59 protein-coding genes (2 of these 59 cut by a window edge) are annotated in these 55,837 nt (G+C 73.5%); 31 read left to right on the forward strand and 28 right to left on the reverse strand.

All coding sequences use genetic code 11. The features are described from left to right. Positions 1-18, reverse strand: partial view of a glycerol kinase GlpK gene (gene glpK, locus C569_RS0105285; protein ID WP_026267719.1) — the start only. It extends 1,467 nt beyond the left edge of the window; only the first 18 of its 1,485 coding nucleotides appear in the window; it begins with the start codon at positions 16-18; its stop codon lies off the left edge, out of view. A gap of 64 nt (positions 19-82) precedes the next feature. Here glpK and C569_RS0105290 point away from each other — a divergent pair, with 64 nt between their 5' ends. Next, positions 83-1,021 (forward strand): ribose-phosphate pyrophosphokinase, encoded by a 939-nt coding sequence (locus C569_RS0105290; RefSeq protein ID WP_026267720.1) that lies wholly within the window; start codon positions 83-85, stop codon positions 1,019-1,021. A 6-nt stretch (positions 1,022-1,027) separates the two neighbouring features. Here C569_RS0105290 and C569_RS0105295 read toward each other — a convergent pair whose 3' ends face one another. After that, on the reverse strand, positions 1,028-1,495 hold the full coding sequence (locus C569_RS0105295; RefSeq protein WP_026267721.1) for an ATP-binding protein: 468 nt from the start codon (positions 1,493-1,495) through the stop codon (positions 1,028-1,030). A 115-nt stretch (positions 1,496-1,610) separates the two neighbouring features. Here C569_RS0105295 and macS point away from each other — a divergent pair, with 115 nt between their 5' ends. Further along, positions 1,611-2,732: a MacS family sensor histidine kinase gene (macS, locus tag C569_RS0105300; RefSeq protein ID WP_026267722.1), complete on the forward strand. Its 1,122-nt coding sequence runs from the start codon at positions 1,611-1,613 to the stop codon at positions 2,730-2,732. A gap of 11 nt (positions 2,733-2,743) precedes the next feature. After that, a complete protein-coding gene (locus C569_RS0105305; protein ID WP_196806680.1) occupies positions 2,744-3,376 on the forward strand; it encodes a response regulator transcription factor in 633 nt (210 codons plus the stop codon). Positions 3,377-3,380: 4 nt separating this feature from the next. Here C569_RS0105305 and C569_RS0105310 read toward each other — a convergent pair whose 3' ends face one another. The 3 genes from C569_RS0105310 to C569_RS0105320 form a co-directional block, all read right to left on the reverse strand. Then, complete coding sequence (locus C569_RS0105310) at positions 3,381-3,953, reverse strand: DUF5709 domain-containing protein (RefSeq protein WP_018784759.1); 573 nt, start codon at positions 3,951-3,953, stop codon at positions 3,381-3,383. Between the two features lie 80 nt (positions 3,954-4,033). Continuing rightward, positions 4,034-4,705 carry an ATP-binding protein gene (locus C569_RS0105315; RefSeq protein ID WP_051090448.1) on the reverse strand — a complete coding sequence of 224 codons (672 nt, stop codon included), beginning with the start codon at positions 4,703-4,705 and terminating at the stop codon, positions 4,034-4,036. Between the two features lie 56 nt (positions 4,706-4,761). Next, on the reverse strand, positions 4,762-5,760 hold the full coding sequence (locus C569_RS0105320; RefSeq protein WP_018784761.1) for an SDR family oxidoreductase: 999 nt from the start codon (positions 5,758-5,760) through the stop codon (positions 4,762-4,764). A gap of 192 nt (positions 5,761-5,952) precedes the next feature. Here C569_RS0105320 and C569_RS0105325 point away from each other — a divergent pair, with 192 nt between their 5' ends. Continuing rightward, complete coding sequence (locus C569_RS0105325) at positions 5,953-7,221, forward strand: glycosyltransferase (protein WP_026267725.1); 1,269 nt, start codon at positions 5,953-5,955, stop codon at positions 7,219-7,221. Here the strand turns inward: C569_RS0105325 and C569_RS29850 are convergent. The 4 genes from C569_RS29850 to aroA all read right to left on the reverse strand — a co-directional run bounded on the left by C569_RS29850 (position 7,104) and on the right by aroA (position 11,402). Further along, positions 7,104-8,069 carry a hypothetical protein gene (locus C569_RS29850; protein WP_018784763.1) on the reverse strand — a complete coding sequence of 322 codons (966 nt, stop codon included), beginning with the start codon at positions 8,067-8,069 and terminating at the stop codon, positions 7,104-7,106. The two genes, C569_RS0105325 and C569_RS29850, sit on opposite strands and share 118 nt — an antisense overlap. Positions 8,070-8,129: 60 nt before the next feature. Beyond that, positions 8,130-8,948, reverse strand: a complete 819-nt coding sequence (gene hisN, locus C569_RS0105335) for a histidinol-phosphatase (protein ID WP_018784764.1) — start codon at positions 8,946-8,948, stop codon at positions 8,130-8,132. A gap of 54 nt (positions 8,949-9,002) precedes the next feature. After that, positions 9,003-9,938, reverse strand: coding sequence for a ribosome small subunit-dependent GTPase A (gene rsgA, locus C569_RS0105340; RefSeq protein ID WP_026267726.1), 936 nt, complete (start codon positions 9,936-9,938; stop codon positions 9,003-9,005). 162 nt (positions 9,939-10,100) lie between these two features. Beyond that, a complete protein-coding gene (aroA, locus tag C569_RS0105345) occupies positions 10,101-11,402 on the reverse strand; it encodes a 3-phosphoshikimate 1-carboxyvinyltransferase (RefSeq protein ID WP_026267727.1) in 1,302 nt (433 codons plus the stop codon). Positions 11,403-11,504: 102 nt separating this feature from the next. Here aroA and C569_RS0105350 point away from each other — a divergent pair, with 102 nt between their 5' ends. The 5 genes from C569_RS0105350 to rsrA all read left to right on the forward strand — a co-directional run bounded on the left by C569_RS0105350 (position 11,505) and on the right by rsrA (position 14,856). Next, complete coding sequence (locus C569_RS0105350; RefSeq protein ID WP_018784767.1) at positions 11,505-12,212, forward strand: SOS response-associated peptidase; 708 nt, start codon at positions 11,505-11,507, stop codon at positions 12,210-12,212. A gap of 213 nt (positions 12,213-12,425) precedes the next feature. Then, entirely contained in the window at positions 12,426-12,818 is a 393-nt protein-coding gene (locus tag C569_RS0105355; RefSeq protein ID WP_013288375.1) for a WhiB family transcriptional regulator, read from the forward strand. A 98-nt stretch (positions 12,819-12,916) separates the two neighbouring features. Then, the gene (locus C569_RS0105360; protein ID WP_026267728.1) at positions 12,917-13,528 is read left to right on the forward strand and encodes an alpha/beta family hydrolase; all 612 of its coding nucleotides are present in this window, start codon (positions 12,917-12,919) and stop codon (positions 13,526-13,528) included. 228 nt (positions 13,529-13,756) lie between these two features. Beyond that, entirely contained in the window at positions 13,757-14,566 is an 810-nt protein-coding gene (locus C569_RS0105365; RefSeq protein WP_018784770.1) for a sigma-70 family RNA polymerase sigma factor, read from the forward strand. A 2-nt stretch (positions 14,567-14,568) separates the two neighbouring features. Next, positions 14,569-14,856 (forward strand): mycothiol system anti-sigma-R factor, encoded by a 288-nt coding sequence (gene rsrA / locus C569_RS0105370; RefSeq protein ID WP_026267729.1) that lies wholly within the window; start codon positions 14,569-14,571, stop codon positions 14,854-14,856. 82 nt (positions 14,857-14,938) lie between these two features. Here rsrA and C569_RS34945 read toward each other — a convergent pair whose 3' ends face one another. Continuing rightward, positions 14,939-15,013, reverse strand: coding sequence for a 50S ribosomal protein bL37 (locus C569_RS34945; RefSeq protein ID WP_369752275.1), 75 nt, complete (start codon positions 15,011-15,013; stop codon positions 14,939-14,941). Positions 15,014-15,245: 232 nt separating this feature from the next. On the opposite strand from C569_RS34945, the gene C569_RS0105375 reads away from it, so the two are divergent. Next, positions 15,246-15,461, forward strand: a complete 216-nt coding sequence (locus C569_RS0105375) for a biotin/lipoyl-binding carrier protein (RefSeq protein ID WP_018784772.1) — start codon at positions 15,246-15,248, stop codon at positions 15,459-15,461. Further along, positions 15,458-15,970 (forward strand): GNAT family N-acetyltransferase, encoded by a 513-nt coding sequence (locus C569_RS0105380; protein WP_018784773.1) that lies wholly within the window; start codon positions 15,458-15,460, stop codon positions 15,968-15,970. The genes C569_RS0105375 and C569_RS0105380 overlap by 4 nt, the downstream gene beginning before the upstream one ends. A 51-nt stretch (positions 15,971-16,021) precedes the next feature. Here the strand turns inward: C569_RS0105380 and C569_RS0105385 are convergent, their stop codons facing one another. Beyond that, a complete protein-coding gene (locus tag C569_RS0105385) occupies positions 16,022-16,597 on the reverse strand; it encodes a TetR/AcrR family transcriptional regulator (protein WP_018784774.1) in 576 nt (191 codons plus the stop codon). A gap of 118 nt (positions 16,598-16,715) precedes the next feature. On the opposite strand from C569_RS0105385, the gene C569_RS0105390 reads away from it, so the two are divergent. Then, positions 16,716-18,305 (forward strand): MDR family MFS transporter, encoded by a 1,590-nt coding sequence (locus C569_RS0105390; protein ID WP_026267730.1) that lies wholly within the window; start codon positions 16,716-16,718, stop codon positions 18,303-18,305. A 197-nt stretch (positions 18,306-18,502) separates the two neighbouring features. On the opposite strand, the gene C569_RS0105395 is transcribed toward C569_RS0105390, so the two are convergent. After that, positions 18,503-20,104: a tetratricopeptide repeat protein gene (locus tag C569_RS0105395; protein ID WP_018784776.1), complete on the reverse strand. Its 1,602-nt coding sequence runs from the start codon at positions 20,102-20,104 to the stop codon at positions 18,503-18,505. A 185-nt stretch (positions 20,105-20,289) separates the two neighbouring features. On the opposite strand from C569_RS0105395, the gene C569_RS0105400 reads away from it, so the two are divergent. Together C569_RS0105400 and C569_RS29855 are read left to right on the forward strand one after the other, a co-directional pair. Further along, a complete protein-coding gene (locus C569_RS0105400) occupies positions 20,290-21,318 on the forward strand; it encodes an SIS domain-containing protein (protein ID WP_018784777.1) in 1,029 nt (342 codons plus the stop codon). 25 nt (positions 21,319-21,343) lie between these two features. After that, entirely contained in the window at positions 21,344-22,906 is a 1,563-nt protein-coding gene (locus C569_RS29855; RefSeq protein ID WP_018784778.1) for a PAS domain-containing sensor histidine kinase, read from the forward strand. Here C569_RS29855 and C569_RS0105410 read toward each other — a convergent pair. After that, the gene (locus C569_RS0105410; protein WP_018784779.1) at positions 22,881-24,740 is read right to left on the reverse strand and encodes a glycosyltransferase family 39 protein; all 1,860 of its coding nucleotides are present in this window, start codon (positions 24,738-24,740) and stop codon (positions 22,881-22,883) included. The genes C569_RS29855 and C569_RS0105410 overlap by 26 nt on opposite strands. 421 nt (positions 24,741-25,161) lie before the next feature. On the opposite strand from C569_RS0105410, the gene C569_RS0105420 reads away from it, so the two are divergent. The 4 genes from C569_RS0105420 (at position 25,162) to C569_RS0105435 (ending at position 28,580) form a co-directional block, all read left to right on the forward strand. Continuing rightward, entirely contained in the window at positions 25,162-26,871 is a 1,710-nt protein-coding gene (locus C569_RS0105420) for a nitrite/sulfite reductase (protein WP_026267732.1), read from the forward strand. A 76-nt stretch (positions 26,872-26,947) separates the two neighbouring features. Beyond that, complete coding sequence (locus C569_RS33605) at positions 26,948-27,103, forward strand: hypothetical protein (protein ID WP_018784782.1); 156 nt, start codon at positions 26,948-26,950, stop codon at positions 27,101-27,103. Next, complete coding sequence (locus tag C569_RS0105430; RefSeq protein ID WP_018784783.1) at positions 27,100-27,849, forward strand: phosphoadenylyl-sulfate reductase; 750 nt, start codon at positions 27,100-27,102, stop codon at positions 27,847-27,849. Before C569_RS33605 ends, C569_RS0105430 begins: the two co-directional genes overlap by 4 nt. Continuing rightward, positions 27,831-28,580: a sirohydrochlorin chelatase gene (locus C569_RS0105435; RefSeq protein ID WP_026267733.1), complete on the forward strand. Its 750-nt coding sequence runs from the start codon at positions 27,831-27,833 to the stop codon at positions 28,578-28,580. Before C569_RS0105430 ends, C569_RS0105435 begins: the two co-directional genes overlap by 19 nt. A gap of 63 nt (positions 28,581-28,643) precedes the next feature. Here the strand turns inward: C569_RS0105435 and C569_RS0105440 are convergent, their stop codons facing one another. Together C569_RS0105440 and C569_RS0105445 are read right to left on the reverse strand one after the other, a co-directional pair. Continuing rightward, entirely contained in the window at positions 28,644-28,901 is a 258-nt protein-coding gene (locus C569_RS0105440) for a WhiB family transcriptional regulator (protein ID WP_013288358.1), read from the reverse strand. 447 nt (positions 28,902-29,348) lie between these two features. Further along, positions 29,349-30,299, reverse strand: a complete 951-nt coding sequence (locus C569_RS0105445; RefSeq protein ID WP_018784785.1) for a diacylglycerol kinase family protein — start codon at positions 30,297-30,299, stop codon at positions 29,349-29,351. 43 nt (positions 30,300-30,342) lie between these two features. On the opposite strand from C569_RS0105445, the gene C569_RS0105450 reads away from it, so the two are divergent. After that, a complete protein-coding gene (locus C569_RS0105450) occupies positions 30,343-30,750 on the forward strand; it encodes a hypothetical protein (RefSeq protein ID WP_026267734.1) in 408 nt (135 codons plus the stop codon). A gap of 76 nt (positions 30,751-30,826) precedes the next feature. Here C569_RS0105450 and C569_RS0105455 read toward each other — a convergent pair whose 3' ends face one another. Genes C569_RS0105455 through sodN form a run of 3 tightly spaced genes read right to left on the reverse strand, consistent with a single transcriptional unit; the run spans position 30,827 to position 32,192 of the window. Next, positions 30,827-31,234 carry an ATP-binding protein gene (locus C569_RS0105455; protein WP_018784787.1) on the reverse strand — a complete coding sequence of 136 codons (408 nt, stop codon included), beginning with the start codon at positions 31,232-31,234 and terminating at the stop codon, positions 30,827-30,829. Between the two features lie 32 nt (positions 31,235-31,266). Then, a complete protein-coding gene (locus C569_RS0105460) occupies positions 31,267-31,791 on the reverse strand; it encodes a GNAT family N-acetyltransferase (protein WP_018784788.1) in 525 nt (174 codons plus the stop codon). Continuing rightward, entirely contained in the window at positions 31,788-32,192 is a 405-nt protein-coding gene (gene sodN, locus C569_RS0105465; RefSeq protein ID WP_013288353.1) for a superoxide dismutase, Ni, read from the reverse strand. Before sodN ends, C569_RS0105460 begins: the two co-directional genes overlap by 4 nt. A gap of 78 nt (positions 32,193-32,270) precedes the next feature. Between sodN and C569_RS0105470 the strand changes: the two genes are divergently transcribed. The 3 genes from C569_RS0105470 (at position 32,271) to C569_RS0105480 (ending at position 34,980) form a co-directional block, all read left to right on the forward strand. Further along, positions 32,271-32,609 carry a S24/S26 family peptidase gene (locus C569_RS0105470; protein ID WP_018784789.1) on the forward strand — a complete coding sequence of 113 codons (339 nt, stop codon included), beginning with the start codon at positions 32,271-32,273 and terminating at the stop codon, positions 32,607-32,609. A 156-nt stretch (positions 32,610-32,765) separates the two neighbouring features. Then, positions 32,766-33,941: an NADP-dependent malic enzyme gene (locus C569_RS0105475; RefSeq protein ID WP_018784790.1), complete on the forward strand. Its 1,176-nt coding sequence runs from the start codon at positions 32,766-32,768 to the stop codon at positions 33,939-33,941. Between the two features lie 76 nt (positions 33,942-34,017). Further along, entirely contained in the window at positions 34,018-34,980 is a 963-nt protein-coding gene (locus tag C569_RS0105480; RefSeq protein WP_018784791.1) for a zinc-binding dehydrogenase, read from the forward strand. Positions 34,981-35,101: 121 nt separating this feature from the next. Here C569_RS0105480 and C569_RS0105485 read toward each other — a convergent pair whose 3' ends face one another. From C569_RS0105485 to C569_RS0105495, 3 genes are read right to left on the reverse strand one after another with little or no spacing between them, the layout of a single operon-like run. Further along, positions 35,102-36,067, reverse strand: a complete 966-nt coding sequence (locus C569_RS0105485; protein ID WP_018784792.1) for a chlorophyllase — start codon at positions 36,065-36,067, stop codon at positions 35,102-35,104. A gap of 30 nt (positions 36,068-36,097) precedes the next feature. Then, positions 36,098-36,607 carry a hypothetical protein gene (locus tag C569_RS29860; protein WP_018784793.1) on the reverse strand — a complete coding sequence of 170 codons (510 nt, stop codon included), beginning with the start codon at positions 36,605-36,607 and terminating at the stop codon, positions 36,098-36,100. Continuing rightward, positions 36,604-37,818: an alpha/beta hydrolase gene (locus tag C569_RS0105495; RefSeq protein ID WP_018784794.1), complete on the reverse strand. Its 1,215-nt coding sequence runs from the start codon at positions 37,816-37,818 to the stop codon at positions 36,604-36,606. The genes C569_RS29860 and C569_RS0105495 overlap by 4 nt, the downstream gene beginning before the upstream one ends. A 181-nt stretch (positions 37,819-37,999) precedes the next feature. Here C569_RS0105495 and C569_RS33610 point away from each other — a divergent pair, with 181 nt between their 5' ends. Further along, positions 38,000-38,173, forward strand: coding sequence for a hypothetical protein (locus C569_RS33610; protein ID WP_018784795.1), 174 nt, complete (start codon positions 38,000-38,002; stop codon positions 38,171-38,173). A gap of 50 nt (positions 38,174-38,223) precedes the next feature. Here C569_RS33610 and C569_RS0105505 read toward each other — a convergent pair whose 3' ends face one another. From C569_RS0105505 to C569_RS0105535, 7 genes are all read right to left on the reverse strand, one after another. Continuing rightward, the gene (locus C569_RS0105505; RefSeq protein ID WP_018784796.1) at positions 38,224-39,336 is read right to left on the reverse strand and encodes an acetate/propionate family kinase; all 1,113 of its coding nucleotides are present in this window, start codon (positions 39,334-39,336) and stop codon (positions 38,224-38,226) included. Then, complete coding sequence (gene pta / locus C569_RS0105510) at positions 39,333-41,399, reverse strand: phosphate acetyltransferase (RefSeq protein WP_018784797.1); 2,067 nt, start codon at positions 41,397-41,399, stop codon at positions 39,333-39,335. The genes C569_RS0105505 and pta overlap by 4 nt, the downstream gene beginning before the upstream one ends. Before the next feature lie 87 nt (positions 41,400-41,486). Continuing rightward, on the reverse strand, positions 41,487-41,666 hold the full coding sequence (locus C569_RS0105515; protein WP_013288341.1) for a DUF6104 family protein: 180 nt from the start codon (positions 41,664-41,666) through the stop codon (positions 41,487-41,489). Positions 41,667-41,735: 69 nt separating this feature from the next. Next, entirely contained in the window at positions 41,736-45,512 is a 3,777-nt protein-coding gene (locus C569_RS0105520; protein WP_018784798.1) for a multifunctional oxoglutarate decarboxylase/oxoglutarate dehydrogenase thiamine pyrophosphate-binding subunit/dihydrolipoyllysine-residue succinyltransferase subunit, read from the reverse strand. A gap of 255 nt (positions 45,513-45,767) precedes the next feature. Beyond that, positions 45,768-46,595 carry an ABC transporter permease gene (locus tag C569_RS0105525; protein ID WP_018784799.1) on the reverse strand — a complete coding sequence of 276 codons (828 nt, stop codon included), beginning with the start codon at positions 46,593-46,595 and terminating at the stop codon, positions 45,768-45,770. Further along, positions 46,592-47,533 carry an ABC transporter ATP-binding protein gene (locus tag C569_RS0105530; protein WP_018784800.1) on the reverse strand — a complete coding sequence of 314 codons (942 nt, stop codon included), beginning with the start codon at positions 47,531-47,533 and terminating at the stop codon, positions 46,592-46,594. Before C569_RS0105530 ends, C569_RS0105525 begins: the two co-directional genes overlap by 4 nt. Positions 47,534-47,671: 138 nt before the next feature. Next, the gene (locus C569_RS0105535) at positions 47,672-48,328 is read right to left on the reverse strand and encodes a hypothetical protein (protein WP_026267736.1); all 657 of its coding nucleotides are present in this window, start codon (positions 48,326-48,328) and stop codon (positions 47,672-47,674) included. Between the two features lie 173 nt (positions 48,329-48,501). On the opposite strand from C569_RS0105535, the gene C569_RS0105540 reads away from it, so the two are divergent. From C569_RS0105540 to C569_RS0105575, 8 genes are all read left to right on the forward strand, one after another. Next, positions 48,502-49,278, forward strand: a complete 777-nt coding sequence (locus C569_RS0105540; RefSeq protein ID WP_018784802.1) for a GNAT family N-acetyltransferase — start codon at positions 48,502-48,504, stop codon at positions 49,276-49,278. Next, positions 49,275-50,162, forward strand: a complete 888-nt coding sequence (locus tag C569_RS0105545) for a 1-acyl-sn-glycerol-3-phosphate acyltransferase (RefSeq protein WP_018784803.1) — start codon at positions 49,275-49,277, stop codon at positions 50,160-50,162. The genes C569_RS0105540 and C569_RS0105545 overlap by 4 nt, the downstream gene beginning before the upstream one ends. Positions 50,163-50,286: 124 nt before the next feature. Beyond that, complete coding sequence (locus C569_RS0105550; protein ID WP_018784804.1) at positions 50,287-51,117, forward strand: DUF4097 family beta strand repeat-containing protein; 831 nt, start codon at positions 50,287-50,289, stop codon at positions 51,115-51,117. Continuing rightward, positions 51,114-51,734: a PadR family transcriptional regulator gene (locus C569_RS0105555; RefSeq protein ID WP_018784805.1), complete on the forward strand. Its 621-nt coding sequence runs from the start codon at positions 51,114-51,116 to the stop codon at positions 51,732-51,734. The genes C569_RS0105550 and C569_RS0105555 overlap by 4 nt, the downstream gene beginning before the upstream one ends. 64 nt (positions 51,735-51,798) lie before the next feature. Next, positions 51,799-52,500, forward strand: a complete 702-nt coding sequence (locus C569_RS0105560) for a response regulator transcription factor (protein WP_018784806.1) — start codon at positions 51,799-51,801, stop codon at positions 52,498-52,500. Beyond that, a complete protein-coding gene (locus C569_RS0105565; protein ID WP_018784807.1) occupies positions 52,497-54,053 on the forward strand; it encodes a cell wall metabolism sensor histidine kinase WalK in 1,557 nt (518 codons plus the stop codon). Before C569_RS0105560 ends, C569_RS0105565 begins: the two co-directional genes overlap by 4 nt. A 62-nt stretch (positions 54,054-54,115) precedes the next feature. After that, complete coding sequence (locus tag C569_RS0105570) at positions 54,116-55,504, forward strand: trypsin-like peptidase domain-containing protein (RefSeq protein ID WP_018784808.1); 1,389 nt, start codon at positions 54,116-54,118, stop codon at positions 55,502-55,504. A 136-nt stretch (positions 55,505-55,640) separates the two neighbouring features. Continuing rightward, positions 55,641-55,837: the 5' portion of a BON domain-containing protein gene (locus tag C569_RS0105575; RefSeq protein ID WP_018784809.1), read on the forward strand. The gene runs 475 nt beyond the window's last position; 197 of the gene's 672 nt are visible here — the first part of the coding sequence; it begins with the start codon at positions 55,641-55,643; the stop codon falls past the right edge of the window.

Here is a 55,837-nt window from a genome sequence, read left to right on the forward strand (position 1 = left end):
GACGAACTCTGCGGTCACGGCAGCACCGTACCCGCCGCGAGCGGCCACCGCCTCCCTCCGGCGCCCCGTACGATCATCAGACGTGCGTGACATTGCCGTGTTCAGCGGGTCGGCCCATCCCGACCTCGCCGCCGAGATCTGCGCCCACCTCCACGTCCCGCTGCACCCGGTACGGGTGTCCCGGTTCGCCAACGACTGCCTGGAGGTGCAGTTGCAGGCGAACTGCCGGGAGCGCGACGTCTTCCTCATCCAGCCACTGGTGCCGCCGGTGCAGGAGCACCTGGTCGAGCTGCTGCTCATGATCGACGCGGCCCGGGGCGCGTCGGCCGCGCGGATCACCGTGGTGCTGCCGCACTACGCGTACGCCCGGTCGGACAAGAAGGACGCGCCGCGCATCTCCATCGGCGGCCGGCTCGTCGCCGACCTGCTCACCTCCGCCGGTGCCCACCGGGTGCTGGCCATGACGCTGCACTCGCCGCAGGTGCACGGCTTCTTCAGCGTCCCGGCGGACCACCTGCACGCGTTGCGCGAGCTGGCCGCCCACTTCAAGGGGTACGACCTGAGCAACGCGGTGGTGGTCTCGCCGGACCTCGGCAACGCCAAGGAGGCCGCCGCGTTCGCCCGGATGCTCGGTACGCCTGTCGCGGCCGGTGCGAAGCAGCGCTACAGCGACGACCGGGTGCAGATCAGCACGATCATCGGCGACGTGACGGACCGGGAGGTGATCGTGCTGGACGACGAGATCGCCAAGGGCAGCACGGTGATCGAGCTGATCTCGCACCTGCGCGGGCGCGGGGTCCGCTCGATCCGGCTGGCCTGCACGCACGGCCTGTTCTCCGGCGGCGCGCTGGAGCGGCTGAGCGCGCAGGAGGGCGTCCTGGAGATCGTCTGCACCAACACGGTGCCGATCCCGGCGGAGAAGCGGGTGCCGAAGCTGGAGGTGCTGTCGGTGGCGCCGGCCCTGGCCGAGGCGATGCGGCGGATCCACAACGGGGAGTCGGTGAGCGCCCTGTTCGCCTGACGCGGGTCAGCCGTCCAGCGGGCGGGTGGCGGGCCGGCGGGTGGCGAGCGCGGCGGTGATCCGGACGACGGTTCCGGCGTCGCCGCTCTCCACCTCCATCGCGTCGCTCAGCTCCCGGGCCAGCCAGAGACCCCAGCCGCCGGCGGTGTCCGGCGCGGGCCGTTCGCGGTGGCGCAGCCGCCGTTCGCTGATCCCGGGCCCGTGGTCGGCGACCTCGCAGACCAGCCCGCCGTCCCGCTTCCAGAGCCGCAGCCAGCCCTGCCCGCCGCCGTGCCGGACCGCGTTGGTGATCAGCTCGTTGACCGCCAGCACGAAGTCGTCCAGCCGCTGGCCGGACAGGCCCGACCCGTGCGCGCAGGAGGTGACCGAGTGCCGCAGCCCGGTCACCTGCGCCTGGTCGAAGGCCGTGGCGAGAAGCAGGGAAGGTTCGATGGGCACAACCGTACGCGGTGCGGGGAGCTCTGCGTCTGTCATGACCCTGTCCCGACGATGGTTCTCGACGACTTTCGCGGCATTTCCACCGTACGTCAGGGTTTCTCGGGCCGCACCGCCCGGGGTGCCCCGGACCGGCTGTGACAGGGTGTCGCACATGCCGTCGTCCTCCGGCCTCGAGGGCCCCTTCTGGCGATCGATAGCGGTGTTCCGCTTCGCCGCGCTCGCGTACGTCGGACTGGTCGTGCTGCGCGACGCGGACCGCTACGCGCACCCGGTCGCCGCGGGCGGCGTCCTGCTGGCGATGCTGGCGTGGAGCGGCGTGACGGCGGCCGGTTACGGCCGCCCGGCCGGGCGGCGTTGGCCGCTGCTCCTGGCCGACCTCGGCGTGGTGCTGGCGATCATCCTGGTCACGCCCTGGGTGGTGGGTCGCGCGGCGCTCGCCGCCGGGGTGCCGATGCTGACCGCCGCCTGGCTGGCCGGGCCGGTGCTCGCCTGGGCGGTGTCCGGCGGTCGGCGGCGGGGCACGGTGGCCGCGCTCGTGCTCGGCGGCGCCGACCTCGCCACCCGGGACCGGATCAGCCCGTCCGCGCTGACCGGGGCGATCCTCATGCTGCTGGCCGGCGTGGTGGTCGGGCACGTGGCCCGGCTGGCGGTGCGGGCGGAGGAGCGGTTGCAGCGGGCGGTGGAGCTGGAGGCGGCCACCCGGGAACGGGAGCGGCTGGCCCGCGACATCCACGACTCGGTGCTCCAGGTGCTCGCGCTGGTCCGGCGGCGCGGCGCGGACCTGGACGGCGAGGCGGCCGAGCTGGCCCGGCTGGCCGGTGAGCAGGAGGAGGCGCTGCGGGCGCTGATCGGCCGGACGGGAGTGCCGCCGGACCCGGCGGGCGACGAGCAGGACCTGCGTGACCTGATCGACAGGTTCGCCTCGGCCACCGTCGTGGTGTCCGCGCCCGCCACACCGGTGCCGCTGCCGGCGCGGGCCGCCGGTGAGCTGGGCGCCGCGGTCGGCGCGGCGCTCGACAACGTGGCCCGGCACGCCGGCGGGCGGGCCTGGGTGCTGATCGAGGACGAGGAGGAGACGGTGACCGTCTCGGTACGCGACGAGGGGCCGGGTATCCCGGAGGGGCGGTTGGCGGAGGCCGCCGCGCAGGGGCGGCTCGGGGTGGCGCAGTCCATCCGGGGTCGGGTGACGGACCTGGGCGGCGAGGTGCGCATCGTGTCCGCGCCCGGCGCCGGCACCGAGATCGAGCTGGTCGTGCCGAGGAGGCGCCGGTGAGCATCCGGGTGATGGTGGTCGACGACCACCCGATGTGGCGCGAGGGTGTGGCCCGCGACCTCACCGAGGCCGGTCACCAGGTGGTGGCGACCAGCGGTGAGGGACGGCAGGCGGTACGGGTGGCCGCGGCGGCCCGCCCCGACCTGGTCGTGCTCGACCTCCAGCTGCCGGACATCTCCGGCGTCGAGGTGATCCGGGGTCTGCGGGCCGCGCTGCCCGACGTGCGGGTGCTCATGCTGTCGGCCAGCGGCGAGCCGCAGGGCGTGCTGGACGCGGTCAAGGCCGGCGCCACCGGCTACCTGATCAAGTCGGCCGCACCGGCCGAGTTCCTGGACGCGGTACGCCGCACCGCGGCCGGTGAATCGGTGTTCACGCCCGGCCTGGCCGGGCTGGTGCTGGGGGAGTACCGGCGGCTGGCCGCGACGCCGCCCGCCCCGCACGACGACGCACCCCGGCTCACCGAACGGGAGACCGAGGTGCTGCGCCTGGTCGCCAAGGGGCTGTCCTACAAGCAGATCGCCGACCGGCTGGGCCTGTCCCACCGGACCGTGCAGAACCACGTGCAGAACACCCTGGGCAAGCTCCAGTTGCACAACCGGGTCGAGCTGACCCGGTACGCCATCGAGCGGGGCCTGGACGACTGAGCGGTCAGCGCGCGTCCGGCGGCCGGGTCTCGTGCACCGCCAGTTCCTCCGCGCTGGCCCCGCCGCCCGCCGCGCCGGCGTCGTAGGCGACGTTGTCGGTCTCCTGGTCGGTGTGTGCGCCCTCGTCCGGCTCGACCAGCCGGCCCACCTGGTGGTAGGCGACGGTGCCGAGCTGGCCGTGGTCGTACACGGAGACCGGGGAGTCCGGGTCCGAGACCGGGCCCGGGTCGATCACGTCGGCGTCGAGCTGGGCCTGCGCGGCGGCCTCCTCGCTGTCCGCCTCGGCGGCGATGTCCGGGTCGACCGGGCCGGCGAGCGGATCGTCGGCGGGGCGCTCGTACCGCTCACGCTGGAGCTTGTAGTCCAGCGACTCACCGTCGAGCTGCTCCTCCGCCGTGGTGCCGAACTGGTCCACGGCGACCGGCACGCGGTCACCGGGCAGCTGGGCCGGCTCGGGGCCGTCCGCCTCGCGCCCGGTCAGCACGTCGTCGTTGGCGGTGGAGTCGTCGTCGGCGGTGTCGGGCAGACCCTCCGCCTCGGGATCGGACACGGGGGTGGGGTACTCGTCGTCGCGCATGCTCGGGAACTACCCACTGCCCTCGCCGCCCTAACCGCGACCGGCCGGGTGGATCGGGAGCAACGGGGCGAAACGGCACCTCAGTTGCGGAACGCCACCTCGTCCTCGGCGTACAGCACGCACCACACCACCTTGCCGTCGGGCAGCGCCGTGCTGCCCCAGCGCCGGGCCACCGTGTCGATGAGCAGCAGCCCTCGCCCGCCCACCGAGTCCACCGGCGCCGGACCGCCGTACGCGGGCCGCCCGGCCGAGTGGTCACGGACGGCCACGTGCAGCGCGCCGTCACGCGGAGCCAGCCGGAGCGTCATCGGCGTGACGGCGTGCGCCACCACGTTGTTGACCATTTCGGTGACCGCGATGCAGGCCGGCTCGGTCAGCTCCGGCAGGCTCCACGTGACGCACCCGCCGGCTACCAGCACACGTGCCTCGCGGGCCGCCTCGACCACCGGGGACAACTCGGCGTCGAGCGACTGGGGCGGCGTGTCCGGTGGCGGCTCGTCCGGATCGAGCAGCAGCTCGGCGGCGGGCCAGTCGGCGACCGCCCGGCCGACCTCGTCCAGCGCGTCCCGGGCCAGCGGGTCGGTGATCCGCACCCCGGACAGGTCCACCAGCAGCAACCCGGGCCGCTGCCACAGCCGGGCGAGCAGCGCGTCCCGTACGGCCTCCACTCCGGCCCGGTCGAGCACCCCGGTCAGCCGGACCGTCGGGGAGGACTCGTCGGTCTCCACCAGGCAACGCGCATCCGTCGGCATGATCGCCCCATTGTGCACGTCTGCCCGCGACCACGCACCGGTCCGGTCGACGGGACTCACGGCCGGGCACCCCTGGTGCGGCGGCTGATCGCCGCCACCGCACCGGCGGCGGTGCCGGCAGCCAGCCCGACCGCCGCGCTCAGCCGCAGCACCTGACCGCGCCGGCCGGACCACCCGTCGGTCCGCTCTGCCGCCGCGTCGGGTGTGAAGAGACCCCCCGTGGAGTCGGCGCGTACGCCGGGGCCCAGTTGGGTGCGCGCCGTGTACCAGCCCAGCACCCGCTCGGCCAGCGCCGGAGCGAGCCGCCACTGGAGACCGATCAGCCGGGCCGCGCCGCCCGCGTACGCCTCGCGCCGGGGCCGGCGCAGCAACTTGACGATCGTCTCGGCGACCATCTCCGGCGGGTACACCGGCGGCGGCGGGGTCAGCTCCCGGCCGGAGTGGTTGGCCGCGTGCCGGAAGAACGGCGTGTCGATGGTGGCGGGCAGCACGGTGCAGATCGAGATGTTGCCCCGGCCGGTCACCCGCAACTCCTGCCGCACCGTGTCGGCCAGCCCGCGGATCGCGTGCTTGGTCGCGTTGTACGCCGACTGGTACGGCATCGCCACCTCGGCCAGCACCGAGGCGTTGTTGACCAGCACCCCGCCGCCGGCCGCGCCCAGCCAGGGCAGCGCGGCCCGCGTCCCGTACACGGTGCCGAGCAGGTTCACGTCCACCACCCGGCGGAACTCGGCCAGCGGGATCTCGTCGAACAGCCCCACGGTGCCCACGGCCGCGTTGTTGATCCAGGCGTCGATCCGGCCGAACTCGGCCACCGCCCGCTCCGCCAGCCGCCCGACGGCCTCCGGGTCGGTCACGTCGGTGGGTACCACGAGCGCCTGCGCGCCCAGCTCCCGGCAGTACGCCGCGACCCGACGCAGCGCCGACTCGGTCCGGGCGGCCAGCACCACGTCGGCGCCCCGGCGGGCCAGCGCGTACGCGGTGGCCACGCCGATCCCGCTGGAGGCACCGGTGATGACGACTGTGGCGTCGGAGAGGCTGCGAGTCAGCGGCATTCCCCGTCGGTACCCCCGGTCGGGACAGTCATGCCGACCGTTTTCGACGCTGATCGGCTTCGGTCGGCTTTCCCGTCCGCGGGACGCCGTGGCCGGGTGACCCCGATCTGCCAGGTTTGGGCGTACCGGACCTGGGTTAATGGGACGCTCTGACCGGAGACCCCGCTCGCGAGAAACGCATGGAGGTGCACCATGCGCGTCGGCCTTGTATGCGCGCACGCCGGCTCGTCCACCGACGGTCCCACCGTCGGGACGCAGGAGCACATTGCGCGCGTGGCGGCGGAACTCGCCGCCCGGGGCCATGACGTCCGCGTCTACGAGCGCCGTGCCGCGTCCGACCAGCCCGCACTGACCGAACTCGACGGCTACCGGCTGGAACGTGTCCCGGTCGGCCCGCCCGACATGCTCTCCACCGCCGAGCTGGTGCCCTTCGTCGCCGAGTACGGCCGCTGGCTGGCCGGGCAGTGGGCCGGGGACTGGACTCCCGACGTGGTGCACGGGCACTACTGGGTCGGCGGGCTGGCCGCCGCCCACGCGGTACGCGCGACCGACATCCCGGTGGTGCAGACGTTCCACTCGCTCGGCGTCGAGCAGTTGCGTCACCTGGGCCGGGAGTACTCCGGGCCGGGGGAGCGCATCCCGCTGGAGCGGGCGCTGACCCGGGCCGTGGACGTGGCGGTGGCCCAGTGCAACGACGAGGTCGACGAGCTGACCCGGATGGGCCTGCAACGCACGTCCGTGGCGATGGTGCCGACCGGCGTGGACACCGGCCAGTTCCACCCGGACGGCGAGGCGGCGCCGCGGGACCAGCGGCCCCGGATCCTCTCCGTCGGCGGGCTCTCGCCCGGGCACGGCCAGGACGACCTGATCCGGGCGATGCGGCTGGTCGGCGACGCGGAACTGGTGATCGCGGGCGGCCCGCCGGCCGGGCGGCTGGACGGGCACGCCGAGGCGCGCCGGCTGCGCGAGCTGGCCGAACGGGCCGGCGTGGCGGAGCAGGTGAAGCTGGTCGGCGCGGTGCCGCACGACCAGATGGCCACCTGGTACCGCTCCGCCGACCTGGTGGCCTGCACCCCGCACTACGCGTCCGCCGGGCGGGTGTCGCTGGAGGCGATGGCCTGCGGCGTGCCGGTGGTCGGCTACGCCATGGGCGGCATCGCCGACGCGGTGGTGGACGAGGTGACCGGCAAGCTGGTGCCGCCGGGTGACGTTCGCACGCTCGGGGTCACACTGCGCCGGCTGCTCTCGGACAACGCCGGGCGGTTCGCGTACGGGCACGCCGCGGTGGACCGGGTCCGGTGCAGCTACACCTGGGAACGGACCGCCGCCGCGCTGGAGCGCCTCTACGAGCGGGTGATCGGGCGGCGCCGTCCGGCCACCCCGATCGAGCCGACGCCGGTCGAGGTGACGCCGTCGGTCGAGGTGGTCGTCTCCGAACGCGGTCCGGTCGAGGCGGCCTGAACCGGCACCATCCCGGCGCCCACCAGCGCGTTCTGGCGGACGCCGGCGTGGTGGTGCTGCGGTTCGGCGTACCGGGTCAGGCCGACCACCGCCGCGAGCGTCACCAGGAAGCCCAGACCGGCCAGCCACTCCCGGCCGGGCCAGATCTTGTCGTTGAGCAGCAGCAGCCCGACGATCGCCGCGGGCACCGCGCCGGCGGCGTCCATCGCCGCCACCGCCGCCGTGGTCGACCCGCGCTGCATCGCCAGCCCGAGCAGCAACTGGCCGACCACCGAGTGGACGATCAGCAGGTAGAGCAGCGGGTCGCGGGCGAACGCCTCCACCGATCCGGCCGAGGCGAGCGGCCGGGCGGCCACCGCCGCGGCGGAGAACGCCATCCCGGCCAGTGAGCCGAGCACCACCGACCCGGGCGCGCCGTGCAGCCGGGCGGCGAAGAAGCCGGAGCCGGCTATCGCGACCACCGCCACCGCCAGGCCGACCAGCCCGGCGGTGCCGAGCTGCCGCGACGGCGCCGGCTGGGCCGACAGCACGAGCGCGGTGATGCCGGCGAACAGCAGCACCAGCAGAACCACCTCGGCGGCCGGCAAACGCCACTTGAGCACCAGCACGCCGAGGACGGCGGTCACCCCGAGCCCGGCCGCCACGCTGGCCTGGACCAGGAACAACGGCAGGTCCCGACGGGCCAGGAAGGCGAGCACGAAGCCGACGACCTGGCAGGTCAGACCGATCAGGTACGTCCGCTGCCCGGCGAGGCGCAGCAGCAGCCCGGGATCGAACGTGTGGTGCACGGTTGTCCGCGCGGCCGCGACCGACTGGAGGAGGTTGGCGAAGCCGTACGCGATGATCATCGCCGCGAGGAAGCACCAACCGGAGGAAATCACCTGGCGAGGATAGAGGCTTCCCCCGGGTCAACGCTCGGCTGGACGGCCGAGCCGGGCCAGGATGTCGTGGTGCAGCGCCCCGTTGCTGGCCACGGCGCTGGTGTCGGCGGAACCGGCACCGGCCGGCGCGGGCCGTCCGGCCAGATCCGTGATCCGGCCGCCCGCCTCGGTGACGATCGGGACCAGCGCGGCGATGTCCCACAGCGACAGCTCCGGCTCCACCATCACGTCCAGTGCCCCCTCGGCCAGCAGCATGTAGCCGTAGAAGTCGCCGTACGCCCGGCTGCGCCAGGTGTCGCGCATGAGCTGGAGGACCGCGTCCAGCCGGCCCGCCTGCTCCCACCCGGTCAGCGACGAGTAGCAGAAGCTCGCGTCGGCGAGCGCCGTCACGCCGGAGACCTGGATCGGCGTGCCGTCCGCCGGGCCGGTGCCGGCGAACGCGCCCGCGCCGAGCGCGCCCCACCAGCGGCGGCCCAGCGACGGGGCGGAGACCAGGCCGAGCACCGGCCGGTCGTGCTCCAGCAGCGCGATCAGCGTCGCCCAGACCGGTACGCCCCGGACGAAGTTCTTCGTGCCGTCGATCGGGTCGATCACCCAGCGCCGTCCGTCGGGACCGGCGGGCGGCTGCTCGCCGTACTCCTCGCCGAGCAGGCCGTCGCCGGGACGGTGGGCGGCCAGCAGCGCGCGGATCTCCCGCTCGACGGCGGTGTCCGCGTCGGAGACCGGGGTCAGGTCCGGCTTCGACTCGACACGCAGGTCGAGCGCGCGGAACCGGGCCGAGGAGACGGCGTCCGCGGCGTCGGCGAGCAGGTGGGCGAGGGCGAGGTCGTCGGCGTACCCGGTCATGACCGACACGCTAGTGGCGGCGGCCCACGGCCGGCGACGGCGGGTCGCCGCCGGTCAGGAACCGGCGAGCGGGTCGCCGGGGTTGCGCTCCGGCTCGCGCGGGTCGCCCTCGCCGCTGCGCGAGGCCAGCAACCGGCGGTACGAGGCGAGCCGCCGCGCGTCGGCCTTCCCGGCGGCCACCCAGGCGTCGAGCGCGCAGTCCGCCTCGTCGGCGGTGTGCGGGCAGTTGGCAGGGCAGTCGACTGTCGCCTCGACCAGGTCGGGGAAGCCGTGCAGCAGGCTCTCGGCGGACACGTGGGCCAGCCCGAAGCTGCGTACCCCGGGGGTGTCGACGATCCATCCGGTGTCGCCGCCGGCCCCCGGCTCGACGGGCAGGCGCAGCGCCACCGCGCTGGTGGAGGTGTGCCGGCCCCGGCCGATGGCGCTGACCGTGCCCACCGCCCGTTCCGCCTCCGGAACGAGGCGGTTGACCAGCGTCGACTTGCCCACCCCGGAGTGTCCCACCAGCACCGAGACCCGGCCGGCGAGCAGCGCCCGCAGTGCGGCCAGGTCGGAGTCCGGGCGGATCAGCACGTACGGCAGCTCCAGCTCGGTGTAGTAGCCGAGCACCGCCTCCGGGCCGGCCAGGTCCGCCTTGGTGAGGCAGAGCAGCGGCTCGATGCCGGCGTCGTACGCGGCCACCAGGCAGCGGTCGATGAACCCGGTACGCGGCGGCGGGTCGGCGAGCGCGCTGACGATCACCAACTGGTCGGCGTTGGCCACCACGACCCGTTCCAGCCGCCCCTCGGCGGTGGTCTCGTCGTCGTCGGCGGTACGCCGCAGCACCGAGGTCCGTTCGGCGATGCGCACGATGCGGGCCAGTGCGCCCGGCGCCCCGGAGGTGTCCCCGACCAGCCCCACCCGGTCGCCCACCACCACCGACTTGCGCCCCAGCTCGCGGGCGCGCATAGCGGTCACGACCGGGGTATCCGGCCCGGAGCCGGGGAGCACACAGGTGTAGCGGCCCCGGTCGACGGCGATGACGAATCCGTCGACGGCGTCGGCGTGCCGGGGCCGGGTGCGCGTACGGGGGCGCGACGACCGGCCCGGTCGTACCCGGACGTCGTCCTCGTCGTACTCGCGCCGCTTCGTCGCCAGGACGTCCCCCCGCTGTCAGTTCTTGCCGGTCACCATCCCCGACCATAGTGCCGGGAACTCCGGCATGGTCTTGGAGGTGCACGCCACGTCGTCGACCTCGATGCCGGGGACGGCGAGCCCGGCCACCGCCGCCGCGTGCGCCATCCGGTGGTCGGCGTACGTGCGGAACGTGCCGCCGCGCAGCGGGCGGGGCCGGATGTCCAGTCCGTCGCGGGTCTCGGTGATGTCCGCGCCGAGCGCGGTGAACTCCTTCGCCAGCGCGGTGACCCGGTCGGTCTCGTGGCCGCGGATGTGGCCGATCCCGGTGAGCCGGGAGGGGCTGTCGGCGAGCAGCGTGAGCGCGGTGAGCACCGGGGTCAGCTCGCCCACGTCGCAGAGGTCGGCGTCGAGCCCGCGCACGGTGCCGGTGCCCCGCACGGTCAGGCCGTCGGTGCCGAGGCTCACCTCGCCGCCCATCCGGTGCAGCAGCTCTCGGAGCCGCTCGACCGGCTGGAGGCTGCTGCGCGGCCAGCCCTGCAGCGTCACCTCACCGCCGGTGACCAGCGCGGCGGCGAAGAACGGCGCGGCTCCGGACAGGTCCGGCTCGATCTCCCAGCCGCGCCCGGACAGCGGGCCCGGCTCGACCGACCAGACGTCGGGTGTGGTGTCGTCGACGGCGGCACCGGCGGCCCGCAGCATCTGCACGGTCATCCGCACGTGCGGCGCGGAGGGCACCGGCGGCCCCTCGTGCCGGACCACGACGCCCCGGTCGAAGCGCGGCGCGGCGAGCAGCAGCCCGGAGACGAGCTGGCTGGACGCGGAGGCGTCGATCACGACCTCACCGCCGGTGACCCGGCCCGCGCCGAGGACGACGAGCGGCAGGCTCCCGGCCGGGGGCGCGTCGACACGGACGCCGAGTGTGCGCAACGCGCCGATCAGCGGCCCGAGCGGGCGGGTCCGGGCGTGCGGGTCGCCGTCGAACGTGACCCGGCCGGCGGCCAGCCCGGCCACCGGGGGCAGGAACCGCATCACGGTGCCGGCCAGGCCGACGTCGATGTGCGCCGGGCCGGCCAGCGGATGGGGCCGGACCAGCCAGCGGTCGTCGTCCGAGATCGACATGTGGGCGCCGAGTGCGCGCAGCCCGCCGGCCATCAGTTCGGTGTCCCGGGCGCGCAGCGGCCGGGCCAGTGTCGACGGCCCGCCGGCGAGCGCGGCGAGCACCAGGGCCCGGGCGGTCATCGACTTGGAGCCGGGCAGGCGCAGCGTCGCGGCGACCGGGTCGCTCGCGGTCGGCGCGGTCCACTGCTGCGGCGGACGCGTCGCGGTCGGATTGCTCACGGTCACATTCTGCCAAGCTCCCGGGCCGGTGGAGGGGTCCGGCGCCGCTGCTCCCGTTGGGCGGGACAGCCGGAACGTCCGGATGGGGCTAGCGTGGGCGCCATGTGCGGGAGGTACGCCACGACCCGGAGCGCCGCCGACCTGAGCGCGATCTTCGAGTCGGCCGACGAGACCGGCGGGGTGACGCCGGACTACAACGTCGCGCCGACCGACCCGGTGCCGCTGGTCCGGCTCGCCCCGGAGGGGCACCGGCTGCTCTCCCTCGGCCGCTGGGGCCTGCTCCCGCAGTGGTCGCGCAGCGCCTCGGGAGCCGCCCGCATGATCAACGCGCGGGCCGAGACGGTCGCCACCAGCCGGGCGTACGCGCCGTCCTTCGCCCGCCGCCGCTGCCTGGTCCCCGCCGACGGGTGGTACGAGTGGGTCCGCCTCGCCGACGGCGGACGCCAGCCCTACTTCATGACCCCGCGGGACGGATCGGTCCTGGCCTTCGCCGGCATCTGGTCGGTGTGGGAGTCGGCCGGCACGGCCCGGCTGACGTTCAGCGTGCTCACCACTGCGGCGGCCGGCGAGCTGGCCGAGGTGCACGACCGGATGCCGCTGCTGCTGTCGCCGGAGCGCTGGGCGGGATGGCTCGGTCCGGCCGAGGAGCCGGCGGAACTGCTCACGCCGCCGGACGCCGGCCTGCTCGCCGGGCTGGAGATCCGGCCCGTCTCCCGGGCGGTGGGGGACGTCCGCAACGACGGCCCGGAGCTGATCGCCGCGGTGGCTCCGGCGGGGGGCGAGACGGCTGCCGGGCCGACGCTGTTCTGATCACGCTCCGCCACATTCGCGCGTACCCCTTTGTCGGGTTTCGACCGGAAAAGTCGCCCGGACGTTCAGTCAGTTTCATTGAAGACCCTTGTCCTTACGCATGCGAATGCGATAGAACACAGCGCCGGTGATGGGCGTCTGTTCGCACGGGGCGGATGACACCCATCGATCTTGTAGAGATCTACGCCGGTTCCCACGGGGGAGGTGGGTGTATTGACACGGGCACGTATGCCGCGTCCGCACGAGGTGGCCGCCGCGCGGCGCGATCCGCGACTGCTGCGGGCGCTGAGCGAACGACGCCAGGACGACGCGTGGCGCACCAGAGGCACCTGTCAGAACGTCGATCCGGAGACGTTCTTTCCGGCACCGAACGAACCGGCCGACGCGGCGGTGGCGCTCTGCCGCACCTGCGACGTCCAGGGCTCCTGCCTGGCCTGGGCGCTGGAGGTGGGCGACTGCCACGGCGTCTGGGGCGGCACCACGCCGCGTGAGCGGCGCGCCATGCTGGTGGCCTGGCGCAGCGAGGTGCAGCCGGATCCGGACGCGCTCGACGACGCCGGTCCGCCGGTGCGCGACCGCCTGCTCACGCTGGTCCCACTGAGCTGATCCCGACATCGCCCGTGGCCCGCTCCGGCAGGCCGCCGGGCGACGTCCGTTTCCGCGCCCGGTCACCGGCGGGCCGGCGGGCCGCGCAGAATGAGCCGGTGCGGCACGACGACGAGATCGACACCCCACGGGGGCCCGCCCGGCTCCGGTTCGACATGCCCGCCGACGGCACCACGGTGCTGGTGCTCGGTCACGGCGCCGGTGGTGACGTGGACGCGCCCGACCTGACCGCCGTGCGGCACGCGGTGCTCGCCGCCGGGGCCGGGGTGGCCCTGGTGACCCAGCCGTACCGGGTCGCCGGGCGACGCGCGCCCGCCCCCGCCGGGCACCTCGACGAGGCGTGGACGGCGGTGCTGGCCGACCTGCGCCGGCGTGCCCCGAGGGTGCGCCACTGGGTGGTCGGGGGCCGGTCCAGTGGCGCCCGGGTGGCCTGCCGTACCGCCGCCGACGTCGGCGCGGCCGCAGTGGTGGCGCTGGCGTTCCCGCTGCACCCGCCGGGGCGACCGGAACGATCCCGGGCCGGGGAACTGCTCACCGGGCTGCCCACTCTCGTCGTCAACGGCGACCGGGACCCGTTCGGCGTGCCCGGGCCCGGCCCCGGCATCGAGGTGGTGGTCCGGCCGGGGGAGCGCCACGACCTGCGCGGCGACCCGGCCGGCACGGCCGCCGTGGTGCGGGACTGGCTGCGCGTACACGGGTGGTCGTCCTGACCGTGCGGCGCGCGCCGTGACCGTCCGGCGCGGCGGGTCGTTGCACCGGTTGGTGCCGGCCGCCCGGTTCGGGCGCGCCGGGGCCACCCTCCCAGGCCCTTCCTGGTCCCAGCGTCGGTCGCGGCCGAGGCCGGGACCAGGATCGGGTGGGGCCGGCGGAATGCCACGCCCCGCAACTCGCGTTACCTAACTTGGACGACGACAGAGCCAGCGCGAGGGGGGTGACCGGTGCCGATCGAGACACGGAGCCGGGAACGGGACGAACGGGACGAGCGCCGGCTCCGGCGGCTGCTCGACGCGCCGGAGTGGCCCGCGGCGGCGTCGGTCGTGAGCACCGGCACACACTCCGGAAGTGAATCTGCCGGCAAGCGGGTACGCGTATCCTCGGCGGGGAAGCATCCGACGCGAGGGGATGTGCGGTTGACCACCGAGAAGACGGACGAGCGCAGGGCCCGCTTCGAGCGGGACGCGATGCCCTTCGTCGATCAGCTCTACGCTGCCGGGCTGCGGATGACCCGCAACCCGGCGGACGCGGAGGACCTGGTCCAGGAGACGTACCTGAAGGCGTACGCCGCCTTCCACCAGTTCGAGCAGGGCACGAACCTGAAGGCCTGGCTCTACCGGATCCTGACCAACACCTACATCAACACGTACCGCAAGCGGCAGCGCCAGCCCATCCAGGCGCCGACCGAGGAGATCACCGACTGGCAGCTCGCCGAGGCCGAGTCGCACACGTCCAGCGGCCTGCGCTCGGCCGAGACGGAGGCGCTCGACCGGCTGCCGGACAGCGACGTCAAGGAGGCCCTCCAGCAGTTGCCGGAGGAGTTCCGCCTGGCCGTCTACCTGACCGACGTCGAGGGCTTCTCCTACAAGGAGGTCGCCGACATCATGGGCACGCCGATCGGCACCGTGATGTCCCGTCTGCACCGTGGCCGACGTAATCTGCGGAAGCTGCTGGAGCAGTACGCGGCGGAGCGGGGTTTCAGCGCCGCCTCGTCGAAGAAGGGCTCGACCGCCGCCGCCGGCCGGGAGGTGTGACCGTGAGCTGTGGACAACCGCACGAGACGGACTGCCGCGAGGTGCTCGCCGAGGTCTACCTCTACCTCGACCTGGAGTGCGCCGAGGAGCGCCGGGTGCTGATCCGGCACCACCTGGACGAGTGCGGGCCGTGCCTGCGCGAGTACGGCATCGAGCAGGAGGTCAAGGCGCTCGTGGCCCGGTGCTGCGGCAACGAGGCGGCCCCGGAGAAGCTGCGTGAGCGGCTGCGCCTGCGGCTGACCGAGCTGGTGGTCTTCGAAACCACCGAGTCCCGCGAACTGGCCGACTGAACAAGCGACGCGAACGGCCCGGCTCCGATCACGGACCCGGGCCGTCTCGCTGTCCGGCGACTGCGCCGCGCTGATCGGATGATCAGGAGTTGGGGCGCTTGCCGTGGTTGGCGCTGCTCTTCTTGCGAGCCTTCTTCTTGCGGGCCTTCTTCGCCATGCTCTGCCTCCTTGTGCTGGTCACGGTTCCGTCCGCGGCTGGGCGCGGCGGAGGTCGCGGTGTGGCCCCCCGGCTCGCCGGTGGCCGACCCGCACGATGCTAGTGCCGTCACCGCCCACCGGGGCGCGCCGGGGCGGATCGCGCGTGGTGGTGCGCGGTCCGGCGTGACCGGCGTCATGATTGGATACCGTTCGCAGGATTGTCGGGAGCTGTCGGGAGAGGGAGGGCTGAGATGGCCGAGGAGATCCGCGCCGAGATGGTGGCGAACGTCTGGAAGGTCGTCGTGTCCGCAGGCGACACGGTGTCCGAGGGCGACACCCTCGTCATCCTGGAGTCGATGAAGATGGAGATCCCGGTGGTCGCCGAGTCCGACGGCGTGGTGCAGAAGCTGGCGGTCGACGAGGGCGACGTGGTGCAGGACGGCGACCTGATCGCGGAGATCGGTTGACCGGCCTGCGGGTGCGCCGCGCCGAGCCGGCGGACTTCCCGGCCGTGGCCCGGCTGACCGTCGCCGCGTACGAGGCGGACGGCCAGCTCAAGGACGAGAGCGGGTACGCGCCGGTGCTCGCCGACGTGTCCGGCCGCGCCGAGACCGGCGAGGTTCTGGTGGCTGTCGACGACGTCACCGGCCAGGTGCTCGGCGCGGTGACGTTCGTGCTGCCGGGCACCCCGTACGCGGAACTGGCCGGCCCGGGCGAGGCCGAGTTCCGGATGCTCGCTGTCGATCCGGCCGCGCAGGGCCGGGGCGCGGGTGCGGCGCTCGCGTCCGCGTGCGTGGCGCGCGCGACGGAGCTGGGCTGCACGGCCGTGGTGATCTGCGTACGCGCCGGGATGGCGGCGAGCGCACACCGCCTCTACGAGCGGCTCGGTTTCGTCAGGTACCCGGAGAAGGACTGGACGCCGCTGCCCGGGATCGACCTGCGCGGCCTGCGGCTGGACCTGACCGCGGCGGGCTGAGTCCGACTGCGGCAGGCCGGCTCCGACCGTGGCGGGCTGCGGCGGCTCGGCTCAGCCCTGGCCGGTCTCGCCGATCTTGGCGAGCAGTTCGTCGGCCACCTGGAGTGCGATCCGCTTGCGTTCGTCGTCGGTGATGCCCGGCGCGCGCACCGCGAACCAGCTGCTGTGCACGGCGAACAGCGTGAGCGCGGCGCGGAGCTGGGCGGCGGGTGAGTCGTCGCCCCGGCACAGCTGGTGGGCCAGCCGCATCATCCGGTCCCGCATCTGCTGACCGGCGACGAGGCTCTTGAGCACCGTCTGGTTCTGCTCGAAGAAGCGCATCACCTGGGGCAGGTCGCCGTCGAACATGCTGTCGGCGTACCGGCCGATCAGGGCCCGCCGGGTCGCCAGCGTGGGCGGCTGGTCGGCGGCCCAGGCGATCAGCTCGTCCATCCGGCGCAGCCGGTCGTCGACCAGGCTGGTGACGATCTCGTCCTTGCTCTTGAAGTGGTAGTAGAGCGCGGCCTTGGTCACGCCCAGCCGCTCGGCGATCTCCCGCAGCGACGTCTTCTCGTAGCCCTGCTCGGTGAAGAGTTCCAAGGCGACGGCCTGGATCCGCTCCCGCGTGCCACCTGTGGTCTCCCGCACCGGCCGACTTCCTTCCACTCCGCTTGACGTGTGCCCTTCGTCAGCTTACCGTCCGGCTAGTAAGCAAACTAGCTGGGCGGCAAGTAAGTCGATCATCTGATCTGCGGGGAGCCTACCGATGAGTCAACCAGCCCAGGTGGCCACGAGACCCAATGTCCGGTTCGTTCTGTTCGGTCTGATGATCGCGATGATGCTCGCGATGCTCGACAACATGATCGTCAGCACCGCGCTGCCGCGGATCGTCTTCGAGTTCGGTGGCGCCGACCACTTCACCTGGGTGGTCACCGCGTACGTGCTGGGCACCACCGTCTCCACGCCGATCTGGGGCAAGCTCGGCGACCTCTACGGCCGCAAGACGGTCTTCCTCACCGCGGTCGTGGTGTTCCTGATCGGCTCCGCGCTCTGCGGCATGTCCGGCTCCGGCGTCTTCGGCGGCGCCGACACCGGCATGACCGAGCTGATCGCGTTCCGTGCCGTCCAGGGCCTCGGCGCCGGCGGTCTGATGGTCGGCGTCATGGCGATCATCGGTGACCTCGTCCCGCCCCGCGAGCGCGGCCGCTACCAGGGCATGATCGCCGGCATCATGGCCATCGCCATGGTCGCCGGCCCGCTCGTCGGCGGCTTCATCACCGACAACCTCTCCTGGCGCTGGGCGTTCTACGTCAACCTGCCGCTGGGCGGCGCGGCGCTGCTCGTCCTCGCCACCACCATGCACCTGCCGAAGTACCGCACCGAACACAAGATCGACTGGCTGGGCGCGGCGCTGCTGTCCGTCGGCATCACCGCGATCGTGCTGGTGACCACGTGGGGCGGCAACGAGTACGACTGGGTCTCGCCGCAGATCCTCGGCCTCGCCGTGCTGGCGGTGCTCGCGCTCGCCGTGTTCGCGCTGGTGGAGCGGCGCACGCCGGAGCCGATCCTGCCGCTGAGCCTGTTCGCCAACCGCAACTTCGCCCTGATCTCGGTGATCGGGTTCCTGCTCGGCTTCGCCATGTTCGGCGCGATGAACTTCCTGCCGCTCTACCAGCAGACCGTGCAGGGGGCGTCGGCCACGAACAGCGGCCTGCTGCTGCTCCCACTGATGTTCGGCATGCTCGTGGTGTCGCTCGTGGTCGGCCGGACCATCACCAGGACCGGCCGCTACCGCGTCTTCCCGATCGTCGGCGGCGTGGTGATGGCCGCCGGGATGGGTCTGCTCAGCCTGCTGGACGTGGACACCAGCAAGACGCAGTCCTCGCTCTACATGCTCGTGCTCGGCGTCGGCATGGGCTTCCTCATGCAGACCTCGATGCTCATCGCGCAGAACAGCGTGGCACAGAAGGATCTCGGCGCGGCAAGCGGCGCGGCCACCTTCTTCCGGTCCATCGGCGGCTCGTTCGGCGTCTCCCTCTTCGGCGCGATCTTCGCCAACCGTCTCGCCGGCTCCGCCGCCGGTTCCGCGTTCGCGGGCTCGGGCGGCGAGGGCGGCGCGATGGACCTGGAGGCCCTCAAGAAGCTCACCGGAGCGACGCGGGAGGCGGTGCTCGGCGGCCTCTCCGACGCCATCTCGCACGTCTTCTTCTGGGCGGTCCTCTTCACAGTGGCCGTACCGGTGCTCGCCTGGTTCATCAAGGAGGTGCCGTTGCGCGCGACGAACGACGTGCCGCCGGCCGGCGCCACCCCCGAGGACGGGGCCGAGGCCGCGCTCGGCAAGGCCCCCGTCGCCTGACGCGCCGCCGCGCCCCCATCGGGAGGTACGCGGGGCCGCCGCGTGTCCGTTCCCGTGGGCCGTGGTCGCCGCCAGTTCGGGGGAGTGGTGGGGTCCGGGGCGAGTTGATCGCGCCACCTCGGCGAGGTGGCGGCGCTCGGCGGGGCGGGGGAGGGGGCGGACATGGCAGGGAAACGGCGTCCGCAGGGGACGGGCGGTCAGCCGCTGCGGAACAAGGCGGTGAGGCGGTGCCAGAGACGCCGCAGCGGCCCACCCTCGGCACCGGCGATCAACCGGTCGGCGGTGGCGCGTGCCGCCGGGTCGAGCGCCGGGGTGGCCCGTGCCAGGTACGCGAGCGACACCACCACCGGGTCCCGCCGGGCGGGACCGGCCGCCGCCTCGGCGATCCGGCCGGACACCAGCGCAGCCACGTCGGCGCGGGTTTCCGGGTGCACCCAGGCGGCGGTGACCAGGGCGAACAGTGCCGCCTCGGCGGCCGGGCCGAGATCGCCGGCGGCGAGTTCACCCAGCACCCGCCGCCGGGTCGACCGCTCCCACGGCTCGTCGGTGCGGTGGTGCAGCAGGCCGAGGCAGGCCCAGACCTGGGCGCAGCGCGTCCACAGTGCCGGATCCTGCCCGCCGAGCACGCGGCCCAGCGCCGTCGCCGGCGCCTCCGGCGGGTGTGCCAGCAGGGCGAGCAGGTCGGCGAGGTCCAGGGTGGCCAGCCCGACCGCGGCGTCGTACGCGGCCGGTGGGTGCGCCCACGCCGGGTGCGCGAGTTGCTGGAGTCGCCGAACCGCTGCCGCCGATGCAGCGGAACCGTCAGGGGCCGGGGCGTCGTCGCCCGTCGGGGTGACCTGCCCGAGCCAGGGGCGGCCCCGGCAGCACTCGGCGAGGTCGCCGTGCTCGTGCGTGTCGTCCGGATGGTCGCGGACGAAGTCGGCGAGCGCCACCAGGTGGTCGACGTTCCCGTCGCGCAGGTAGCGCAGCCGGTGCGCGGTGTGCACCGCGCAGTCGAAGGTGGGATCCTTCGCCAGCGCCCGGTCGACCCAGCCCAGTGCCGCGTCGAGGCGGCCGTGGTCGGCCAGCGTGCCGGCGATGTCCGCGTAGACCGCGAGGTCGTTGGGGTCGAGCGCGACAGCGCGTTCCAGTGCGGCGAGCGCCTCGGCGGTCCGGCCGGCGCTGCGGTACGCGTACCCGAGCCACACCTCGCCGAGTTTGGTGGGCTGTGCGCGTACCCCCCGGGTAGCCCAGGTGACGGCGAGGGTGACCTCGCCGAGGCGCCGGGCCAGCGCGGACGCCGCGCCCAGCAGCAGCGGATGGGCCGGGTGGACGGTGATCGCGTTGCGGGCCAGCGTGAGGTACGGCGCGAGCGGCTCACGCAGCCGTCGCGGCGCGGGGTCCGGCGCCGCCGCGCAGACCTGCATGAGGATCCGGGCGGTGCGTTCGGGATCGAGGCGTTCCGGCAGGTCGGGGGCGGTCACCCAGGGTACGGCGGCCCAGGGCGTCACGGGCGCGTAGCCGGTGGCGGCGGCCAGCAGGTCGAGCCCTTCGGCGGGGCGGCCGGCGGCGGCGAGCAGGTGCGCGCGGGCCACCACGGCGCCGACGAACGCCTGCTGACCGAGCGGAAAGAGGTCCAGGTCGCCGCCGCTCGCCGCGTTCAGCCGGGCGAGTGTCTCGTGCGCCTCGGGCAGCGTGGGGGAGCGGACCAGCGCGGCGGCCACGTGGTCGGCGGCGTGCTGCAGGTCGCCCTCGCCCAGTGCCAGCCGGGCCAGCGTGAGTTCCTCCTCCGCGGAGAGCGCGGCGTCGTCCTCGGGCACGTCGTCCTCTCGGCGGGTCGGGTCGGTCAGCCGGGCAAGCGTAGGGGATCTTCCGTCGATTAGTGATCCACTGCGCACTCCTGCTCGTTGCATTGAATGTGGCCGCTCAAACGTGCAAGACTGAGCATCTAACGCGCGGAAAACGCGCAGAGGGAGGTTCTGGAGTGACGCGTCCAGGGGCCGGTATGGCCGCCGACATCGACGAGCAGCCGGCCGGTTACGAGCGCCTGCTCTCCACCGGGCACGCGGCGGCCATCGCCGAGGTGGCGGCCGTCGTCGCGCGACGCCGCCCCCGGCACGTCGTGTTCACCGCCCGGGGCACCTCCGACCACGCCGCGCTCTACGCGGCCTACCTGACCGAGATCCGCCTCGGGCTGCCCGCCGGGCTGGCCTCACCGAGCGCGATCACCGTCTTCGGCGCCCGGCCCGACCTGTCCGACGCGCTGGTCGTCGGCGTCAGCCAGAGCGGCGGCTCGCCCGACCTGGCCGAGGTGCTGCGGGTCGCCCGCGCCTCCGGCGCGCTCACCCTCGCGGTCACCAACAACCCCGGCTCGCCGCTGGTGGAGACCGCCGAGCTGAGCGTCGACATCGCCGCCGGCCACGAACGCGCGGTCGCCGCCACCAAGACCTACACCGCCGAACTGCTCGCGCTGCTCATGCTGATCGAGGGCGTACGCGCCGGCGACGGTGTGCTGCCCGCGCAGGAGCACGCCGCCCTGAGCCGCCTGCCCGAGCTGGCCACGCAGACGCTCGCCGACGACACCCCGGCCCGGCTCGCCCCGCGCTACCGGTTCGCCGCCCAGCTCGTCACCACCGGCCGGGGGTACGCATACCCGACCGCCCGGGAGGCGGCGCTGAAGCTGATGGAGACCTCGTACCTCCCGGCGCTCGCCTTCTCCGGCGCCGACCTGCTGCACGGCCCGCTCGCCATGACCGACCCGGACGTCCCGGTGCTCGCCGTGGTCGGCTCCGGCCCCGGCGGCACGTCGATGCGCGAGGTGCTGCCCCGCCTCGGCGAACGCCGCGCCGACGTGGTGGTGGTCGGCTCCGCCGAGGTCGGCGAGACCCGGATGGCGGTGCCCGAGGTCGACGAGCGGTACGCGCCGCTGCTCGACATCCTGCCGCTGCAACGGCTCGCGCTGGCCCTGGCCCTGGCCCGGGGCGAGGACCCGGACGCGCCGCGCGGCTTGAAGAAGGTCACGGCGACGATGTGAGGCCCGGCGTGGCACGCTGTGTGGCGTGTCCACCCTCCGTGACCTCGCCGAGGAGCACACCGCGCTCCGCCCGGCCGACATCGACCACCTGCACCGGATCGCCGGCGACTGGCAGCTGCTGTCCGACCTGTCCTTCGCCGACCTGCTGCTCTGGGTTCCGGTGGACGGCGAGGGCACGTACCTCTGCGTGGCCCAGGTCCGTCCCACCACCGCGCCGACCGCCTACCTGGACGACCAGGTCGGGCGCATCGTCGGCGGGGCCGAGGTGGCCCACCTGGAGGTGGCCCACCGGCAGGGGCGGATCTGGCGCGAGGGTGACCCGGTCTGGTACGGCGACGTCCCGGCCCGCCACGAGGCGATCCCGGTCCGGCTGCGCACCGGCGACGGTGAAGCCGGCGAGGTGATCGCCGTGGTGGGCCGGGACACCAACCTGTCCACCGCGCGCACCCCGAGCCAGCTCGAACTGAACTACCTGACCACCGCCGACGACCTCGCCCAGATGATCGCCGACGGCACGTTCCCGCCGCCCCGGCACCCGGGCGAGACCACCTCGGCGCCCCGGGTCGGCGACGGACTGGTGCGGCTCGACGCCAACGGCAAGGTCACCTACGCCAGCCCGAACGCGCAGTCCGCGTACCGCCGCCTCGGCTACGCCTCCCACCTCGTCGGGGAGGACCTGGCCAAGCTGCACCGCAGGCTCGCCGACGACCCCCTGGAAGGCACCGACGCGGGCAACGCCGTGCTCGCCGCGCTGCGCGGCGAGGCGCCTCCCCGCCGGGAGATCGACGCCCGCGGCGCCACCATGCTCACCCGGGCGCTGCCGCTGATGCCCGCCGGAGTGCCGATCGGCGCGCTGGTGCTGGTCCGCGACATCACCGAGGTACGCCGCCGCGACCGCGCCCTGATCACCAAGGACGCCACGATCCGGGAGATCCACCACCGGGTGAAGAACAACCTCCAGACCGTCGCCGCGCTGCTGCGCCTCCAGGCCCGGCGCGTCGCCATGCCCGAGGCGCGGGTCGCGCTCGAAGAATCGGTACGCCGGGTCGCCTCGATCGCGCTCGTCCACGAGACGCTCTCCCTGTCCAGCGACGAGGCGGTCGAGTTCGACGGCATCGTGGACCGGGTCGCCAGCGCCGCCACCGAGGTCGCCGTCACCGAGGTCAGCGTGGGCATGCGCCGGTGCGGCACCTTCGGCGTCCTGCCCGCCGAGATCGCGACCTCGCTGGTGATGGTGCTCAACGAGCTGCTGCTCAACGCCGTGGAACACGGCTTCCCGTCCGCCGGCGAGGACGCGGAGCCCGCACCGGCGGACGCGCCCCGGCCCGAGGTGGTGGTCTCCGCGCACCGGGCCCGCAAGCAACTGCACGTCTCGGTCACCGACAACGGCCGGGGCCTGCCCGAACAGTTCGACGCCGAGCGCGGCGGCAACCTGGGCCTCCAGATCGTCCGGGCGCTTGTCACCGGCGAGCTGCGCGGCACCATCGACCTGCGCAACGGCGCCGACGGCGGCACCGAGGCGGCCATCGTCGTACCGCTGGCCCGCGGCACCACCGACCGCCTCACCGGACGAGCAGGGCCACCGTGATCCCCGGCCGGGGCCACACCTGCCGCACCGTGTAGCCCGCGCGCAGCGCGGCTCCCTTCGCGCCCGGCACCGCCGCCAGCGGGTCCGCGCGGCGGCCGGTGACCACCAGCCAGACCCGCTCCATCCCGGCCAGGCACCGTGCCGGGTCGTCGCACTCCACGGCCCACAGGCTCGCGTCCTGACGCTGGTCGCGGACCACCAGCACGTCGCGCGGCAGTCTCGGCCCCAGGTGGTACGCCATGCCGAGATCCGGGAACAGCCACCCGCCCCGGGGCGAGTAGACGATCGCGTCGCCCGACCTCTGCTCGGCGCGGATGATCCGGGCGGCACCCGCGTAGTCGACGGGTGCGCTGCGCGGCCACTCGTGGGTGCGGCGCAGGGCCACCTGTTCGGGCAGCCCGAGCAGCCCGGCCAGCGCCACCAGGGCCAACGCCGCCCCGAACCGCGCCCCGGCCGGAGCGGTCCCCGCCGGCCCCGTCCCGCTGACTGCGGTGCCGGCCGGCGTGGATGCGGTGGGCGCGGTTCCGGGCGGGGCGGGTCCGGTCGGGGCGGGTCCGGTCGGCGGGATCCGGGTCGGTGTCGTGCCGGCCAGGGCCGCACCGGCGAGCAGGCAGGCGAACGGCACGGTGAAGACCAGGTAGCGGGTCACCCAGAGCGGCACCACCGTGCCGGCCGCGAAGAGCAGCAGCACCGGCAGCAGCACGGCGGCGCCGGGCAGCAGCGCCCGCCGGCCCAGCCGGACCGCGCCGAGCGCCGCGAGGGCCAGCAGGAAGCCGCCCACCACGCCGCTCTGCGCCAGCCCACCGGGCAGCGCCGCCAGGTCGGGCAGGCGCGCCGGGTCCACCCAGTCGAGCTGTCGACCGCGCTGTCCCCGGGCGACGAGCGCCAGGGGGATGACGAGCACGACGGCCGGCACCAGCGCCAGCAGCCACCCGGTCAGCACCCGTCGGCCGGACGTCGACGCCTCGCGAGCCTCGCCGGTCAGGTCCTGTGGTTCCGCTTCCGGCGCGTCCGCGCCGTGCTCCCTGCTCCCGGGGTGCGGTGACACCCGTGGCGTTCCACTCGCGCTCGATCTCGTGGCTGGGTGGAACGCCGTGGGTGTCTGCGGTGCGCCGTGCCACCCGTGGCGTTCCACTCGCGCTCGATCTCGCGGCTGGGTGGAACGCCGTGAGTGTCTGCGGCGTGACCGGCTCGCGTCGGACATCTCGGGTCGGTACCGGCCGGGCGGATCGAGGGCCGCCGCGGGGCCACGAGCGGCGGTCAGCAGCACCACCACGGCGTGCGCGGCGAGCAGGGTGAGCGCGATCAGGTGGAGCAGGGCGAGCGGGGCGACGGCGAGGGCGTACCCGGCCCAGCGTCGCCAGGTCGGCCGGCGCAGCGCCTCGACCAGCAGCAGCGTGGCCAGCACGGCGAGCAGCGTCGCGACGGCGTACGGGCGGGCCTCCTGGCCGTACCGCGAGGTGACCGGCAGCACCGCGAACAGCAGTCCGGCGAGCAGCCCGGCGCGGCGGCCGGCCAGCGCCGCGCCGAGGCGGGCGGTGAGCGCCGCAGCCACCGCCATGGCCAGTGCCGAGGGCAGCCGCAGTGCCGTCGGCGACGTGCCGGCCACCGCGGTCCAGCCGTGCACGAGCAGGTAGTACGGCCCGGTCGCGGCGTCGATCGTGCGCGTCATCCGGGTCAGGTCCGCGACCGGCCGGGTGGCGGCGCTCCAGGTGGCCAGCTCGTCCCGCCACGGCTGGGCGTGCCCGAGGCCGGCCAGCGTCACCGCGAGCGTGAGCAGTCCCGGCACCGCCCACACCATCGGGCCCGACCGGGCACTGACGGACGCGGACACGATCCTCCTCACCTCCGCAGCGTCACACGCCCGCGTGCCTCCACCCGCCCGCTCCACCGATTCCCACCCACCCGCCTCCGCCACTGTCGGGGAGGGGACGGGGCGGGGGTGGACGGGAGTCGATCTCGGTGGGGGCCCGTGATGTGGGATCACCGGGCGGAGCTGTGGTCGGGCGGGGCGGGGTGTGGCAGCATGAGGCACATGACCGCCGCTGTCGTCCGCCGCTTCGTGGCTCGTCGCCACGTCGACTACGGCCGCGTGCGCAGCGCGATCTGTCCGGCCCACTGACGACGCCCGACCCTTCCGTCTCGGGCGCGTACTCGCGCCGGCCGTCATCGACATCGCCGTCCACGGCCCTCCCCAGGGCCGGCCGCCGCGTCCGCGCTCGCAGGCACCGCAGCAGACCATGGAGGACGCCGCGATGGCGGTCAGCAGCACCCCGACCCGTCCCGACACCCCGGCGCCTGCCGCCCGTGCGCCCCGCCGGCCACGCGGCGAGGGGCAGTGGGCGCTCGGACACCGTGAGCCGCTCAACCCCAACGAGCGGATCAAGAAGGACGACGACCCGCTGAACGTGCGGGACCGGATCGAGAACATCTACGCCCACCGCGGTTTCGCCTCGATCGACCCGCAGGACCTGCGTGGCCGGTTCCGCTGGTGGGGCCTCTACACCCAGCGCAAGGCCGGCATCGACGGCGGGCGTACGGCAGTGCTGGAGCCGCACGAGCTGGAGGACGAGTTCTTCATGCTCCGGGTCCGGGTGGACGGCGGCCAGCTCAACCTGGCCCAGCTCCGCGTGATCGCGGACATCTCCCGGGAGTTCGCGCGGGACACCGCCGACATCACCGACCGGCAGAACATCCAGTACCACTGGATCCGGGTCGAGGACATGCCGGAGATCTGGCGCCGGCTGGAGGCGGTCGGCCTGCAGACCACCGAGGCGTGCGGCGACTGCCCCCGGATCGTGCTGGGCAGCCCGGTCGCCGGGGTGGCCCGGGACGAGGTGCTCGACCCGACCCCGGCGATCGACGAGATCGTCCGCCGGTACGTCGGCGACAAGGCGTACTCGAACCTGCCCCGGAAGTTCAAGACCTCGATCTCCTGGCTGGTCGACACGCCGTACGAGGCGAACGACATCGCGTTCCTCGGCGTGGAGCACCCCGAGCACGGGCCCGGGTTCGACGTCTGGGTCGGCGGCGGGCTCTCCACCAACCCGATGCTCGCCAAGCGGCTCGGCGTCTGGGTGCCGCTGAGCGAGGTGCCGGACGTGTGGGCCGGTGTGGTCGGCATCTTCCGTGACTACGGCTACCGCCGGCTGCGCAACCGGGCCCGGCTGAAGTTCCTGGTCGCCGACTGGGGCGTGGAGCGCTTCCGCGAGGTGCTGGAGAAGGAATACCTCGGCCGGACGCTGCTCGACGGCCCGGCCGCGGACCTGCCGGCGAAGCCGGTCGACCACATCGGTGTGCACACCCAGCGCGACGGCGCGAACTACGTGGGCGCGGCCCCGGTGGTGGGCCGGGTGTCCGGCACCCAGCTGGCGCAGCTCGCCGACGTGGTCGAGGCGCACGGCAGCGACCGGGTGCGGCTCACCCCGTACCAGAAGCTGCTCGTGCTGAACGTGGCGCCGGAGCGGACCGAGGAGCTGGTCTCGGCGCTGCGCGGGATCGGCCTGGAGGCCCGGCCGTCGGCCTGGCGGCGCGGCACGATGGCCTGCACCGGCATCGAGTTCTGCAAGCTCGCGATCGTGGAGACCAAGCGGCGCGGCGAGGAACTGGTCGCGCGCCTGGAGGAGCGGCTGCGCGACTTCGACGCGGACATCTCCATCCACCTCAACGGCTGCCCGAACGCCTGCGCCCGCACCCAGGTCGCCGACATCGGGCTCAAGGGCCAGCTCGTGGTCGGCCCGGACGGCCGGCAGGTCGAGGGCTTCCAGGTGCACCTCGGCGGCGGCCTCGGCATGGCGCAGGGGCAGTCCGCCGGTTTCGGCCGCAAGCTGCGCGGTCTGAAGACCACCGCCGAGGAGCTTCCGGAGTACGTGGAACGGCTCGCCCGCCGCTACCTGGCCGGCCGGACCGAGGGCGAGACGTTCGCCAACTGGGTGATCAGAGTCGACGAGGAGGAGTTGCGATGAGCGAGCGGAGTGAGCGAATCATTCGGCTCAGTGTGGCGGTGCCTCATCGTGCTGGCGAGCGAAGCGAGGCGGCGCGATGAGCGAGCGGTCCGCGCCTCTCTACTGCCCGTACTGCGGGGAGGAGGACCTGCGACCGCACGAGGCCGGGCACGGCGCCTGGGAGTGCCACGCCTGCGCGCGGGTCTTCGCGGTGAAGTTCACCGGCCTGTTGAGCCGGGTGGTGAACCGGTGACCGGCCTCGTCTCCGCTGCCGGCCTCGGCCTGGTCGGCGCGGCCGAACCGGCCCGCCGCGACCCGGAGGAGCTGCGCGCGCTGGCCGAGGAGGCCGGCCGGGAGCTGGCGGACGCGCCCGCGCTGGAGATCGCGCGGTGGGCGGTGCGGACGTTCGGCGAGCGGTTCTGCGTGACCAGCTCGATGGCCGACGGCGTGCTGGCGCACCTGGTCTCGCGGGTCGCGCCCGGCGTCGACGTGGTGTTCCTGGACACCGGGCTGCACTTCCCGGAGACGTTGAAGGTCCGCGACGAGGTGGCCCGGCGCATGCCGGTGCGGGTGCGCTCGATCCGGCCCCGGATGACCGTGGGCCAGCAGGACGGCCAGTACGGTCCGCGCCTGTTCAACAGGTCCCCGGACGACTGCTGCCAGTTGCGGAAGGTGGAGCCGCTGGAGCGGGCGCTGTCCGGGTACGACGCCTGGGCGGCCGGGCTGCGCCGGGACGAGTCGCCGACCCGGGCGAACACGCCGGTGGTGGGTTTCGACGCGCGGCGCGGCAGGGTCAAGGTGAACCCGATCGCGGCGTGGACCCAGCGGGAGGTGGACGCCTACGTGGCCCGGTACGACATCCCGGTCAACGAGCTGTTCGCCCGCGGCTACGGGTCGATCGGCTGCTGGCCGTGCACGCGGCGGACCCGGGCGGGAGAGGACTCGCGCGCCGGGCGCTGGGCGATGTTCGAGAAGACCGAGTGCGGCCTGCACACCTGAGTGCCGGGCCACCGGTGGTGCTGGTGGCACATGGCAGCCGTGATCCGCGTGCGGCGCAGGCGACCCGGGCGCTGGCCCGGGCCGTGGCGCACACCTGCCCCGGTCGTCAGGTGCTGCCGAGCTGGCTCGACCACACCGATCCCGGGCCGGCCGAGGTGCTGCGCGGGCTGGCCGGCGCCGGCCACTCCCGGGCGGTCCTGGTGCCGCTGCTGCTGACCGCCGCGTACCACCGGAAGGTGGACATCCCGGCGGCGGTCGCGGCGGCCGGCGCGGACATCGAGGTACGGGTGACGGACGTGCTGGGGCCGACCGGCGGCGGGGTGGACGGCGGGCTGCTGGACGGGCTGCGCCGCCGCCTGGCGGAGGCGACCGGTGACGGGCCGGGCGGGCTGGACGCGGTGGTGCTGGCGGCGGCCGGTACCCGGGATCCGGCGGCGCGCGCCTCGGTGGGGCGGGTCGCGGCGGCGTTCGGCGCGGGGCTGGGCGTGCCCTGCCGTGTCTCGTACGCCTCGGCGGCGCCTCCGGAGGTGGGCGGCGCGGTGACGCGGCTGCGCGCCGCTGGTGCCCGCCGCGTCGCCGTGGCCGCCTATTTCCTGGCCCCGGGCCGGTTCCACGACGGGGTACGCACGTCGGCCCGGTCGGCCGGCGCGGTGGCGGTGGCCGACCCGCTGACCGACCTGCCGGAGCTGGCGGACCTGGTCCGGCGGCGGGTGGAGGCGGTGGCGGGCTGACCCGGTCCGGGACAGCAGAACGCCCCGGCCGGAATCCCGGCCGGGGCGTTCAGCGTGTACGGGTCAGGCGGAGTGAGCGCGCAGCACCCGGAGGCCGCCGCGGCGCTTCACCGCGCGACGCTCCTCTTCGCTCATCCCACCCCAGACGCCGGCGTCCTGACCGGACTCCAGCGCCCACTGCAGGCACTGGTCGGTCACGGGGCAGCGCCGGCAGACGGCCTTCGCCTGCTCCACCTGCAGGAGGGCCGGGCCGGACGTCCCGATGGGGAAGAACAGCTCCGGGTCCTCGTCGCGGCAGACCGAATCGTGGCGCCAGTCCATGGCGGCAACACTCCTCATTCTTAGTGGGTGGCCAGATAACGCTTCGTTGCTGTTTCTTTATGCGTCCGCATTGCCGAATGGTGACGGTCAGCATCCATCAATTCGGCGCAGCGTGAGCAGGCTGTGGGGTGCCTGGACCTGCTGGAACAGCTCAACCGAACGAGCCTATCCAGGCAATGTCCCGGCAACACGAGTTCGCTTGTGAATACTTTCACGAACTACAGCGATGTCAAGGGTGACGCTCGGAAAAACTCCGAACAGTGAGCGGGCTCACCACCCATTTGTCCGGGTTTACCAGGGCTCTGGTTACCCGGCGTGCCACAGTCGATAATCAATGTAGTACGGTCCGCGTGACGCTGCTGACATTTCCGGCACCCTTCCTCGGCGTGGCGGCCACCGCACCCGCGTGGCGGGGGGTCCGCGTCAACCGAGTGGGATACCCGAGACCTAGCAGATTACTCTCAGTGCGGCCGGTACGGATGTGAATCGGACTTTCTCCCGCTCGCCGAGGTAGTCCCCGTCCAGCTGGAACGGCAGCGGCCGGTCCGAGACCAGCGTGAACTCGGCCACGTCGTGCAGCCGCAACACCTGCTTGCCGTGCGGGTCCGGTCGCTTCGAGAAGAACTGCGCCGCCGTACGGGCCGTGCTCGCCACCCGCAGCCGCCGCAACGCCAGCACGTCCAGACCGCTGTCGAACGACGCCTCCGGGTTCGGGTTGATCTCCCGGTCACCCAGGTACGTCCACGGCGCGGTGTTCTGGATGATCGCCGTAGCCAACTCCGTCGCGGGCGCCTCACCCGGCCGCTCCAGCGTGATCGACGGGTGGCGGCGGTCCGAGCCGACGAAGTACTGACTCGCCGTGGAACGGAAGTAGAGCGCCGGGGTGGAGACGCGCCCCTTCCTGCGGGCCTGCTCCACCCGGCGGATGACCGCCGCGTCCAGCCCGAAGCCCGCGCAGAACGTGAAGTAGCGGTCGTCCGCCCGGCCCAGCCCGATCGTGCGGGACCGGCCCAGCCGCAGCCCCTCCAGGATCATGCTGGTGCCGTCCGGCCACTCCCGCGGCAGCCCGAGCGCGCGGGCGAAGACGTTCGTCGAACCGCCCGGCACCGTGGCCAGCGCGGGCAGCCGCTCGGCCGAGGACTGTCCGGTGCGGAACGTCGGCGGCTCCGCCGCCATCAGACCGTTCACCACCTCGTTGACGGTGCCGTCGCCGCCGAGCGTGACCACCAGGTCGACGCCCTCCTGCGCGGCCTCCCGGGCCAGGTCCATGGCATGGCCCCGCCGGCGGGTGTAGCGCACCGACAGGTCGACTTCACTGCGCAACGCCCGGACCAGCACGTCCCGGCTGCGCTCGCTGGTGGTGGTGGCCTTCGGATTGACCATCAGGACGGCCCGCATGGGCGGCACTGTACCGCTACTACCCACCGGTATCGTGGCGCCCGTGACGATCGACTCCGACCCGCTCCCCGGCACGCTGCGCGCCGCGGTGCTCCTGCTACGTGCCCAGGCGGTGGCGCTGGGGCTGATCGCGGTGTGGCTCATCTGGTCCGACCTCACCGCCGAAACGACGGATCTGACCTCGGCGCTGCTGGTGACCGCCTTCGCCGTCGGTGGCGCGGTGGCGCTCTGGGCGCTGGGTGGCGCGCTGTCCCGCCGCCGGGCCGGGGCCCGCGCGCCGGCCATCGTGCTCCAGCTCATGCTGCTGCCGGTCGGCTGGTTCATGATCGAGGGCGGCATGGGCTGGCTCGGGGTGCCGCTGATGGCTCTCGGGCTCGGCATGGTCGGCGTGCTGGTGAGCGGTCCGACCAACCGCGCGCTGGGCTTCGGCGAGCGGCCCGCCGAGCGCTGAGCCGGGCCGGCAAGCGTGGGGCCGCTGAGCCCGAACCGGCCCGGACACCGCCGGGGCCGGTGGCCGCGACGACCGGTCAGAAGCCGCCGGCGCGGCGGGTCAGCAGCGAGATGGTGGCCCGGCCACCGGACGCCTGGGCGTTCGCCCCGGTGGTGAGCGCGGTGAGCACCTTCCACGCGAACGACGACTCGGACGGGAGCGTGGCACCCCGGACCGTCGGCACCGTCACCTCGACGGTGAGCGCGTCCTCGGTGACCGCGAAGCGGCACTCCAGCTCGGCGTCACGGGTGGCGATGGCGAGCAGCATGGCGCACGCCTCGTCGACGGCGATGCGCAGATCCTCGATCTCGTCGAGGGCGAACTGGAGCCGGGCCGCGAGCCCGGCCGTGGCGGTGCGGAGCACGCCGAGGTAACCACCGTCGGCGGGCACGGTGAGATGGACGACGTCGTCGTCGGTCGTCGGGTGCCCGGTCAGTTGAGTCACGGCTCCTCCCCCCGGTGCGGGACTCTACCCGGTCAGGGGGCGGACCGCGTGGGCGCGGCCGTCGCGTGCGTGGCGAGCTCGCGCAACGCGGCCCCGGCCAGGCGGTACGGGGTCCACTCGTCCATCGGCGTCGCGCCGATCGCGGCGTAGAAGCGGGCCGCCGGGTTCCAGTGGATCATCCACCACTCCAGCCGCTGGTAGCCGCGCTCCACGCAGATCGCGGCGAGCGTGGCGAGCAGCATCCGGCCCGCGCCGGTGCCCCGGGCGTCCGGGCGGACGTAGAGGTCCTCCAGGTAGATGCCGTGCACGCCGGCCCAGGTGGAGAAGTTGAGGAACCAGAGCGCGAAACCGACCGGCCGGTCCGACGCGTCGACCGCGACGTGGCCGTACAGCGCCGGCGACGGGCCGAACAGGGCCGTGTCGAGCTGCTTCGTGGTGAGGTGGCACTGCTCGGGCGCGCGCTCGTACTCGGCGAGTTCGTGCACCATGGCGACGACGGCCGGTACGTCCTCGGGACGTACCGGCCGGATCGTCGGAGCGCCGTCGGGCGACGTCACGCCTGCTTGGTCTCCCAGAAGATCTTCGAGATCTCGTCGATCTTCGCCAGCAGCTCGTCGGCCTTGGCCGGGTCGGTGCCACCCTTGGCGCCGGCCGCGCCGGCCAGCTTGGTGGCCTCGTTGAACAGCTGGTGCAGGTGCGGGTACTTCTCGAAGTGCGGCGCCTTGAAGTAGTCGGTCCAGAGCACCCACAGGTGGTGCTTGACCAGCTCCGCCCGCTGCTCCTTGATCAGGATGGCGCGGGTGCGGAACTCCGGGTCGGTGTTGGCCTGGTACTTCTCGCAGATCATTTTGACCGACTCGGCCTCGATCCGGGCCTGGGCCGGGTCGTATACGCCGCAGGGCAGGTCGCAGTGAGCGCTGGCCGTCACCCGGGGCGTGAGGATGCGGGGAAGGCGCATCAGGATCCTCCATGGGTTGTTTGCGATGATCCAGGACGACATTACTCCTGGAGACGCCCTCGGGGGCTGTGAGGTGACATGGCGCCCACCGGTGAATCTCCGGCTCTGCGCGGCCCGCTGGTGCCGGTGCTGGTGACCGGCCCGTCCATGTCCCCGACGCTGCGTCACGGCGACGCGGTGCTGGTCCGCACCGGAGGCCGGCCGGTACGCCCCGGGGACGTGGTCGTCGCGGTGTTCCGCAGCCGCCCCGGCCTGCTCGTCGTGAAGCGGGCGGTGGAACCCCGCGACGGCGGATGGTGGTTGCGCGGCGACAACGGTTTCGTCACCGACGACTCCCGGGCGTACGGGGTGGCCGACGTCCGCGGCCGGGTGGTGGCCCGCTGGTGGCCGCGTCCGGGACGGGTCAGGAGCAGGTGACGACCGACCGGATATGACCCCGCTCACATACCGGGTGCCGAAGCGTGACTATGCTCGAAAAGTGCCCGGGTGACCCCCGCACCGCCGCGCCGCCGGTCGCTGACCACCGCTGACCACGCCGGCCGGTCCGTCTGCTCGACAGATCCTGGAGTCACCATGTCTTCGTCCACCCCGGACCCCGCCGATCCCGTCTTCCGCCTGCACGTCGGCGGCAAGATGACAGTCGCCTCCACGGTGCCGCTGACCAGCCGCGAGGACCTCTCCCTCGCGTACACCCCGGGGGTTGCCCGGGTGTGTGAGGCGATCGCCGCCGACCCCGCGCTCGCCGACACCTACACCTGGGTGTCGCACACCGTCGCCGTGGTCACCGACGGTTCCGCCGTACTCGGTCTGGGCAACATCGGCCCGCGCGCCGCGCTGCCCGTGATGGAGGGCAAGGCGGTGCTGTTCAAGCAGTTCGCCGGCGTGGACGCGGTACCGGTTTGCCTGGACACCCAGGACGTGGACGAGATCGTCGCGACGGTCAAGGCGCTCGCACCGTCGTTCGGCGGGATCAACCTGGAGGACATCAGCGCCCCGCGCTGCTTCGAGGTGGAGCGCCGGCTCGACGAGGCGCTGGACATCCCGGTCTTCCACGACGACCAGCACGGCACCGCGATCGTGGTGCTCGCCGCGCTGCGCAACGCCGCCGCGCTGCTCAACCGCAAACTCGGTGACCTGCGGGTGGCGGTCAGCGGCGCGGGCGCGGCCGGGGTGGCGGTCACCAAGATGCTGATCGCCGGCGGGGTCGACCCGGACCGGGTGGTGGTGTGCGACTCGCGCGGCATCATCGGCCGGCACCGGGAGCTGACCGGCACCAAGGCCGAGCTGGCCGAGCTCACCAACGCCGAGGGCCGACAGGGCGACATCACCGAGGCGCTGCGCGACGCGGACGTGCTCATCGGCGTCTCCGGCGGGCAGATCCCGGAGGCGGCGGTGGCCGGCATGGCCCCCGGCGGCATCGTGTTCGCGCTGGCCAACCCCACCCCTGAAGTGCACCCCGAGGTGGCCGCCCGGCACGTGGCGGTGGTCGCCACCGGGCGCAGCGACTACCCGAACCAGATCAACAACGTGCTGGCGTTCCCGGGTGTGTTCCGGGGCGCGCTGGACGCCGGCGCCACCCGGATCACCGACTCGATGAAGGTGGCCGCCGCCGACGCCATCGCCGGCGTGGTGGCCTCGTCGCTGACCGCCGACGCGATCGTGCCCTCGCCGCTGGACCCGCGAGTCGCCCCGGCGGTGGCCGCGGCGGTCGCCGAGGCCGCCCGCAGCGACGGCGTCGCCCGCCGCTGAGATGTAAGGAAGGGGCCCTTCTTAACGCCTCCGGTAGAGGAAGGGCCCCTTCTTAACTCCTGTTCAGCTTGTTACCGTGCCGATCATGCGTGCTGCCTATGCCTCGGCCTTCGACGCCGACAACCCGCTCGCCGCGCTCGCCGTCGGCGACCGTCCCGAGCCGACCCACCCGCAGGACGACTGGGTCACCGTGCAGGTACGGGCCAGCTCGCTCAACCACCACGACCTCTGGTCGCTGCGCGGCGTGGGCCTGACCGCCGACCAGCTTCCGATGATCCTGGGCTGCGACGCGGTCGGCACCGACCCGGACGGCAACGAGGTGGTCATCTACCCGGTGGTGCCCACCCCTGGCGACCCGCGCGGCGTCTCCATCCTCTCCGAGCACTACCAGGGCACGTTCGCCGAGCTTGTCGCCGTACCCCGGATGAATTTGCTGCCGCTGCCCGACGGCCTGTCGGCGACCGACGCGGCGTGCCTGCCCACGGCCTGGCTCACCGCTTGGCGGATGCTGACCACCAAGGGCCGGGTCGCCGACGGCGAGTCGGTGCTGGTCCAGGGCGCCGGCGGCGGCGTGGCCACCGCGGCTGTCGCGCTCGGCGTCGCGCTGGGCAAGCGGGTGTACGCGACGAGCCGCGACGCCGCCAAGCGGGAGCGGATCACCGAGCTGGGGGCGACCGCGCTGGAGCCCGGCGCACGGCTGCCGGAACGGGTCGACGTGGTGATCGAGACGGTCGGTGCGGCCACCTTCGACCACTCGCTGAAGTCCGCCGCCCCGATGGCCCGGATCGTCGTCTCGGGCGCCACCGCCGGCCACGAGCCGAAGGTCAACCTGCGCCGGGTCTTCGCCATGCAGCTGGAGATCCTCGGCACCTCGATGGGTACCCCGGACGAGCTGACCGAACTGCTCGCGTTCTGCGCCGAGCACGAGGTGCGCCCGGTGGTCGACCGGGTGGTGCCGTTCAGTGCGATCTCCGAGGCGTTCGCCCGGCTGCACTCCGGTGAGGTCTTCGGCAAGCTGGTCGTCGACCACACCGCCTGACGCCGACCCCGCCGGCACCGCAGACGCCGCGTGCGGCGCGGACGGCGCGTGCGGCGTGCGGCGTGCGGCGCGTTAAGAAGGGGCCCCTTCTCTACCGGAGACGTTAAGAAGGGGCCCTTCCTTACAGGCGGTCGTCGAGGGTGGCCAGGCCGCCCTTGGCCGCGTCGGCGGGCAGGCGCTTCTTCGCCGCCGGGTCGCCGTAGAGCGTCCAGCGGAGGAACTCGACAGTGGTGTCGGCGACCACGCCCAGCGCCTTGCCGTCGCCCAGCAGCGCCCGGCCGTGGTCGCCCTTCGGCAGGCTGAGCATCGCCTTCGGCCACGGCACCGCGTCGAACACGGCCTTGCCCGCCGCGTACGACACCACCTCGTCGGCCTCGCCGTGCACGAACAACTGGGGCGCGGCGGCTCCCGCGAACGCGGTGCCCACACCGAGCGCGGTTCCGGCGAAGACGATGCCCGCGTCCAGCCGCTCGTCCCGCCCCGCGGTGAACAGCCCGATCGTGGTCACACCACCGGCGCTGTGCCCGGTCGCCGCCACCCGCTCCGGGTCCAGCCGGCCGCGCAGCGGATCGCCCGCCTTCTCGCCGAGCGCGAGCACCCGCGTCAGCACGTACGACACGTCGGCCGGCTGGTTGAGCACGTCCAGCGGGTTGCCGTCGGTGCCCCGGGAGGTGTGCGGGAAACGCGGCGCGGCGACGACGAAACCGGCCGCCGCCCACCGGGCCAGCAGCGTCTGGTAGTCCTCCGGCCGGGCGCTCAGCCCGTGGCTGAACAACACCACCGGGAACCGCCCGTCCGCGGCCGGGGCGGAACGCTCGGCCCCGCCACCGGCGGCGCCCGCCGCCGGGTACCAGAGCGTCACCGGCAGGGGCCGGTCGCCGTCGCGGTTCAGCTCCACCTGGCGTACGCCGACCGCGAAGCTGTCCGTGGGAGCCTTGCCGGCGGGTACGCGCGGAGCCGGTGTGGTGGTCGTCGGTGGGGTGTCGGGAGCGGGCGGCCCGACCGGGGCGGTGGGCTGCTCCGAGCAGCCGGTGAGGGCGGCGCCGAGCACGGCGGCGGTGAGCAGGGCGACGGGTCGACGGCGCATGAACTCGATTGTGCCTCGCGATTCCGGCCATCAGGCCCGGTCAGCGCTGCGGGTGACCACGAGCTGACGCCCGGAGACGGGCGTCAGCTCGGCCGCGTCCTTGGCCCGGCGGGGGCGATCCGGCATCCAGACCGGGAACATCTCCTTCAGCTCGATCTGCGCCGCGACGCTGATCACCGGCGCGGTGAGCGCGCCGATCCGGCCGGGCGGTCCGGCCAGCATGCCGTCCGGAAGGAGCGTTCCCGCCCAGGGCCCGGCGCCGACGACGACCCGGCCGTCCGCGTCCCGGCCGAGGTACGCGAAGCTCAGCTCGACGTCGTCGCGCAGCAGGTCGAGTTGGAGCGTTGCCGGCATCCGGGGGTCGGGGCGCCAGCCGAGCGTGCCGAGCCGCTCGGCCAGCGTTGCGGCGTCGTCCCGCCAGCAGTACCAGTCGACGTCCACGTGCGGTCGGGTGACGTCGCCGAGGTGGAGCCCTCGCCCTGGTGCGTCGATCATGAAGTTGGCGGCGACAAACCGGACGGCGAACGCCGTCAACTTCATGATCGACGGGTTACGGGTACGGGTACGGGCAGGGCGCGGGTGGTGAAGGTGGTCAGGCCGGGGGCTGTGGCGTCGGCGGGGAGGCGGTGCAGGGCGGCGCGGTCGGCGTAGAGCGTCCAGCGCAGGAAGTCGGTGGTGGTGGCGAGCACCTGGGCGAAGCCGGGCCGTCCCGGCGTCAGGTACTCGCCGTGGCCCTGACCGGTGAGGCTCAGGAAGGCGGCCGGCCCGAGACAGCGGGCGTACGCGGCCCGGCCGATCGGTTCCGGCACGATCCGGTCGGCGCTTCCGTGCACGAACAGCATCGGCGCGAGCGGCCGGGAGAGGCCGGCGACGGTCCGGCCACCGGCGATCACGATTCCGGCCCGTACCGGCCACGGCTGTCCGGAGGCGAACATGCCGAGCGTGGTGTGCCCGCCGGCCGAGTGCCCGGCGGCGGCGAGCCGGTCCACGTCCATGTGCGCGCCGAGCGGATCCCCGGGGCGGGCGCCCAGCCGGACCAGGTGGCGGATCAGTCGCCACGCGTCGGCGGGCTGGTTGCGGACGTCGTCGCGGGTGTAGCTGCGGGCGCGCTGGTTCGTCCGCGGGTAGGCGGGCGCGACCACCACGAATCCGGCGGCGGCCCAGCGGCTGGTCAGCGCCGCGTGCAGGGCGGGCAGGCTGCGCAGCCCGTGGCTGTAGAGCACCACCGGGAACCGTCCGGCGGCGAACGGCGCACCGGGCCGCACGCGCGGTCCGTGCTTCGGGCCGGGACTCGCCGGTGCGGCCGGGCCGGACCCGGAGGGGGTGGCGAGGACGGACGGGCGAGACGCAAGGGCCGTGGCCTCACCGGATCCGCCCGAGCCGGACACGGCCGCGAGATCCGCCCCGGACGTGCCAGAGCCGGACGTGCCAGGGCCGGACGTGCCAGGGCCGGACGTGCCGGAGCCGGACGTGCCAGAGCCCGACGGGCCAGGGCCGGACGTGCCGGAGCCGGCCGAACCGGGGCCGGCCGCGTGCGGCGGTGCGGGGGACGGTTGCGCCGGGTACCAGACGGTTACCGGCAGCGGCCGCCTGCCGTCCGGGTCGAGCGTGAACTGCCGCAGCCCCACCGCGTACTGGTCCTCCGGCGCGGACCCGACGGCGGCCGGAACCGGGTCGGGCGTGGCCACGGCCGGCCCGCAACCGGCCAGCAGCGCCGTCGTCAGCGCGGCGACCAGCCGCTGCCCCCTCACCCCTGCACGGTAGGCAGCCGAGCGGTCGGCGCGCGCCCGCCGTCCGGGCCGGTCGGCACCGCCACCCGGGCGGCTCCCGCCTCCACCGGGTGGCCGGGTTTGCCCGATTCCGCCACCCGGATCCGCAGGTGGCGGCACGGCGGGACGTTCCGGTCCGGTCGGCTTCGCTAGGGTCGGCCGCATGGCTGAGAACTACACCGACCCGAGTGGCAACACCGCGCAGTTCCGCGCGTTCGTCGATTCTCCCGAGCCGGCCGCGTCGGCGCCGGCGCCGTCCCGCCTGCCGTTGATCGCCGGCGTGGCAGTCGCCGCCGTCGTGGTGGTCGCCCTGGTCGCCTGGATCGCCCTGGGCTGATCGCGGCTGCCCCGGCCCGGATCAGCCGCGGGGAGGGCGGGCGCACGCGGTCAGACGCCGATCACCTCGCGGGTCTCGCGGGCGATCTCCCGCTCCTCGTCGGTGCCGACCACGAGCACCGCCACCTCCGCACCGTCGGGGGAGACGAGCCGGTCGCCGTGACCGTCGTTGCGCGCCGGGTCGACCGCGACGCCCAGCCGCTCCAGCCCGGCCAGCGAGGCTGCCCGGACCGGTGCGGCGTGCTCGCCGACCCCGGCGGTGAACGCGATCGCGTCGACCCGGCCGAGCAGGGCGTAGTACGCGCCCACGTATCCGGTGATCCGCCGGCAGTAGACGTCGAACGCCAGCGTCGCGTCCGGGTCACCGGAGTCGCGGCGGGCCAGCACCTCGCGCATGTCGTTCACACCGGTCAGCCCGAGCAGGCCGCTGCGGTGGTTGAGCAGATCGTCGATGTCGTCCACGACCATGCCGCCCTCGCGGCGCAGGTGGAAGATGACCGTCGGGTCGAGGTCGCCGCTGCGGGTGCCCATCACCAGGCCCTCCAGCGGGGACATGCCCATCGAGGTGGCCACGCTGCGCCCGCCCTGTACGGCACACGCGCTCGCCCCGTTGCCCAGGTGCAGGGTGATCGTGTTGATCCGGTCGTACGGGCGGTCGAGCAGGTCGGCGACGCGACGCGAGACGTACGCGTGCGAGGTGCCGTGGAAGCCGTAGCGGCGCACGTCGTACCGCTCGGCGGTGGCCTTGTCGATCGCGTACGTGGCGGCGGCCTCGGGCAGCGTGTGGTGGAACGCGGTGTCGAACACCGCCACCTGCGGGGTGTCCGGCAGCGCCTCCCGGGCCACCCGGATGCCGGCCAGGTTGGCCGGGTTGTGCAGCGGGGCCAGCGGCACCAGATCCTCGATCGCGGTGACGACCGCGTCGTCGATGCGTACCGGCGCGCTGAACTTCCGCCCGCCGTGCACCACCCGGTGGCCGACGCCGGACAGCCCGGTCAGGTCGAGCCGGCCGATGATCTCCCGGACCGCGCTCTCGTGGTCGGCCGGCCCGCCGCCGGGTTCGCCGATCCGCTCGACGGTGCCCTTGTCCAGGACGTCGTCGCCGTCGTACAGCCGGTACTTGACCGACGAGGATCCGCTGTTGAGGACCAGGATGCGGCTCATTCCGACGCCTCCGCGGCGGCCTGGATGGCGGTGATCGCCACCGTGTTGACGATGTCCGGCACTCCCGCGCCCCGGGACAGGTCGTTCACCGGCCGCCGCAGGCCCTGCATGACCGGCCCGACCGCCACCGCTCCGGCCGACCGCTGCACCGCCTTGTACGTGTTGTTGCCGGTGTTCAGGTCCGGGAAGATGAACACGGTGGCCCGTCCCGCCACCGGGCTGTCCGGCAGCTTGGTGGCCGCCACCTGCGGGTCGATCGCCGCGTCGTACTGGATCGGGCCCTCGACCAGCAGGTCCGGCCGGCGTTCCCGGACCAGCTTGGTGGCCGCCGCGACCTTCTCCACGTCGGCGCCGGCGCCGGAGCTGCCGGTGGAGTACGACAGCATCGCCACCCGCGGCTCGATGCCGAACCGGGCCGCCGTGTCGGCCGACGAGATGGCGATGTCGGCGAGCTGGTCGGCGTCCGGGTCGGGGTTGACCGCGCAGTCGCCGTACACCAGCACCCGGTCGGCGAGCAGCATGAAGAAGACGCTGGACGCGACGGAGACGCCGGGCACGGTCCGGATGATCTCGAACGCGGGCCGGATGGTGGCGGCTGTGGTGTGGGTGGCGCCGGAGACCATGCCGTCGGCGTGGCCGGTCTGCACCATCATCGTGCCGAAGTAGTTGGGCTGCGCGACGATGTCGTGCGCCAGCTCCGCGGTGACGCCGCGGTGGGCGCGCAACTGCGCGTACGCCTGCGCGAACTCGTCCCGCCACGGGCTGGTCACCGGGTCGACGACTTGGGCGTCACCGAGGTCGACGCCCAGTTCCCGGGTGCGCCGGGCGATCTCGTCCGGGCGGCCGAGCAGGGTCAGTTCGGCGACGCCCCGGCGCAGCAGCACCTCGGTCGCGCGCAGGATCCGCTCGTCGGTGCCCTCGGGCAGCACCAGCCGGCGGCGCCGGGCTCGGGCGCGGTCGATCAGGTCGTTCTCGAACATCAGCGGGGTGACCCGCGCGGACCGGCTGACCCGCAGCCGGCGGGCCAGGTCGTCGGTGTCCACGCAGCGCTCGAACGCGCCGAGCGCGGCCTCGACCTTGCGCGGGTTGGCGGTGCTGGGGCGGCCCTCGATCCGGCTGGACGCGGCCACCGTGTCGTAACTGTCGCTCGGTACCGACAGCACGGCCAGCCCGCTGTTCATCCGCTCGACCAGGCGCATGGCGCGCGGGTCGGGCTGCTCGCCGAGCGTGAGCACCAGGCCGGCCAGCGACACCTGCCCGGCCACGTGCGCGGCGGCGGCGGCGACCAGCAGGTCCGCCCGGTCGCCCGGGGTGATCACCAGCGCCCCGTCGGTGAGGTGGTCGAGCAGTGTCGGCACGTGGGCCGCGCCGACCACGTAGTCGAGCACGTCGCGGTCGAGCGCGCTCTCGTCGCCGGTGAGCACGGTGCCGCGCAGCGCCGCCGCCACCTCGGCCACCGTCGGCGCCGACACGGTCGGCACCTCCGGGATCGCGTACGCGGGCACCGGCAGATCGGGCAGCGTCATCGGCTCGGGCACGCGGTTGGCCAGCACCGCGATCACCGTCGCGCCGAGGTCGGCCAGATCGTGGTACGCGCCGCGCAGCGCCGCCGCGATCGCGTCCGGCTCCTGCCCGAACCCGTCCACCACCGGCACCACGACGCTGCCGAACTCGGTCGCCAGGCGGGCGTTGAAGGCCAGCTCGCGGGGGCCGGTGCCGTCGCCGTAGGCGAAGTCGCTGCCGACCACCACCATGGCCGGGCAGCGCCGTTCCACTTCCCGGTAGCGGGTGACGATCCGGGAGATCAGCTCCTCCCGGCGGCCGTCCGCGACGAGCGCGCTCGCCTCGGCGTACGTGGCGCCGTACAGCTGGTCGACCGGCAGGTCCATCCGGTAGCGCTCGGTGAGCAGGGCCAGGATCGGGTCGGCTCCGTCACCGCCGACGAGCGGCCGGAACGCGCCTATCCGTTCCACCTGGCGGGACAACAGCTCGGCCAGCCCGAGCGCCACCGTCGACTTCCCACCGCCCGAGCCAACGCCGGTCAGGTACACGCTGCGCGCCACGACCTCACGCTACAAGATCGCCCGGACCTCCGCCCGGGTCCTTCGACCCTCGCCACCACCGACCTCGTACGGGGATGGTAGGGGGCGTCAGTCGTCGTCGGGGTCGTCGAGGCGGGCCAGCCAGGTGGCGAACCGCTCGATCGGGGTCTCGAACTCCGGGTTCAGATCGATGAAGTCACGCAGCCGCTCGCCCAGCCACTCCATGCTGACCTGCTCGTCGCCACGGCGCTCGACCAGTTCCTCGATGCCACGGTCGGTGAAGTACACGGTGTTCCTCTCGTCGTCGTACGGCAGCGGCCCGCCCCGGGTCGGGACGGGCCGCTGCCGGTGGTGTCGTCACGGGCGGGGGAGAGCCGCCTCGATCAGCGCGTTCTGCTCGACCTCGTGCATCTTCGCCGAGCCGACCGCCGGGGCGGCGGCGGCCGGCCGGGAGATGCGGCGCAGCCGGACCTCGGGCAGGTGCTCCAGCAGGTTGAGCGCGACGAACGACCAGGCCCCCTGGTTGGCGGGCTCCTCCTGGACCCAGGCGAAGTCCTCGGCGTTCGGGTACTGCGCCAGCGCGGCCCGGACCTCCTCGACGGGCAGCGGGTAAAGCTGCTCCATCCGGATGATCGCGGTGTCGGTGACGCCCCGTTCCTGCCGGGCCTGGAACAGGTCGTAGTAGACCTTGCCCGAGCAGAGCAGCACCCGCTTGACCTGCTCCGGCGCCGGACCCGCGGTGTCGGCCAGCACCGGGGAGAACGTCCCGGTGGTGAAGTCCTCCACCGGCGACACGCAGAGCTTGTGCCGCAGCAGCGACTTCGGCGTGAACACCACCAGCGGCTTGCGCTTGGGCGACAGGGCCTGGCGGCGCAGCAGGTGGAAGTAGTTCGCCGGGGTGGTCGGGACGGCCACCCGCATGTTGTCCTCGGCGCAGAGCTGGAGGAACCGCTCCGGGCGGCCGGAGGTGTGGTCCGGGCCCTGGCCCTCGTGGCCGTGCGGGAGCAGCAGGGTCACCGCGGAGCGCTGACCCCACTTCACCTCGCCGGAGGAGATGAACTCGTCGATCACCGACTGGGCGCCGTTGACGAAGTCACCGAACTGGGCCTCCCAGGCCACCAGCGCGTTGATGTTCTCCACCGAGTAGCCGTACTCGAAGCCCATGGCCGCGTACTCGGAGAGCAGCGAGTCGTGGACGAAGAAGCGCGACCGCTCGCCGTCGGCGGTGAACGACTTCAGCGGCAGGTAGTCCTCGCCGGTCTTGGCGTCCACCACCGAGGCGTGCCGCTGGACGAACGTGCCGCGGCGCGAGTCCTGCCCGGCGAGCCGGACCGTGACGCCGTCGTGCAGCAGCGTGCCGAACGCGATGATCTCGGCGAAGCCCCAGTCGATGCCGCCCTCGACGGACATCTTGCGACGCCGTTCCAGCAGCTGCTGGATCCGCTTGTGCGGGGTGAAGCCCTCGGGCAGGTTGACGTGCGCCTCGCCGATCGCCTTGACGACCGCGGCGTCGGTGGCGGTGTCGACCTGCGGCTCCGGCTCGTCCTCGCGCGCCGGGCGGCTGAGCTGACGTGGGGTGGTCGCGGCGTCCCGGGTGGCCTTGAAGACCCGCTCGAGCTGCCCCTGGTAGTCGCGCAGCAGCTCCTCCGCGTCCTCCACGGTGATGTCGCCGCGCCCGATCAGCTCCTCGGTGTAGAGCTTGCGGACCGACCGCTTCGAGTCGATGATCTTGTACATGGCCGGGTTGGACATCGACGGGTCGTCGCCCTCGTTGTGCCCGCGCCGGCGGTAGCAGACCATGTCGATCACGACGTCCTTGTTGAACGCCTGCCGGTACTCGAACGCGAGCCGGGCCACGCGGACCACGGCCTCCGGGTCGTCGCCGTTCACGTGGAAGATCGGCGCCTGGATCATCCGGGCCACGTCCGTGCTGTAGAGGCTGGACCGGCTGTACTCCGGGGCGGTGGTGAAGCCGACCTGGTTGTTGACCACCACGTGCACCGTGCCGCCGGTGCGGTAGCCGCGTAGCTGGGAGAGGTTGAGCGTCTCGGCGACCACGCCCTGGCCGGCGAAGGCGGCGTCACCGTGCACCGCCAGCGGCAGCACGGTGTAGCCCTCCAGCTTGAGGTCGATGCGGTCCTGCTTGGCCCGGACGATGCCCTCCAGCACCGGGTCCACGGCCTCCAGGTGCGACGGGTTCGCCACCACCGACACCTTGACCGCGTGCTCGCCGTCCGGGGTGGAGAACTTGCCGTTCTGGCCGAGGTGGTACTTCACGTCGCCCGAGCCCTGCGTGGACCGCGGGTCGAGGTGCCCCTCGAACTCGGAGAAGATCTTCTCGTACGGCTTGCCGACGATGTTCGCCAGTACGTTGAGCCGGCCGCGGTGGGCCATGCCGATGACGACCTCGTCCAGCCCGGCCTCGGCGGAGCACTCCAGCACCTCGCCGAGCAGCGGGATCAGCGACTCGCCGCCCTCCAGCGAGAAGCGCTTCTGGCCGACGTACTTGGTCTGCAGGAACGTCTCGAACGCCTCGGCGGCGTTGAGCCGGTTCAGCACGTGCTTCTGCTCGTCGGAGCTGGGCTTCTCGTACTTGCGCTCGACCCGCTCCTGGATCCAGCGCCGCTCCTCCGGGTCCTGGATGTGCATGTACTCGATGCCGACCCGGCGGCAGTACGAGTCGCGCAGCGCACCGAGGATCGAGCGCAGCTTCATCCGCTGCTGGCCGGCGAAGCCGTTGACCGGGAAGACGCGGTCGAGATCCCAGAGCGTGAGCCCGTGCTGGAGCACGTCCAGGTCCGGGTGCTTACGGATCTTGAACTCCAGCGGGTCGGTGTCGGCCATCAGGTGGCCGCGCACCCGGTACGCGTGGATCAGCTCGTGGACCCGCGCGGTCTTGTTGATCTGGCCCTCGCTGTCGACGGCCACGTCGCGCATCCAGCGCACCGGCTCGTACGGGATCCGCAGCGAGGTGAAGATGCCGTCGTAGAAGCCCCGCTCGCCGAGCAGCAGCTCGTGCATGACCTTCAGGAACTCGCCGGACTGCGCGCCCTGGATGATCCGGTGGTCGTACGTGCTGGTCAGCGTGAGGACCTTGCTGACCGCGTTCTCGGCCAGGGTGGCCTCGCTCATGCCCTGGTAGGGGGCCGGGTATTCCATCGCGCCGACGCCGATGATGGCGCTCTGCCCCTGCATCAGGCGCGGGATCGAGTGCACGGTGCCGATGCCGCCCGGGTTGGTCAGCGAGATCGTGGTGCCGGAGTAGTCCTCCATGGTCAGTTCGTTACGGCGGGCGCGCCGGACCACGTCCTCGTACGCCTGCCAGAACTGCCGGAAGTCCATCTGCTCGCAGCCCTTGATGGACGGCACCACCAGGTTGCGCGAGCCGTCCGGCTTGACCAGGTCGATCGCGATGCCCAGGTTGACGTGCTCCGGGCGGACCATCGCCGGCTTGCCGTCGACCTCGGCGAAGGAGTTGTTCACCTCCGGGTGCTCGACGACCGCGCGGACGAGCGCGTACCCGATCAGGTGGGTGAAGCTGACCTTGCCACCGCGCCCGCGGGCCAGGTGGTTGTTGATCACGATGCGATTGTCGACGAGCAGCTTGGCCGGGACGGCGCGCACGCTCGTGGCGGTCGGGACGGCGAGCGACGCGTCCATGTTCTGCACGATCTTGGCGGCGACGCCGCGCAGCGGCGTGGTGCCCGCGGCGCTCGCGGTCGGCGCCTTGGCGGCCGGCTTGGCCGGGACGGACTTCTTGGCCGGTTCGGGCGCCTTCGCCGCCGGCTTGGCGGCGGGCTTGGCCGGGGCCGGCTTGGCCGCGGTGGGCTCGGTCTTGGCGGCCTTCGGCTCGGTCCTGGTGGCCTTCGGCTCGGCCTTGGCGGGCTGCTCGGTGACGGTGGCCACGGCCTCCTGCTGTTCGGCCGGCTCCGGCTTCGCGGCCGGCTCGGCCTGCCCGTCCGGGTGCGGTGTGGCGGCGCCCGGGGCCGGCCGGTAGTCGGCGAAGAAGTCGTGCCAGGCCGAATCGACGCTCGAGGGGTCGGCGAGGTAACGCTGGTACATCTCCTCGACGATCCACTCGTTCGGGCCGAAACCCGCCAGTGGGTTCTCCTGCGAAGTCTGCTGGGTCGACACGGCCGCTAATCGCCTCTTTCACGCGGTTGTGAATGTCACGGTGGCCCCCGGTGACCCCCGGTTGCCGACGCTGGGTAAACCGATGCCAAGGCTACGCCGTGCGCTTCGCGCAGGCATTCTCGCCTCCGGCTGGTGGTCCGTTTCACAGAAGATGCCAGAAGTTCGGCAGACGCTGCGTGATCCGCCGACTCCTGCTACGGCGCGACCCCGGCCGATGACGTCCGTCACCGACCGGGGTCCGTCCCCGACCCGAGGTCAGGAGATGTCGCGCTTGCGGATCGTGGCCACGCCGATCGCGCCGGCCACCACCGCGTACCCGATCAGCACCAGGGCGCCGGCCCACTGCGGCGGGTTGCCCGGGATGTCGGTGTCGCCGCCCACCATCAGGCCGGAGGCCAGCGACGGGACCAGCAACTGCAGCTTGTTGATCCAGTCGCCGTACCGCGAGGCGAGCAGGCTGAGGACGATGACCGCGCCGATCGCGCCGCCCAGATAGAACAGGATGCCGGTCACCGTGGCGCCGATCTGGCTGCGGATCAGCACGCCGAGCCCGACGCCGAGCACCGACCACAGCAGGTAGGCCAGGCCGTTGAGCGCGATCGCCCGCCAGATCGCCCCGCTGCCGAGCTGCGAGCCGACGTCCACCGAGTTGAGGATCAGCGGCGCGGTGACCAGGTTCAGCACTGTGGTGACGAGCCAGAACAGCAGCGCCAGCACGCCGGCCGCGACCAGCTTGGCCAGCATCACCGCGCTGCGGTGCGGCGCGGTGAGGAACGTGGTGGTCACCGTCTGGTGGAAGAACTCGCTGGTCACCACCACGATGCCGAGCAGCAGCACGATGAGCAGGCCGAAGAACTGGCCGTTGGTGTAGAGGTTGGCCGCCAGATTGTCGGCGGCCGAGACGGCCTGCAACTGGTCGGACTGGTCGGCCGGCACCTCGCCGAAGTCCCCACCGGCCAGCGCCTCGGTCTGCAACCAGTTGAAGAACAGCGTGAGCGCCCACAGCGCCAGGCTGATCAGCCCGAAGATCCACCAGGTGCTGGTGGTACGGATCTTGAGCAGTTCGGATCGGACAAGCGTCATCGGATCTCCGCCTTTCCGGCCGTCAGCTCCAGGAAGACCCCTTCGAGGTCGGGGCGCTCGGTGGTCAGCTCGTGCAGCTCGACCTTGGCGGCCAGCGCGACCCGGCCCACGGTCGGCGCGTCCACGCCGCTGACCAGCAGCGCGCCGTTCGGGTCGGCGTCGACGGTGGCGGCCTGCTCGCGCAGCACCGCGGCCAGGTCGTCGGCCTGCGGGGTGCGCACCCGAACCCGGACGCCGTGCGTCATCGAGGCCATCACCTGGTCGACCGGGCCCTGCCGGATCAGCTTGCCGGCCGCGATGATGACCACGTCGTCGGCGAGCAGCTGCATCTCGGAGAGCAGGTGGCTGGAGACCAGCACCGTCCGTCCCTCGGCGGCCAGCCCCTTGAGGAAGCCGCGCATCCAGCGAATGCCCTCCGGGTCCAGGCCGTTGGCCGGCTCGTCCAGGATCAGCACCTGCGGGTTGCCGAGCATCGCGGCGGCGATGCCGAGTCGCTGCTTCATGCCCAGCGAGTAGCCCTTGAACTTGCGCTTCGCCGCGGGCGAGAGCCCGACCAGGGCGAGTGCCTCGTCGGCGCGCTCCTTCGGCAGGCCCGCCGCCGCGCAGATCACCCGCAGGTGGTTGATGCCGGTGCGGCCCTTGTGCGCGCTGGACGCCTCCAGCACCGCGCCCACCGTACGCAGCGGGTCGGGCAGGTCGGCGTAGCGGCTGCCGCCGACGGTGGCCGTGCCGGCGCTCGGCGTCACCAGGTTGAGCAGCATGCGCAGCGTGGTCGTCTTACCGGCGCCGTTCGGGCCGAGGAAGCCGGTGACCCGGCCCGGCTCGACGGTGAACGACAGGTTGTCCACCGCGCGCACGTTCTTGTATTGCTTGGTCAGGCCGGACACGGTGATCTGGCCGGTCCCGGCACTGGGGCGTGGCTGCCCGTCGGACATCATTCTCCTCTCCTGCCCCGGCGGGCTCGACGCGCGCCGGCGGGGGCGCCGTTGCGGGGGCGTCCCGCAACAGCCTTCCAACCCGGCGCAAGGGGGTCAATCAGGCGGGACGCGTACGCGCCGTCCTCCTCAGGGAGGAGATCAAGCGGTCGGCAACGCCACCCAGGTGGCCCGGGCGCGGCCGAGCAACGCGCCGTCCGCACCGTACAGGCTGGTGTGCACCTCGGCCCTGCGTCCTTCGGAACCGACCGCGATGCCCGTCACCACGCACTCGTCGCCGGGCCGCGGCAACGCCGTGACCTGCGCGGCGATCCTTCCCAGCACGTACGGCCGGCCGGGCGCGAGCACCGCCCAGCCACCCGGGCAGTCCAGCGCCGCCCACACCGTCGCGGGCACCACGGCGGCCGGCGCGCGGAACGGCGCGGCGGTCCGCCCGTCCGGCAGCCGCCCGGGGAAGATCCGCAGCCCGTCCGGGTTCGCCGGGCCGCAGACGTAGCAGCGGGGGAACGGGTGGTCGACCAGGCCCGGGTACGCCCGCGCGGCCTCCGCCGCCGTCGCCGGGTCCACCGGTGGCACCACCGCGTCGACCGGCTCGACCCGGCGTACCTGGGCGACCAGGTGTCCGTCCGGGTCGCGTACCTCGCCGTCGGCGGCGGCCAGCGGGGTGTCCAGCGGCGGCGGCCGGCGCAACGTGACCTCCACCGGGCCCCGGTCGTCGATCAGCGCGGCGAAGATCCCGGCGCTCCAGCCGCCGTTGCCGGAGCCGTCCGGCCCCTGGAAGCGGGCCTCGACCAGCATGTGCACCTCCGGGTTCCCGCCGCCGGCGCCGTCGCGGGCGGTCCGCCCGGCAGCCTCGCACACGCCGGACCCGTCCCGGCCGTCCCGGTTCGCACGCCGCCGCCGACCGGCGTTCACCGGATCGACACCCCTCATCCCGTCCGGTGGCAACCCGCGGCACCTACACAGGAGTCATGGCCGTTCTGCACGCCGCTGGCGCACCGCTTACGACCAGCGGTTACACCCTGCTGATCGCCGACGACCCGACACTGGTCGCGGCCGCGCAACGCCTGCGCCACGAGGTGTTCGCCGGCGAACTCGGCGCCACCCTGCCGACCGCCGCCACCGGGCTCGACACCGACGGATTCGACGCGTACTGCGACCACCTGGTGGTGCTCCACGAGGGGACCGGGGATGTCGTCGGCACGTACCGGCTGCTGCCGCCCGGCCGCACCGACCGCCGGTACGCCGACGCCGAGTTCGACCTGGGCCCGCTGGCCCCGCTGCGCGACGACCTGGTCGAGGCGGGCCGCTCCTGCGTCCACCCGGACCACCGCACCGGTGCCGTGATCAACCTGATGTGGGCCGGGATCTGCCGCTACCTGCACCTGCGCGGCGCCCGCTGGCTCGGTGGCTGCGCCTCGGTGCCGGTCACCGACGGCGGGACGGCCGCCGCGCAGGTGTGGGCCGAGGTCACCGCCCGGCACCTCGCCCCGCCGCTGCTGCGGGTCACCCCGCGTCGGCCCTGGTTCGCCGAGGCGCCCGCCGCCGACCTCGCCGCGCTCACCCCGGCGCAGCGCCGGGCGCTCGTGCCGCCGCTGCTGCGCGGCTACCTGCGGCTGGGCGCGTGGGTGGCCGGCGAGCCCGCGTACGATCCGGACTTCGGCTGCGCCGACTTCTACGTGCTGTTCTCCCTGGACCGGATGAACCCGCGCTACCTGCGGCACTTCCTCGGCGGGGCCGGGTCGTGACCATCGCCACCGCCGGGCTGTGGGCGGCCGGTCCGGATGCCGGGGAGGGCCTGTGGCGGCCCACCTCGGGTTGCGGGCCGGACTGTCTTCCGGCGCCGGCCGCCCCGGACGTGTCGTGGCTTCGCCGGGCGGGCCGGCTGCTCGGCGTACTCGGCATGCTCCTGGCCGGGACGGGCCTGGCCGCGCTGCTGCCGGTGCTGCCCGCCGCCCGGGGTCGGGCCGCGTTGGGCGGCTGGGCGCTGTGGACGCTGCGAGCCCTCGGGGTGCGGCTGCTGGTCCGCGGCCGGGTGCCGCGCGGGCGGGCGCTGCTGGTCGCGAACCACGTGTCCTGGCTGGACGTCCTGGCGGTGCTCGCCGTGTCGCCGGCCCGGATGCTGGCGAAGCGTGAGGTCCGGAGCTGGCCGCTGGTGGGCGCTCTGGCCGCCGCGGCGGGCACCGTCTTCGTGGACCGGTCCCGGCCGCGTGACCTGCCGGGCACCGTCGCGTCGGTGGCCGGCGTGCTGCGGTCCGGGCGGTCGGTGGCGGTGTTCCCGGAGGGGACGACCTGGTGCGGGGCCGCGACTGACTGCCGCCCGGCCCGCGGCTTCCGCCCGGCGATGTTCGAGGCCGCCGTGGCGGCGGGCGCGCCGGTGGTGCCGTTGCGCCTCCGCTACCGGTACGCGGGCGACCCGAGCACGTTGCCCGCCTTCCTCGGCGAGGAGACGCTGTGGGCGTCGGTACGCCGGGTGCTCGCCGCCCGGGAGCTGACCGTGACGGTGGGGGTGAGCGCCGCGCTGCACCCGGCGCCCGGTGCGGACCGCAGGGCGCTGGCCCGGGTCGCCGAGGCCGCGATCCACCCGTCCGCTCGACCTCTGCTCGCGACCCAGCTCGACCTGATGGCCTGACCCGCAGGCCGTCAGGGACGCGACATAGTCGCGATAGTGTCTTGTTGAGTCGCGATGTATCGCGTTATGCTCCTCGCAACACCTGGCGGGCCGGCGATCGGCACGCCGACGAGGGGAGCGCGCCATGGTCAGTTGGACGGTGGAGAGCCCGCAGCGGATCACGCTGGACGAGCCGATCACGCGGCTCGACGCCGAGCTGATCAGCGGCCGGCTCAACGTGGTCGGCGCGGACGGTCCGGCCCGGGTCGACGTGACCCGGATCAGCGACCGGCCGCTCCTCGTCGAGGTACGGGACGGGCGGCTGACGATCCGGCACAAGCGCAAGCCCGGCTGGCTCGGCCGCTTCTCCTGGTTCGGCAACCGGATCCGGGCCGAGGTGTCGGTCGCGGTCCCGCCGGACGTGCTCGCCACCCTGTCGGTGGTCAGCGGCGCGCTCGTCGCCTCCGGGCTGCGCCGGGAGACCCGGGTCGACGTCACCTCCGGGCAGGTCACGCTGCGCGGGCTGCGGGGGCGCACCAGCGCGAAGGTCGCCTCCGGGCCGGTCGAGGCGCTCGGCATCGGCGGCGACCTGGAGCTGGAGACGGTCTCCGGTGAGCTGGTCCTCGCCGACAGCGCGCCCGACCGGGTCCGCGCCCACGCCGTCTCCGGCTCGATCACCTGCGACCTGGACAACCCGAGCGACAGCGACATCCGGCTCAGCGCCATCTCCGGCAGCATCACCGTGCGGGTCCGCGAGGACAGTGACCTCACCGTGCACCTGCACACCACGGCGGGCCGGATCACCAGCGGCTTCCCGCAGGTGGGCGGCGGTCAGCGCGGGCTGGGCTCGATCAGGGACAGTCACGGCGTGCTCGGCGGGGGTACGGGTAGGCTCTGGGCCTCCGCGACCTCCGGCAGCATCGCGCTGCTCGCCCGCCCGGTCGCGCCCGCCGACCATGTGGAGGACGTGCCGTGACCGCCGTGTTCAGCCACGGCCGGCTCCGGCTCTACCTCCTGAAGCTGCTCGACGACGGTCCGAAGCACGGCTACGAGCTGATCCGTCTGCTGGAGGAGCGCTTCCTCGGCCTGTACGCGCCCAGCGCCGGCACCATCTACCCGCGGCTGCAGCGGCTGGAGGCGGAAGGGCTGGTCACGCACACCGCCGCGGGCGGGCGCAAGGTCTACGAGATCACCGACGCGGGCCGCGCCGAACTGCGGCAGCGCGCCGACGAGCTGTCGACGCTGGAGAACGACATCGGCGCCGCCGTCGAGGATCTCTCCGCGCTGGCCGGGGAGATCCGCACCGAGGTACGCGGATCGGTGCGCGACCTGAAGCGCGAGCTGCGCGAGGTGGCCCGGCAGACCCGGCAGAGCGGCTGGACGGCGTCCGCCACCACCCGGCCGGCCCACAGCGGGGGACCGGCCCGCCCGGACGAGTCGCCGCTGCTCGCCGACTTCGACCAGCGGCTCGCCGCGTTCACCGTCGAGGTCGGGGCGCTGGTCCGGGCCCGGCGGCTCAGCGACAACCAGCTCCGTACCGCGATCCGGCTGCTCGACGGCGCGCTGGAGGGGCTGCGGCGGCTGCTCCGCTGATCTCACAGGTTGTTTCCAGGCGGCACCCAGCGCGGTGGCAGCCGGAGCACGGATGATGGGTGCCATGGCGGCTACCCAGACCGAGGCCCGGCTTCTCGTCGTCGAGGACGATCCCAACATCCTCGAACTGCTCTCCGCGAGCCTGCGCTTCGCGGGCTTCGACGTGGCCACCGCGACCAGCGGCAGCGCCGCCCTCAACGCCGCCAAGGACCACCGGCCCGACCTGGTGGTGCTCGACGTGATGCTGCCCGACCTGGACGGCTTCGAGGTCATCCGGATGCTGCGCGAGGGCGGTACGCGTACCCCGGTGGTGTTCCTGACCGCGCGCGACGCCACCGACGACAAGATCCGTGGGCTCACCCTGGGCGGCGACGACTACGTCACCAAGCCGTTCAGCCTGGAGGAGCTGACCGCCCGGATCCGGGCCGTGCTGCGGCGTACCGCGACCGGCGAGCAGACCCCGTCCCGCCTCACCTTCGCCGACCTGGAGCTGGACGAGGAGACGCACGAGGTGCACCGGGCCGGTCAGCGGGTGCAGCTGTCGCCGACCGAGTTCAAGCTGCTGCGCTACCTGATGCTCAACGCCAACCGGGTGCTCAGCAAGGCACAGATCCTCGACCACGTCTGGAACTACGACTTCCGCGGTGACGACAACATCGTCGAGTCGTACATCTCCTATCTGCGGCGCAAGGTCGACAACACCCAGCCCCGGCTGATCCACACGCTCCGGGGAGTCGGCTACGTGCTCCGCAAGCCGGCGGCGTGAACGTCGTCCACGACGCGAAGGGCAGGCTGCGCAGCGTCCCGCTCCGGCTGAAGCTGGTCGCCGCGGTCCTCGCGCTCGTGGCCGTGGCACTGGTGGTGATCAGCGGTCTGACGGCGTTCCTGCTGCGCAACTATCTGATCGGGCAGGCCGACGACCAGCTCCGCGGCGGCGCGCTCACGGTGGCCAACACGCTCGACAAGGCCGACGGCGGACCGATCAAGATCACCATTCCGTCGGACTACGTGGCGTCGACGATCGCGCCGGGCAAGCTGCCGGAGGGGCCGTTCCGCTACGAGGGGCTGCGCGACGAGGAGCTGCCCCGGTTCCCCGTCGACTACGCCGGCTACCGGGACCGGGTGGGCGACCCGTTCACCGTGCGCTCCGAGGACGGCCGCAGCCGGTGGCGGATGCTCTACACCGACCTGCCCGACGGGCGGATCATCGCGTTCGCGCAGCACCTCACCGGCGTCGACTCCGCCGTCCGGCAGCTGGTCTGGATAGACCTGCTGGTCGGTGGCGCGGTGCTGATCTCGCTGGCGTCGGTGGGCGCCGGGATCGTCCGTACCAGCCTGAAGCCGCTCGTGGAGATAGAGCGTACGGCGGCGGCCATCGCCGGCGGTGACCTGACCCGGCGGGTGCCCGACCCGGAGATGGGGCGGCCGTGCCCCACCTCGGAGCTGGGCCGCCTGTCCCGGGCGCTGAACGCCATGCTCGCGCAGATCGAGGCCGCGTTCACCGCACGGGCGGCCTCCGAGGCGGCGGCGCGCAGCGCGGAGATGGGCGCCCGGGACGCCGCCGTGTACGCGCAGGCGTCGGAGGCGCGGGCCCGCCGGTCCGAGGAGCGGATGCGGCAGTTCATCGCCGACGCCTCGCACGAGCTGCGCACGCCGCTGACCACGATCCGGGGCTTCGCCGAGCTGTACCGGCAGGGCGCGGCGCGGGCGCCGGAGCAGACCGCCGACCTGCTGCGCCGCATCGAGGAGGAGGCGTCCCGGATGGGGCTGCTGGTGGAGGACCTGCTGCTGCTGGCACGGATGGACCGGGAACGGCCGATCGCGTTGAGCCCGGTCGAGCTGCCGGTGCTGGCCTCCGACGCGGTCGAGGCGGCCCGGGTGGTCGACCCGGACCGGCGGATCGAGCTGGAGCGGCAGCCGGACGCCGGCCCGCTGGTCGTGCTCGGCGACGACGCCCGGCTGCGCCAGGTGATCGGCAACCTGATGACGAACGCGCTCACCCACACCCCGCCGGACGCGGCGGTGCGGCTGCGGCTGCGGGCGGAGCAGGGCGACATCGCGGTGGTGGAGGTGGCGGACACCGGCCCCGGGCTGACGCCGGAGCAGGCCGAGCGGGTCTTCGAGCGGTTCTACCGGGTGGACGCCGCGCGTACCCGACGGGCCGGTGGACCGATCAGCACCGGCCTCGGCCTGGCCATCGTGGCCGCGCTCGTCGCCGCGCACCACGGCACCGTCGAGGTGGCAGAGACGCCGGGTGGCGGGGCGACGTTCCGGGTGAAGCTGCCGTTGTTGCCCGAGGCGCCCGAGCCGGGCGAGTGACGTTCAGAAACCTTCCAGGCGGATTCCAGGCTGGTGACAGTGCCACGGGGAAAGCTGGTGACATGACCGACCACGAGACCGATCCGCAGCGGTCGCCGGCCCCCGCCGACGCCGAGCCGTCGCACCGCACCGCCGAGCTGCCCCGCGTCGCGAGCGGGACGTCGGACTCCTCCAGCACCCCGGCCGCGGCGTCGGTTCCGGCCTCGGGGCAGCCGCAGCAGCCCCACCCCTGGTACGGGCAGCAGCACCAGCAGGGCGGCTGGAACCAGCAGGCCGCCGGCTACCCGACCACACAGCACGGCGCAACGCAGCACGGTGGACCGGTGCCGTCGTACCAGACGCAGCAGGGCTACCAGTCGTACCAGCCCGGGCAGCCGATGCCGCAGTGGGGCCCGCAGCAGCCGCCGCGCCCCAGCCGGGCCGGGAAGTTCGTCGGTGCGGGCGCGCTGGCACTGGCGCTGATGTTCGGCTCCGGCGTCGCCGGTGGTGCGCTCGCCCTCGCGCTCGACGGGGACGGTCCCACCCGCACCTACTCGGCCGCCCCGGTGATCAACAGCGCGGACCTGCCCAAGATCGCGGCATCCGTCCAGGACAGCATCGTCACGATCATGACGGGCAGTGGTGAGGGCTCCGGGGTGATCCTCAGTGCCGACGGGTTCGTGCTGACCAACAACCACGTGGTCGCCGGCGCCGGCGGCGACACCGTCCGGGTGGTCTTCGCCGACGGCACGAGCGCGTCCGCCAAGATCGTCGGAACCGACCCGAAGACCGACCTCGCGGTCGTCCAGGCCAGCGGCGTGAGCGGCCTCAAGGCGGCGAAGTTCGGCGACAGTGACGCCATGCAGGTCGGAGACCAGGTGCTCGCCCTGGGCAGCCCGCTCGGCCTCCAGGGCTCGGTCACCGCCGGCATCCTCAGCGCCCGGGACCGCACCATCCAGGCGGGCAGCGGCCAGCAGAACCCGCAGGAGGGCGCCAGCTCGATCTCCGGCCTGCTCCAGACCGACGCACCGATCAACCCGGGCAACTCCGGCGGCGCGCTCGTCAACACCCGCGGCGAGGTGATCGGCATCAACACCGCCATCGCGACCGCCGGGCAGGGCAGCACCGGGAACATCGGCGTCGGCTTCGCCATCCCGAGCAACAAGGCCAAGGACGTGGCCGAGAAGCTCCAGCGCGGCGAGAAGGTCAGCCACCCCTCCCTCGGGGTGAGCGTGAACGGCGCCGAGGACGGCGGAGCGCTCGTCGCCGCCGTCACGCCCGGCAGCCCCGCCGAGAAGGCCGGGCTCCAGCGCGGCGACGTGATCACCAAGTTCGGCGACAAGGTGATCAACGACTCGAACGACCTGGTCGGCGCCGTGCAGGCCGGCAAGGTCGGTGACCGGGTCGAGGTGCAGTACAAGCGGAACGGATCCACCGAGAACGCAACGGTGACGCTCGCCGAGACGTCATAGTCCCGAGGACCTGCCTCCCTCCTGGGCGGCGGGTGACGGAGCCAAGGGGGTTGGCTCCGTCACCCGCCGCCCCTCCTCGTTTCTCACCCGGTGCGGGTGAGCGCGCCTCACCCGCACCGGCGGCAGGCTCGGCTGCATGACCACCACGTCCGCCGTGCGTACCGACCAGGAGATCCAGCGTGACGTCCTCGCCGAACTCGACTGGGACGCGCAGACCCGGGCCACCGAGGTCGGCGTGACCGTCGCGCGGGGTGTCGTCACGCTCACCGGCCAGGTGGACAGCTACGCCCGGCGGTGGGCCGTCGAGCGCTGCGCCCATCGGGTACGCGGCGT

Origin of the sequence: Micromonospora sp. CNB394 (genome assembly GCF_000374985.1) — a bacterium.
GTDB lineage: Bacteria > Actinomycetota > Actinomycetes > Mycobacteriales > Micromonosporaceae > Micromonospora > Micromonospora marina.

Excerpts from the sequence above, each read along its gene's own strand:
- C569_RS0105295 (WP_026267721.1), bottom strand. The coding sequence starts at position 1,495 with ATGACAGACGCAGAGCTCCCCGCACCGCGTACGGTTGTGCCCATCGAA.
- macS (WP_026267722.1), top strand. The coding sequence starts at position 1,611 with ATGCCGTCGTCCTCCGGCCTCGAGGGCCCCTTCTGGCGATCGATAGCG.
- C569_RS0105305 (WP_196806680.1), top strand. The coding sequence starts at position 2,744 with ATGGTGGTCGACGACCACCCGATGTGGCGCGAGGGTGTGGCCCGCGAC.
- C569_RS0105310 (WP_018784759.1), bottom strand. The coding sequence starts at position 3,953 with ATGCGCGACGACGAGTACCCCACCCCCGTGTCCGATCCCGAGGCGGAG.
- C569_RS0105315 (WP_051090448.1), bottom strand. The coding sequence starts at position 4,705 with ATGCCGACGGATGCGCGTTGCCTGGTGGAGACCGACGAGTCCTCCCCG.
- C569_RS0105320 (WP_018784761.1), bottom strand. The coding sequence starts at position 5,760 with ATGCCGCTGACTCGCAGCCTCTCCGACGCCACAGTCGTCATCACCGGT.
- C569_RS0105325 (WP_026267725.1), top strand. The coding sequence starts at position 5,953 with ATGCGCGTCGGCCTTGTATGCGCGCACGCCGGCTCGTCCACCGACGGT.
- C569_RS29850 (WP_018784763.1), bottom strand. The coding sequence starts at position 8,069 with ATGATCATCGCGTACGGCTTCGCCAACCTCCTCCAGTCGGTCGCGGCC.
- hisN (WP_018784764.1), bottom strand. The coding sequence starts at position 8,948 with ATGACCGGGTACGCCGACGACCTCGCCCTCGCCCACCTGCTCGCCGAC.
- C569_RS0105350 (WP_018784767.1), top strand. The coding sequence starts at position 11,505 with ATGTGCGGGAGGTACGCCACGACCCGGAGCGCCGCCGACCTGAGCGCG.
- C569_RS0105375 (WP_018784772.1), top strand. The coding sequence starts at position 15,246 with ATGGCCGAGGAGATCCGCGCCGAGATGGTGGCGAACGTCTGGAAGGTC.
- C569_RS0105390 (WP_026267730.1), top strand. The coding sequence starts at position 16,716 with ATGAGTCAACCAGCCCAGGTGGCCACGAGACCCAATGTCCGGTTCGTT.
- C569_RS0105400 (WP_018784777.1), top strand. The coding sequence starts at position 20,290 with ATGGCCGCCGACATCGACGAGCAGCCGGCCGGTTACGAGCGCCTGCTC.
- C569_RS0105420 (WP_026267732.1), top strand. The coding sequence starts at position 25,162 with ATGGCGGTCAGCAGCACCCCGACCCGTCCCGACACCCCGGCGCCTGCC.
- C569_RS33605 (WP_018784782.1), top strand. The coding sequence starts at position 26,948 with ATGAGCGAGCGGTCCGCGCCTCTCTACTGCCCGTACTGCGGGGAGGAG.
- C569_RS0105440 (WP_013288358.1), bottom strand. The coding sequence starts at position 28,901 with ATGGACTGGCGCCACGATTCGGTCTGCCGCGACGAGGACCCGGAGCTG.
- C569_RS0105445 (WP_018784785.1), bottom strand. The coding sequence starts at position 30,299 with ATGCGGGCCGTCCTGATGGTCAATCCGAAGGCCACCACCACCAGCGAG.
- sodN (WP_013288353.1), bottom strand. The coding sequence starts at position 32,192 with ATGCGCCTTCCCCGCATCCTCACGCCCCGGGTGACGGCCAGCGCTCAC.
- C569_RS0105470 (WP_018784789.1), top strand. The coding sequence starts at position 32,271 with ATGGCGCCCACCGGTGAATCTCCGGCTCTGCGCGGCCCGCTGGTGCCG.
- C569_RS0105475 (WP_018784790.1), top strand. The coding sequence starts at position 32,766 with ATGTCTTCGTCCACCCCGGACCCCGCCGATCCCGTCTTCCGCCTGCAC.
- C569_RS0105485 (WP_018784792.1), bottom strand. The coding sequence starts at position 36,067 with ATGCGCCGTCGACCCGTCGCCCTGCTCACCGCCGCCGTGCTCGGCGCC.
- C569_RS29860 (WP_018784793.1), bottom strand. The coding sequence starts at position 36,607 with ATGAAGTTGACGGCGTTCGCCGTCCGGTTTGTCGCCGCCAACTTCATG.
- C569_RS33610 (WP_018784795.1), top strand. The coding sequence starts at position 38,000 with ATGGCTGAGAACTACACCGACCCGAGTGGCAACACCGCGCAGTTCCGC.
- C569_RS0105505 (WP_018784796.1), bottom strand. The coding sequence starts at position 39,336 with ATGAGCCGCATCCTGGTCCTCAACAGCGGATCCTCGTCGGTCAAGTAC.
- C569_RS0105525 (WP_018784799.1), bottom strand. The coding sequence starts at position 46,595 with ATGACGCTTGTCCGATCCGAACTGCTCAAGATCCGTACCACCAGCACC.
- C569_RS0105530 (WP_018784800.1), bottom strand. The coding sequence starts at position 47,533 with ATGATGTCCGACGGGCAGCCACGCCCCAGTGCCGGGACCGGCCAGATC.
- C569_RS0105535 (WP_026267736.1), bottom strand. The coding sequence starts at position 48,328 with ATGCTGGTCGAGGCCCGCTTCCAGGGGCCGGACGGCTCCGGCAACGGC.
- C569_RS0105540 (WP_018784802.1), top strand. The coding sequence starts at position 48,502 with ATGGCCGTTCTGCACGCCGCTGGCGCACCGCTTACGACCAGCGGTTAC.
- C569_RS0105550 (WP_018784804.1), top strand. The coding sequence starts at position 50,287 with ATGGTCAGTTGGACGGTGGAGAGCCCGCAGCGGATCACGCTGGACGAG.
- C569_RS0105560 (WP_018784806.1), top strand. The coding sequence starts at position 51,799 with ATGGCGGCTACCCAGACCGAGGCCCGGCTTCTCGTCGTCGAGGACGAT.
- C569_RS0105570 (WP_018784808.1), top strand. The coding sequence starts at position 54,116 with ATGACCGACCACGAGACCGATCCGCAGCGGTCGCCGGCCCCCGCCGAC.